The sequence below is a fragment of the Aestuariivita sp. genome (assembly GCF_021404545.1).
In the GTDB taxonomy this organism is placed as follows: Bacteria; Pseudomonadota; Alphaproteobacteria; order Rhodobacterales; family Rhodobacteraceae; genus Aestuariivita.
This window is the reverse complement of the sequence record NZ_JAAWWD010000015.1, coordinates 1-41,516: the sequence shown is the minus strand read 5'-3', so window position 1 is coordinate 41,516 and position 41,516 is coordinate 1. Positions and strand designations below refer to the sequence as shown.

The window sequence follows — 41,516 nt, the reverse complement described above, 5'->3', positions numbered from 1 at the left end:
AGGAGCCATCCACCCCATCAGCAAGGTGGGCTGCGGCGGCAGCATCTTGGCTTCTTGGCCAACGGCAGCTCTGGGCCGCCAGCGAAGACGGCCCATGTGCGCTAGATTTCAATGGCTTCGGCGATGGCGAGGGCATCTTCAAGTTCGACGCCGAGGTACCTAACCGTACTGTCCATCTTGGTGTGTCCAAGCAGAAGCTGAACCGCCCGCAAGTTGCCGGTCTTCTTGTAGATCTGGGTCACCTTTGTTCGCCTCATCGAATGCGTGCCATATGCGCTTGCTTCTAGACCGATCGATGTGACCCAATCGCGGACGATCCGTGCATACTGGCGTGTCGAGATATGAAGACGCTCATGGAAGCGGCCCGGCCAAAGGTACTCTGAGCCAACCATGAGTTCATCCTCCATCCACTTTTCGACCGAGGCACTCGTGCCTTCGGATATTTCGAAACGCACTGGTTTCTGCGTCTTGCTTTGCAACACAGAAGCCCGTTCTTTGATCTGGCCAGATGCCATAACGTCAACGACTTTCATCTTCACAAGGTCGCAGCCTCTCAGCTTGCTGTCGATCGCCATGTTGAACAGTGCATGGTCGCGATGGTTTTCTGCCAATTCAAGTCGAACACGGATTGCCCAGACGTCCTTTGGCTTCAGCGGCCGTTTCTGGCCGACGATACGTCCTTTGTTCCATGCGGGGCGAAGTGCGCGAATGGCTGGTAGGTTTGGTGTTTCCATGACTGATCCTCCGATCCGCCATGCCCTCCCACAACGACAACCCGACGTTGACGAGGGACCATATCACGGGATTGCTGCGCCGCCGCCGAGGTCGGCAGAGAGCCCATTTTATCGAATGCTGCAACTTGGACGAAGATCCGCAATCCATCGCAAAGCTGCCAGTCGAGCACGGATATACCACAGCTTACCGCGCGCAATGCGAGCGGAACGGGGAACACCTCAATGCTTTTCGCATTGTTGCTGGCATTCACCTAGCCCGAGTGCGACTTCGATCACGTTTCCACCCAGATCTTCTGCCCTGATCTGCAATGGCTACAACCGTGTCTACACAGCCTCGATAAGGAGCCCCGTTCGTCCTCAACCGTCCCTTTTTTTTTCATGGTCGCAGTCCGCGACGGTCCGGTCTGGAATCGAGGTCAACAAATCCTTCGAGCGGCCAACCAGTCTGGTGCCGCTGTACCGCTCCGATTAATTGTTCTTCGGCTGCTGCACCGCGCATCGACAAGCGCGAGATAGTTACCCCCCGGCGGACAAGGAGCGCCGGAACAGCAACAGGCTTGCCGCGAGGAAGATCGTCCCGAGGCCTGCGATCACCAGGAATTCAGGCCAGACGACGTCAAAGCCTGCGCCACGGAACGCGATGGCCTGACCGAACTCGATGTAATGGCGTGACGGCAGGAGCCAGCTGAACGGTTGTATGAAATCCGGCTGGCTTTGAACCGGCGACATCCCCCCCGACAGCATCTGCATCGGAAAGATCGTGATGATCATCAGAAGGGCGAATTGCGCCATGGACCGCGCCACCGTGCCGAGAAACACGCCGATGGCCGAGGCGGCGAACAGATAGATCACGGTGCCAAGGCCCAGAAGCCCCAGTGATCCGGCGACGGGCACTTCCATCCAGGCCTGCACGATCAGGACGAGCGACGCGCTGAAACAGACCAGAATCACCAGGCCGTTGGCCCAGATCTTTGCCATCGCGATCTGTAGCGAGGACAGCGGCATCACCATCAGATGCTCGATCGTGCCATGTTCACGTTCCCGCAAGAGCGCGGCGCCGGTCAGGATGATCACCAGCATGGTCAACTGATCCAGCAGCGACACAAGTGACCCGAACCAGGCGGCGATCCCAGCCTCGTTGAAGGAGCGGCGCAGAACCAGGTCAACCACGGCTGGTTGGTCCGGGGCGTCGAGATACCGCGCGACCTCCTCGTTGATGATGCTCTGGATGTACCCTACGCCCAGGCTCGCCTGGCTGACGGCCGTTGCGTCGGCATTGACCTGCACCGCAGCGCCGCGCCCCGCAATCAGGTCGGCCGCAAAGCGCGGCGGGATCACAATGACGAACATATACGCGCCCTCATCCATCAACGTATCCATGTCGCTGACCGCGATATGATCCGGCATTTGGAAATAGGGCGGGTAAAGCGCCGTGTCGATCCGCGCCGAAAGGGCCGAGCGGTCCTGATCGACGATGGCGACAGAGGCATTGTTGACTGTCTCGCCCGACGATTGCGCCTTCATGCTGACGCCGAGGGTGAAGGACCACAGGATGAAGATGGCCATCACCGTGTCGCGCAACACGCTGCGTAACTCTTTGGTGCCAAGCCAGAACACGGTAGAGAGCCAGCGCATCGCCTATTTCTCCTGCTTTTTCAAGACGGCAAGGCCGAGCCCGAAGAAGACCGGGAAAAACGCCGCAAGCAGGATCAAGTCATTGCGGAGATCACCTAGCGACAATCCCTTGGTGAAGGTCCCGACCGAGATCTGCATGAAGTAGCTGGTGGGCCAGAACAACCCCATCACCCGCGCGCCGCCTTCAAGGGTCGAGACCGGCTGGATCAGGCCCGAAAAGCTCATCGTGGGCAGCATGGACAGGATGGCCGCGGCAAAGACGGCTGTGACCTGCGATTTGGTCAGGGTCGAGATCAGCAACCCATAGCCCGTGGCGGCGAACGCATAGAGCAGCCCGCCGATGACCAGCGCCAGCAGGCTGCCTTGCAAAGGCACCTGCAGGACCAGAACGACAAGCGCGTAGAGCATCGCGAAATTGATCATCGCAATGGCCACATAGGGCAGTTGCTTGCCAAGCAGGAACTCCGCGCGGCGCGTCGGCGTGACGTAGAAATTGGTGATTGTCCCGATTTCTTTCTCGCGCGCGATGCTGACCGCCATCAAGATCGCGGGGAACATGATCAACAGCATCGCGGGGATCGACGGACCCATCGTCATGAGGCTCTCGGAGGTCGGGTTGTAGACCATCCGCGTTTCCTGCGTGACGCTTGCGGGCGCGGCCAAGGGGGCTGGGTTTTCCGTTCGCCAGTCGCGCAGGAACGTATTATGCACGCCGCTGACATAGCTTTCGATCGTGGCCGCGCGAGACGGGTTCGCTCCGTCGATCTGGGCCAGAACCTCCACCGGATTGCCCTGCCGCAGGCCGCGTCCGAACCCCGAGGGGATCTCCAGGCCAACGGACAAGCCGCCTTCCTGCATCCGCCGCGTCAGGGCTTGCGGCGTGGCCAGCGGTGGCGCCTCGGTGAAATAGAGTGATCCGTAATAGCTGGCCAGATAGGATCGGCTTTCGGGGGTCTGATCCAGATCGACCGCGGCGAAGGTCACCTCATCGACGTCCTGGTTCATGCCGAACGCCATGATCAGAAGCAGGATGACGCTGCCCGCGAAGGCAAAGACCAGGCGCACCGGATCGCGCCGGACCTCGGTCAATTCGCGGAAGGTATAGGCCAGCATCCGCGAGACGCTGAAGCGCAGCAGGGCGCCTTTGTCGGTGCCGGACTGGTCATCGGTCGCAATCCTGGCGCCGTCGGCCATGCGCGCGCCCTCGACAGCCGCGTCACCGGCGCCGGCCTCCTCCATGTAGAGGATGAACGCCTCTTCCAGAGTGTCGACGCCTTTGGCTTCGACCAAAGCGGCGGGCGTGTCGTAGACCATCACCTGGCCCGCGTGCATGAAAGAGATGCGGTCGCACCGCATCGCCTCGCTCATGAAATGGGTCGAGATGAAAATGGTGACACCCTGATTGCGCGACAGATCAATCAGCAATTCCCAGAATTGATCCCGCGCCACCGGGTCCACACCCGAGGTCGGCTCGTCGAGGATCAGGATCTCGGGCTCATGCACGATGGGCACGGCCAGCGACAGACGCTGCCTTATGCCAAGCGGCAGCGATGCCGCCCGCGCGTCGACATACTCGGCCAGACCGAACTGCGCGATCAATGCGTCCGTCCGCGCCGCGATCTGCGCGGCGCCCAGGTGAAACAGCCGTCCATGCAGAGACAGGTTTTCGCGCACGGTCAACTCGCCATATAGCGAGAAGGATTGCGACATGAACCCGACCCGGTGGCGCACGGCCATGTTGCGGGCATCGACGGGTTTGCCGAACACCTCCGCCGCGCCATCACTCGGCGACAGCAGGCCGGTCAGCATCTTCATCGTCGTTGTCTTGCCGCAGCCGTTGGAGCCCAGAAATCCGAAGATCTCGCCCGGTTCGATCTCGAAGCTCACATCGCTGACGGCGGTGAAATCGCCGAAACGTTTGGTCAGGCCCCGAGCGACGATCGCGGGCGTGCTTTGGCCCGGGACGAAGGGCGGTATCTCGACCTCCCGGTGCCCGGCGCTCTGCTCTCTCGGCAACAACGCGACAAAAGCCGCCTCCATGTCCGGCGCGCCGGTGCGGGCCAGAAGCGCCTCGGGTGTGCCACTGTCCAAGACCTGCCCTGCATTCATTGCGATCAGCCAGTCGAACTCCCCGGCCTCATCCATGTAGGCGGTCGACACCAGGACACTCATCGACGGGCGCACCGCGCGGATGCCGTCGATCAGCTCCCAGAATTGGCGCCGCGACAGGGGATCGACGCCGGTTGTGGGCTCATCGAGGATCAGGAAATCGGGATCGTGAATAAGCGCGCAGCACAGGCCCAGTTTCTGCTTCATGCCTCCCGATAACTTGCCTGCCGGACGCCCCAGAAACGGGTTGAGCCCGGTGGCTGCGGTCAGCCGGTCGATCCGGGCACGGCGCTCGGCCCGGGACTGGCCGAAAAGCTGGCCGAAAAACTCCAGGTTCTCGAACACGCTCAGTTCAGCGTAGAGGTTTTTGCCCAGACCTTGCGGCATGAAGGCGATTCGCGGGCCGGTCCGTTCGCGATGGCGCCGGTCAGCCATATCCCCGCCCATCACATGCACCTCACCCGATTGCAGGATCCGGGCGCCTGCGATCAGGCCCAACAGCGTCGATTTCCCAACCCCGTCGGGCCCAAGCAAACCGACCATCCGGCCCGCCGGGATCTCGACGCTCAGCCCGTCGAGCGCGACCGCCGCCCCATAGCTGTGACGAAGGTCGCGGATCAAGGCCACGGACGGCCCCCCGCTGCCCGCCATCTCAGCTGTCCCCCTGCATCAGCCTGTCGAGGATCTCCTGCATCTCCGCAGGCGGCTCCAGGCTTTCGGGCCACGGTTGGTCTTCGGCGCCGTTGAGCTTGACATAGGCGACGCCGCGAATGCCGGTCAGGACCTGTTCGATGCGAAACTCGACCAACTCCTGCGGCACACGCACGCGGATACGGAACATGAGATTCTCGCGCTCGTCCTGAATTTCGACCGAGCGCGGCGTGAATTGCGACTGTGGCGACACGTAGCTGACGGTGGCCGGCGCGCCGAAGCCAATAATATCAAGAACGATCCGCGCCTCGCTTCCGATGGCCACCTGATGGGCCTGTGTCGAGGGCAGGAAGAACTCCATATAGACCTCGCTCAGGTCCACAATGACCAGCGCCGTCGCCCCCGACCCGATGACCTCTCCCGGTTCTGCCAGGCGATAGAGCACTCGCCCGCGAACCGTGGATATCAGCTCCGAATCCTCGATCTGGGTGGTAACCTCCCGCAGGCTCGCCACGGCCGCGTCGACCCGCCGCCGCTGCGCGGTTTCCGAGGCCTCGGCGGAGGCCAGATTGGCCTGCGCGACCCGTGCCTCGCTCAGGCGGCTATCGAGTTGTTCCTGACTGACGACGCCGCGCTCAACCAGTTCGCGGGTGCGGGTAAGTTCCTGCTCGGCGAAGATCTGTCGCGCCTCAGATTGCGCGACCATCGCAACGGCGGCGGCGACGTCGCTTTCGGCGCGGGCGATATCGGCTTCGGCGCGGGCCATCTGCGCCTCGAGCTGGCGGGTATCCATTCGCACCAGCACATCGCCCGGAATGACCATGTCACCTTCGCGCACCAGCACTTCGGCCACCCGACCACCAGTGCGGGCCGCGATATCCACCTGAACCGCCTCGATCTGGCCATTCCCGAAGGCGATGTAGTCAGGCAACTGGCTCTGCTGCGCCTGCCATTGCGTATAGCCGAAATACCCGGCGCCACCCGCGATGATCAGGAAAAGAAGAAGTCGTGTCAGCATCTGGTCCTACCACTTTCGTTTTCGTCCTGTCGCATGCCGACGCGACGGCGCGCATGATCCAGATCAAGTTACAAACTGATCGGTTCAGTTTAGGCGGGCCAGAAGTGAGGATCTACATCCCTAGCTGACCGCGTGCGCCGTGCAGTTCCATGCGGCAGAGAAAACCGCGGATCGCGCCGCCGTGCAGCACGCGATTTGTCACGAAAGTTGTCTGCCGCCCTCCGCAGCTTGCGCCAATTCGGGGCGGACCTACGATCTTGCTCAACCGAGCAGGACCACCATGACCCCAATCGCAAAAACAATCACTGCCACGATGGCCGGACTGGTTTTGAACGGATGCGATGCCACTGGTGTCAGCGTGAACATCCCGTCAACGGGTCTCGAAACGGCCAGCAGTCTTGCAGGCGGGACCAGCGCGCCGCGCGCTGAGGCCATCAGATGGTGGGACACGCTTGGCGCGCCGGACCTTTCGGCCCGGATCGATCGACTGATTGCGCAGAACCCGGATTTGGCCGCAAACGCATTCCGCGTCTTGCAACGGGAGTCGGACGTTTCGAACGCCACTTCGCGGCGCCTGCCAACGGCCACCGCAGGTGCATCAGCGACAGGACAGTCCGCTGCGGGAATCGAGGGCGTACGCGATGGGACAACGCGTCTCGACGGTTCCGGCGCTGTAACATGGGAGGCCGATCTTTGGGGACGGATCGCCGCCGAGGGCGATGCGGCCAGAGCCGACCTCCTGGCCAGTGCGAACGACCGCCAGGCGCTGACGAATTCCCTGATCGCGCAGATGATGCGGGCCTATGTCTAGGCGGCATTTGATAGACGACAGATCCGCGCCACACGCAGCATCATTGCGTCGCGGCAATCGACCCTCGACATCGTCGAGCAGCGTTATTGGCCTGGGTGTGGCCGATACCACGGCCGGGAGCGTTGCAAGCGCCCGCGAAAGCCTTGCGGCCGCTCGCGCTGACCTGCCTGCGTTGGAATTGACGCTGATCGAACAGCAAAACCGCATGGATGTACTGGCGGGGGATCTGCCCCGGTCAACCGCCGGACCCGGTGTCGCGTTGCCGACGGCCCCACCGCAGTTGCGTGGCGGCGCCGGAGTGCCGGCCACCCTGTTGAGCGAACGGCCCGATATTCGCGCCGCCGCCGCACGCCTGATCGCGGCCAATGCAAATATCCGGGTCGCCGTCGGCGACCGCCTGCCGGGCCTCACGCTGACCGGGCGGTTGCAATCCTCTGGCGACGGGTTGGCTGATCTGCTGGATATCGACAACCTGATCGCGTCCCTGGTCACCGATCTAACCGCGACGCTGTTCGATGGCGGGCGCGGATCGCGTCTGGTCGCCATGCGCGAGGCCGAGGCCCGTGCCTTGGCCGAGGATTACGTGGCGACCGTGCTGCAGGCCGTCGAAGAGGTCGAAAACGCTTTGGCCGCAGAACGCCTGCTGGCCATGCAAGCAGCCCGACAGCGAGAGCGGTTGGAAGCCGCCCGCGAAGCCACGCAGATTGCCGGCAGCCGATATGCCGCCGGAACCGGACAGTTCTTGACCCTGCTGGACGCCAGCAGCGCCGAACTGACCGCCGAGACGGCCTACCTGCAGGTGCAGGAACGCCGTTGGCAGGCCCGGATTGACCTGCACCTTGCCCTTGGCGGTCAATGGGTTCCGGCACCCGCCCCCGACCAGGTCGCTTTGGCAGCTGAAGCGGAGGCGGCCCAATGACCACACGCCGTTGGCCCATCCTCCGCGCACTCACGATCGGAACCCTGCAACTTGGATTTGTCGGCGCGATTGTCGGCGGAACGGTCTTTGTCTCCAACTATATGCGCGAAAATCAACCGCCGCGTGTGCAGATCGACACGGATATCTTTGTGCCGGTTGTCCGGACCGAAACCGTTCGGCTGTCGTAACGTCAGATCACGCGCAGGGCCACAGGCTCGATCGAACCGGCCGTCGAAGTGGCCATCACGCCCGAGGTGTCCGGTGTGGTCCGTTCCGTACGGCCCGGGCTTGGCACCGGGACCACGTTCGGGCGCGGTGAGATCCTGTTCCAACTCGATCAGCGGGATCTGGAGATATCCGTCACCCAGGCCGAGGCGAACCTTGCCACTGCGATTGCGTCGCTCGATATCGAGCGAGCGCAGGCTGAAAATGCCATTCGAGAGTGGGATAGTTTTGGTCAGGGCGCGATCACGGATCTGGCGGCGCGCGGCCCGCAGGTCCGGTCGGCCGAGGCTCAGGTGGCGCAGGCCCGCGCGGCACTGGAGACGGCGCAGCTCAACCTAACCCGGGCGGGGTATTCGCTCCCCTTCGATGGACGCATCATCGACCTGTCACTGGCGCCGGGCCAAACCGTGACCGCGGGGCAAAGCTACGGCTCCGCCTACGGGTTCGAGCAACTGGAGATCAGCGTATCCTTCGGACAGGCGGACCTGACGGCGTTTCAGACCTTGCTTGGTACACCCGCCAGCCTGTCTGCCAACCTGTTGGGACAGGAGTTGCATTTTGACGGCGTGGTCAGCCGCATCGCACGGGAGGTGAGCCGGACGACACGCCTGGCGACCTTGATCGTGACCCCTGAGCCGAACGCGGATCTCCGCGACCTGTTGCTGCCAGGCGGGTTCGTGACGGTCACGCTGCAGGGCCCACTGGTCAGCGACACGGTCGACGTTCCGAATGCCGCCTTGCAGGGCGAGGACCGGGTCTGGCTGGTGGAGAATGACACGCTGACACTATCAGATCCGCTCTGCGTTATTCAGCGCGGGCGCGAGAGCTCGGTGGTAACCGGTCTGGATGACGGGGATCGGATCGCGATCGGGACCATCGCGGGCGCAACCGAAGGCATGTCGGTCCGCGCCGGAGGTGCACGCCCCGTTGCCCCGGAGCCCACCGAACGAGCCCTGTTGCTGGAGGATGAATGACGATGCAGCGGCATGAGCATCAGCACGGCATTTTGGCCTGGTTCGCGGGCAACTCCGTGGCCGCGAACATCCTGATGGTCGCCTTGGTCATCGCGGGCGTCTTGGCTGTGCAGAATATGCGCACCGAGGTATTTCCCCAGATCGACCCACGTTTGATCACGATCACTACCGCCTATGCGGGCGCCAACCCCGAAGAGGTCGAGGACGGCATCACCACCCGGGTGGAGGCCGCCGTGACCGGCATCGCTGGCGTGGCCCGTGTGACGTCCTCGGCTGCCGAAGGCTCGGGCACCGTCACCCTGGAACTGACGTCTTTCGCTGATGTGGATGACGTCTTGACCGACGCGCGGGATGCCGTCGATCGGATCGCGGATTTCCCCCCCGAAGGCGCCGACGATCCAACGGTATCCCGTGCGGACACAAACGCCACCGTCCTGACCATGGCGCTGTTCGGCGCGGTGTCGGAACGGACCCTGCGCCAGACTGCGGAACGCCTGCGCGACGAGTTGCTGGCGACCAACCGGCTGGCCGACGTGCAGCTTGGCAGCGTGCGCGATTACGAGATGTCCATTGAAATCGCCGAGGCGGAGCTTCAGCGCTACAACCTGACATTCGAACAGATCGCGCAGGCGATCCAGGCCGCGTCCCTTGATCTGGCGGGCGGCACGCTGCGCACCGACGCGGGCGAGATCCTGTTGCGCACCCCTGGCGAGCGGATCACGGCGGAAGAGTTCGGGCGCACCCCGCTTCTGACGCAGGGGGATTGCGCAACCGTGTTCCTGTATGACGTCGCCACCATTCGCGACGGCTTCGTGGATGACGCCCTGATCAACGTGTTCAACGGCACGCCCGCGGTTTTCCTGACGGTCTATCGCGGCGCCGACCAGGGCGCGTTGGAGATCGAAGAGGTGGTGCGCAATTGCCTCGGCGATCTGCGACTGCCCTCTGAGATGACATTGGTAATTCGCGACAACGACACAGATGCCTTGCGCGACCGGACCAACCTGATGCTCCGCAACGCGATCTTCGGGTTTGGTCTCGTGTTTTTGTCCATGGTCCTGTTTCTGGACCTCAAGCTCGCCTTCTGGGCGGCGCTGGCGATCCCGATTTCCTTTTTGGGCGGTCTTGCGGTCGCGGGGGTTTTGGGAACCTCGATCAACATGATCTCGCTTTTTGCGCTGATTGTGGTTCTGGGCATTGTGGTCGACGATGCTGTCGTCGTCGGCGAAAGCATCTTCTACGAGCAAAGCAAGCCACACCCGTCTCCGACCGCCGTGCTCAATGGTTTGCGAGAGGTCGTCGTGCCCGTGACCATGGGCGTGATGACCACCATCATGGCCTTTGCCCCCCTTGCCTTCACCACGGGGACGCTTGGTCAGGTCATCTCGATCATCCCGATCGTTGTGATTGCGATCCTGCTCATCTCGCTGGTCGAGGCGCTGTTGATCCTGCCCTCGCACCTGTCGGGAAAACCGACCTGGAGCGTTGGGCCGCTCAAAGGGACGTAGGCCCTTTTCGCAAGAGGCTTCGCCCAGTTCACGACACGGGTTGTAAAGCCCGTTGTGCGGTTTGCCGTCACCTTCCGCTACGCGACGATCGCCGGAATGCTCGCGCTCCTGTTCCTCGTCGCAACGGCCTTTTCGACCGGGTTTGTCCGGTTCGTCTTCTTTCCGCCAACCGAGGCCGACCGGGTGGAGCTGACCCTGACCATGGTCGACGGCGCATCCTTCGCCACGACCCGCGCCGCCGCGGAGGAGGCTCTGGTCGCCGCCGCAGCCGTGGATGCGGCGATTGCCGCCAGCACCGGTGTCAGCGTCGTACGCACGACCTCCGCTACGATTGGCACGACATCGCGGGGCGGCGGCCCACCGGGTGGCGGCGTTGGCGCGTCGGGCTCCAATGTCGCGCAGATCCGGGTGGAGTTGACGCCGTCGGATAGCCGCAGCATCGGCTCGGTCGAGTTCGAGACCCGCTGGCGGGCGGAACTCGGGGGCATCGTCGGCGCGGATAGCATGACGTTCATGTCGGGCCTGTTTGTCCCGGGTGACGATATCAGCGTCGAGCTGAGCGATCCGGACGACACGCAACTCATCGCGGCGGCGGAGGCCTTGCGATCCGGGTTGAACGCCATCACTGGCGTGTCGGATATCGAGTTTTCGCTGCAATTCGGCCAACGGCAACTGGAGTTCGCCCTGAACGACCAAGGCCGCGCCCTGGGGCTCAGCGAAAGCGATCTGGCCCGGCAGATCCGTCGCGCGTTCTTTGGCGAAACGATGCAGACCCTGCAACGCGGCACCGAAGAGGTCGATGTTGTTGTTCGGTATCCGGTAGAGGCGCGCAGCAGCCTGGCGGATGTCTACGACATGCGGGTGCGCCTGCCATCGGGCGAGGCTGTGCCGGTGACCACCGTGGCAACCATCACCGAAGGGCGGGCCTTCGCCACCATCGAGCGCGCCGACGGGCGACGCATCCTGCGGGTGACGGCGAAGGTCGACCCCGATCTTGCCTCTGCCGACAATATCAACGCCGATCTGCGGGAAAGCCTGCTGCCGGAGTTGACGGAACGCTTCGTCGGCCTTGATTGGCAGATGACGGGCCAGGCCGCAGATCAGGCGGAAGATCTGCGTAACATCTTCACGGCGATGGGCGTCGCGATGCTGGGGATCTACGTGATGATGGCCTCAGTCACGCGCAGTTATGTCCAGCCCATCGTGATCCTGTCGACAGTGATCTACGGCGTGATCGGGGCGGTCGCCGGCCATATCCTGTTGGGATATCCGATGACCTTCATCTCACTCTTCGGGATCGTCGCGCTGGCGGGCGTGGTCGTCAACGCGACGATCCTGTTGCTTGATGATTACCACAAGCGACGCGCACGCGCGCCCGATCTGGCCCGCGTCGACGCCATTGTCGACAGCGCCGCGCGGCGGTTTCGGCCTATCTTTCTCACGACGGTCTAAACGGCGCTTGGCCTGATGCCGATGATCTACGAGCCGTCGTTTCAGGCGCAATTCCTGGTGCCGATGGCGATCAGCCTTGGCTACGGGATCCTAATGGCCACGCCGCTGCTGCTGATGGCGATCCCGGCCACGGTGATGATCCTCGACGATATCGCGCGCCCGTTCCGGTGGCTCAACCGGCGTGCGGCAGCGGGGCCGCGCAGCCCGACGGCGCCCGCCGAATGATCCCCCCATCGTTAAGACGCGACACCAGCCAGAAAGGAAGATCCAATGACCTACCGCCTTGCCCTTGCATCCATCATTTTTGTGACAACCACTTTTCCGGCGCAGGCCCAGATGCAGCTGGAGGGGTTTTCCGTCGGCATCGCTGTCACCGGCGGACAAAACGCCATCATCGGCGACGACGACGCGATGGCGCTGCCGCTGCTGCGCTACGATTCCGACAGGTTTTCCGTAGGCCTGCCTGATGGCGTGCGGGTGACGGTTTTTGAAAATGACGGGCTACGGTTCAGCGGCATTGTCTCGCCGTGATTGTCTGCCATCGACAGCTCGGACGCAGCAGCGTTGGATGGGTTAGACCGCGAGGTCACACTCGATATCGGGGGGCAGGTGGATTACCGCTTCGGCCCCGGGACAACCGTGTTTCTGCGCGCTGTGACCGAAGTGACGGGGGAACATGACGGGTCGGAAGCCACCCTTGGTGTGCGCCAGCCGTTGCCCCTGGGCAATGTGCCGGTGTTCTTGGGGGCCGGCGTCACTTGGCAGAGTGGAGAGCTGTCGCAGTATGCATATGGTGTGCTGCCGACAGACACCGGCTTCGCCGCTTACGCCCCCGGTGATGTCACCATCCCCTATCTGAACATCGGCACGTCCATTCCACTCAGCGACAATTTGAGCCTTGTGGGCAACCTCCGCGCCGAGTTCCTGCCTGACGCCATCAGAGATAGCCCGATTGTGGATGAGGATATCGCCGTGGGCGCGATTGTCGGCTTGTCGTTCCGGTTCTGACGCGGACGACCAAAGCACGGTGCCTTCGAGATGCGGCGCCGAAGTCGAAGAACACTTGGGAGAAGTTGCCGACACGCACGGAACCCCAAGTAGGAGGCCGGACCCGATACCGGGCTCGGCCTCAACGGCCTCAGCGGCGCAGCAACATCTCGCGCCCGGACGCTCCTGATCCCGAAAAGCCCCCGTCACCGGTTGGCGAAAACGCGATGCATTGCTCTCCGTCGGGCAGCCCGCCAAGGCAGATCGCATCATCGCTTTCTCGCCAGGTCAGGGAACGCCGCAGAAGGCCGAAACGCATCTGTCCGGTTCCGTCAGGGTTGAGGGTCAGGGTCATCTCGCGCCCATTGGGACCGGAGGTCGTTCATCCGCTGCCATCGGCGATCTGTCCCGCATAGCTTTCGGCATAAAGGGGCGCCGCGGCCAAATCCGTCGTCGTCAAGGCGGCACAAATCCATAGTCTCGGTGTCATTCCGCTCTCCTCTATCTTGGTTGGTCTTCCTAGGCCCTCCCAGGGCGGATCATGTGACCCAAAGGAGGATGGCGTAGAGCCCGGCACCGATCGCAATCACTAGGAGCACTGAGATAATCGCGTAACTGACGATGTCGGGCGCCGAACTGGCAGGTTGCGGTTCGTCTCGTCTTGGCTTGCGATCCGTCATGTCTTTGACCCTGATGCTGGCAGGTGCAGCCGGACGATCAGGCCACCTGGCGTGTTGGCCTTAAGGGACAGCATTCCGCCTTGGCGATGCATCAACTGTTTTGCGATCGCGAGGCCGAGACCGAAGCCTCCGGGTGAACCCTGCAGCCCGGCCTTGACCGCTTCGGGGCGCGAAAATGGCTGCAGAACAACAGCGAACTGGTCAGGGTCTATGCCGGGTCCGTTGTCCGCAACGTCAATCTGGACGAAACTGGCATCGTCCTCTGACCGGCCTGTCAGAGTCACCTTGCCCGCCCCTGCATAGTGCACAGCGTTGCCAAGTATATTGAGCAGCACACGCCACATGAGTGCCGGATCGCATTCGGCAACAAGGTGATCGGGGCCGTTATAACTGACATCCGCGCCTTCGTCGGCGAACTCGTCGCAAACTGTTCGGCACAGCACCGCCAGATCGGTGTGACGCATGTCGGCCTGCTCTGCTTCGGCGCGCAGAAAGCGCAGGGCATCGTCGGTCATGCGTTCAAGTTCACCGAGATCGCGTTTGACCGCATCTACTCCGGGCGCCTCGATCGTCTCTAATCGAAGGCGCATGCGGGTCAGAGGGGTGCGCATATCGTGGCTGATCGCCACCAGGGTCAGCGAGCGATCGGTCAGCAGCTTGCGAATACGGTCGCGCATCGCATTGACCGAACGCGTGGCACGGCGCACCTCGGGCCCGCCATGGACCCGTATCGGGGCTGCGTTGATATCGAGCGTGAATGCGTCGGCCCCATCCGCCAGAAGACCAATCGGACGTATGATCGCAAGCCCCGCCCAGACCGACAGTATCATGATCGGCATTGCGATCAGCATCAGGCCAAGAGTCAGGACAACGCGCGGCACCGCAGCCGCAAGGGGGCTGATGGTTGGATTGAAGACCAGTTGTCTGCCGTCGGTGAGGTCCACCGCAACGGAAAACGGCTCCGCAATCGGGCCCTTTCGTCGGTCGCTCCAATCGGCCGGAAAAACAGAAAGCCGGTTTCCCCAATGTGCCGACATGGCCGCGACCAGTGTGTCGCGGGTCAGGTTGAGCGACGGGTTGAACTCTTCCGGCACCGTATCGCGCAATGTGAAGCGCGCATCGCTGCTCACAATTGTCTGAAGCATGTCATCAGAGGACCGGGCGTCGGGCGCCACCAATGGCAGGATCAACAGCAGCGGCTCGGCCAATTCCATGACAAAGGCCTGCTGCCTCTCATCGCTGCGGATCGTCGGGCTGACGATGAGTATTGTTGTGACGTGGGCGGCAAGCTGCGTCAGGATCAGCAGCAACGTGACCTGCCAGCGCATCCCGAGCCGCGCACAAGGCGTTTGAGCGATGGTTTTCCACCTGCCGATCATTTTTCGACCTTCGAAACGCGCGGCGTGAAGACGTAACCGCCGTTACGCACGGTTCGGATCATGGTTGGCTTGACGGCATCGCCTTCGATCTTCTGGCGTAGCCGACTGATCAGGGTATCGACACTTCGGTCATAGGGCTCCACCCGGCGCCCTTGCGATTGCATTACGATCTCATCGCGCGAAAGGACCTTGCCGGCGGAAACACAAAGCGTCGCCAACACATCGAACTCCGCACTGGTCAGGACAATCTCGACATCATCGGGGTCGTTCAGGGTCCGACGACGGAGATCCATTGCCCAGCCCTCGAACATGAGAAGCATATCCGGCGCAACGGGTGCCGAGGACGAGACGCGCCGCAAGACAGCGTGGATACGCGCTATAAGCTCTTCACTACTGAAGGGCTTGCTCAGGTAATCGTCGGCCCCGGCGGAGAACCCCGCCAGTCGATCACTCAATTCGCCCAAAGCGGTCAGCATGATGATCGGCGGTCTCAGCGGATCCCCGGTCAATGTCTGCGCGAAGTCCAGACCGCTTTCCCCGGGCAGCATCAGATCCAGAACGACCAGGTTCGGACGATCCCGGACCATCAGGGTACGCGCGCTGTCAACATCTCCAGCGATACGGACCGTGAAACCGGCACGTTCTAGAGAGGCGGCCACCAATTCGGCGATAGGCGCGTCATCCTCGACAAGGAGAATACGTTGCTTTCTCGTTGTCATGCCGAGTTCCAACAAGTCGATAACGTTCGATCTCGGACCCATGGTCCTCTCTTTCTGATCCGCAGCAGTGCACGCGCGAAGCGAGCATGACCCGATTATCCCCGGTCTCGATGGTTCAGGAAAGATCCGTTCGCGTTACGTTTTGTGTCTCACCCGGTGCAGCTCGCGATTTCCAACGGCGTGGCCGCGCTCTAAACGGCGTCACTTGGAGAGCACGGACCGTCAATCGTCAGGACTTGTTTTGAGAGCGTTAGGCGCAGATTCCAAACAGAGCGCCATTGCGTGATTAACCAGAGTATGAACCCGAAGGGCGGTGCGCAGGTACAACGGTATTCGTCAATTGTTTCGCATCGATTAGCTTGTAGACCAGAGCTTGATGCCAAAGCGACATGGCGTTTCGGTTTGCGATACAAGCAAATGTTTAGCTATGGAGGTCAGCGAAACTCCAAGAGCGGACTGTCCAACAGCGTTGCCGTAAGGCAGCAAAGTCCGCAGACTGTGATTTCGCTTTCGCCAAGATTTTCCAGTCGCAGCGAATGGCAGGATCGACAGGCGCCATCTCAGCGATGTGTACCCTTGGTCAATGGCAGGCTAGAGGCGATTGCGCACTTGCTGGCTTTTGCTAGGCATTTCCGCGAGCCAACACACTGAAACCGGCGAAAGACCAAACTTAGTGACCATAATGACCAAAAACATGACTAGAATGTTCAAACATCACGAGTCGTCACATTTGATTTCAGTGGTGAGCCGTGCAGGATTCGAACCTGCGACCCACTGATTAAAAGTCAGTTGCTCTACCAACTGAGCTAACGGCCCACTCTGTTCCGGCGACTCAAAGGGGCCTCCGGTTTGCGCTCTGTACGCTGAACCCGGATGCGGGTTCAACCACTTAGATCGCAGGGCAGGACGATCGACCCTGCTCGGCGGCCTAACTAAGAAAGCGGGGGAGAGCGGTCAAGCCCCAATTCGGGCCATTTCGCCCGCAGCAGGCTGGATTTGCGGCGCGGGCGCGTCTATATGCGCCCAATGGCTGATGCGCGCGACACCGGACTGCCCTTTATGAAGATGCATGGGCTGGGCAACGACTTTGTCGTGATCGACACCCGTACGCACGCGGCGATGATGTCGGCCGAGCTTGCAAGGGCCCTGGGGGATCGGCACCGTGGTGTTGGGTTCGATCAGCTTGCGATGATTGCACGCGGCTCAGGCGATGCGCATTTGACATTCTACAATGTGGATGGATCGACATCGGCTGCCTGTGGGAACGCGACCCGCTGTATCGCGCGTTATCTCATGGATGAAGGGGGCAAACGTGCCCTGCATCTGACAACCGATCGTGGCGATCTTTATGCGCGCGATGCCGGTGGCGGGCTCACATCCGTGAACATGGGTCAGCCGCAGCTCGGTTGGCATGAGGTCCCGTTGGCCGAGGAGGTCGACACGTTGCATCTGCCCATCGAAGGCGGGCCAACCGCGACGGGCATGGGCAACCCGCATTGCACCTTCTTTGTAGATGATGCCGAAGCAATCCCGCTGGAGCAGTTTGGTCCCCGCTATGAGCGTCACCCCTTGTATCCTGAGCGCACCAATGTGCAAATCGCACAAATCACGGGGCCGGATCGCATCCGCATGCGGGTGTGGGAGCGTGGGGTGGGCATCACACTGGCATCCGGTTCATCCTCCTGCGCCGTCGCTGTCGCCGCGTCACGTCGGGGTCTGACGGGTCGCCGTGTGCGGATTGATCTGGATGGCGGGGTGCTGAATGTTGATTGGGCCACGGACGGCGTCTGGATGACCGGGCCGACCACCCATGTCTTTAGCGGCACCCTGACGCCTGCGTTTCTGGGGGGCATGGTATGAGCGCGCCCCGCTTTACCACGCTGGGCTGTCGGTTGAACGCCTATGAGACCGAGGCGATGAAAGAACTGACGGCCGAGGCCGGTCTGCAAAATGCCGTCGTGGTCAATACCTGCGCCGTTACCGCTGAGGCCGTGCGCAAGGCGCGTCAGGAAATCCGCAAACTGCGCCGGGATAATCCGGGCGCCCGGTTGATCGTGACCGGATGTGCGGCCCAGACCGAGCCCCAGACCTTTGCGGCGATGGCTGAGGTGGATGCGGTCATCGGCAATTCTGAAAAGATGCGGCCTGAAACCTGGGCGCGCCTTTCGGCGGATTTCATCGGTGAGACCGAGGCCGTGCAAGTCGATGACATCATGTCCGTGACCGAGACCGCAGGTCATCTGATCGACGGGTTCGGCACCCGCAGCCGCGCCTATGTTCAAGTTCAGAATGGCTGCGATCACCGCTGCACCTTTTGCATCATCCCTTACGGGCGGGGCAATTCCCGCTCCGTTCCGGCGGGCGTCGTGGTTGACCAGATCAAGCGGCTGGTCGCGCGTGGCTATCACGAGGTGGTGCTTACGGGCGTTGATCTGACGTCCTGGGGTGGGGATCTTCCGGCTGAGCCGCGCCTGGGCGATCTGGTGATGCGGATCCTCAGGCTGGTGCCCGAGCTGGCCCGTCTGCGCATCAGCTCGATCGATTCGATCGAGGTCGACCACGCCCTTATGGAGGCTATCGCGACCGAGCCGCGCCTGATGCCGCATTTGCACCTGTCGCTGCAACATGGTGACGATCTGATCCTGAAACGGATGAAACGCCGCCATTTGCGTGACGATGCGATCCGCTTCTGTGAGGAGGCGCGCCGACTGCGCCCAGAGATGACCTTTGGCGCCGATATCATTGCGGGCTTCCCGACAGAGACCGACGCGCATTTCGAAAACTCCCTGAAGCTGGTGGAAGCGTGCGGGCTGACCTGGCTGCATGTCTTTCCCTACTCACCCCGGCAGGGCACTCCAGCCGCCCGGATGCCGCAGGTGGACGGGCGCAAGATCAAAGAGCGTGCCGCACGCCTGCGCCTGACAGGAGAGCGGGCCGTGGCCCGGCATCTTGCCGCACAGGTGGGGCACTCCCACCGGGTGTTGATGGAAAACCCGCATATGGGCCGCACCGAACAATTTGCCGAAGTCACATTGGCCGACGCGCAACCGGAAGGACAGATTGTGACCGCCCGTATCGACGGTGTCGACGGCCACCGGCTGATCGCATCTGTCATAAGGTCCAACCAGAGAGATGCGACGCGGATTGCGGTGAGAACATCCGTCTGACCGGCACGTGTGCTCTGCGCGCATCTGGTCCGATTACCGCGTGCCTTGCCAAGGCCTTGGATCCAAGCTCCGGTTCGTCCCGAACATCAATGCAAGATTGACTGCACCTGGATGGTGGGCCCCAGCAATACCGGGCGAGATGCGTCAAAGGTACTCTTTAGTCAAGGGGCCGACTTCGCGGGTTGCACAACCTGGAATTGTGGCGATAATATGACATGGGGCGGGACTGCCCTTGGTGTTGGGTGCAGGGCGTCTCACCCCGGATCGGATCCGGCGCCAGAGTGTATCTCTGCGCCCAGCAGATCCGTGTTTTGTCGCCAAGGCGACACTCAGAGCGTGTAATGCCGACCGCCTGAACTTCTGTCTAAGCATCCTGAAAATCGAAGTATTCACGTCCGAACCGCATCCGGGCGGGCGAGCGGATTTACCCTTGTGGTAAGCCGCTTTGCCGCATGACTCTCGTGTCGACGCGCCCCCAAAATTCAGTGGAATTTATTAACGAATTGTTAACCCTCGACCTGCGGCTGCTGGGCTGGTCTTCTGTCGCATAGGTGATCTTTGCCCTCAAACCCACGTTGCGGGGTGGTCGGTTGATCCGTACTGTTCTCCTTAAGGTAGAACCGCCTAAAAGCCAATTCAGCCCATGGAGGGACATTTGCATGTTCCAGTTCGATCAGCTCGTGTCGGTAAATTTTCAAGGGGTCGTGGTTGTCTTTGGCCGCGTCGCATCGGGTCAGTCAAACGACATCTACTTCAACGTCCTGGGCCTGGATGTCGAGGTCGATGATGACACTCTCGACTGGACCGGCTTCACCAAAGTCGCCTTCCCCAAGCAGGTACGTCAGGTCGGCATGGGCCTGATTACCGTGGCGTCGGATGCCAGCACGATGGTGGCCAGTACCGCGCCCTTTCGGGTGGTCACGGATCAGAAATACATCAGCATCGTCCAACAATCCGAACGGGGGACGCTCTATGTCAACCGGTTTCGGCTGCTCAGCCAGCGGTCGGGAACAGACCAGAAAACAAAAAGCTACAGCCTGAACCCGGCTTGGGAGGTGCGCTATTCCCGCAGCCACAAGGAGGACGTTCCCGCCGACGCCTCTGACACCCAGGATTACCTCGATCCGGATGGTGTGCCGTTTCTCGAACCGGCGCTGGAGCTGTCGATGGTGGATGCTGTCAAGGACGGTCAGTTCGATGTGGTCCTGCTGCCGATCTCGGGGCGGGACAGTTTTGCATGGCAATTCCTGACGCTGGATACGGCGCGAACTGGCATCAATCTCTTTAACTTTCCAGCCAGCGAAAACGGTCTGTTCGATGTCACGGGAAAGCCGATCGACGAGGCCTATCGCATCAAGCCCGACAGCACGTTTTCGGTGCTGCCGAAGGCAGGGGAGGCCCCTCTCAAGGTGGCCTATGCGCCGCGCGCGGCGGTCTATGTCAAACATGAAAAAGTGGTTCAGCCCGACGGCTCAAGCATCGGGGTCAAGCGCGCGGCACGTGTGATGATTACATTGCCGGTTGACGTCGGCGCCGCAGTGCAGACCGCCACCATCGACACGGCAGTTGGCACGACCGGTGTGATGGCCAATCTGTCGGGCGATATCGTCACGACCGATCTGGTGCCCGCAGAGTTCGACCTGATGTTCAACGGTGTGTCTTACCTGGCGCTGAACCCAGCCAAGGCCGCCGACAACCCGCTGGCCATCGCTGGACCCTACAGCATGGCGTTGATGATGGCGCCCGCGGCTCTTGGTGATCAGGTCCATGTGATTGGCGGCGATCCCGAGGAAAAGGCCACCGCCGCCGCGCCGTATCTGCGGATCGTAGACGGGGACAAGATCGAGGTCGGCTTTGGCGATGGCACCAAAGCGGTCAGCGCGCGCACCCTGCACCCGGTGCTGATCACCGGCACCTGGGCCGAGGTCAGGGTGACCTACACGGGCAAAGGCAAGAACCCGTTCGTCATGACGGTGAACGGCTCGACGGTGCCCCTGACCGACGCCGAGGCCGAGGCCGAACCCGCAGGCACGCCGGTCAGTCAGATCGGCGCGGCGGCATCGGGGTTTGTGGGGGCCCTCAACGCGATCCAGATCCAGTCGGGTCAGACAGAGGTCATCGATCTGCCCAGCAACAGTGTCGATTACAGCGTGACACCTCCGACCACGCCGAACACCGCTGAAAGCGGAGTCGTCGCAACGGTCTTTGGTCCCAAGCCCCAGCCGTCCTCCTCCCCCGTCGACAGCAACATGAGCGGAGCGTTCCATATCGACGAGATGGGGTTGACCTATTACGCGGGTCTGGCCGATTTCATCGTACCGCAGGCCGATAGCTGCCTGATCGAGGGTTCTGACGCGCTGCTGCATCTTTATTACAAGGGCGCGGATGACCTCCTGTCGGTGGCGCAGTTTTCCACCGCGTCGGCGCGCGCGACATTCTATGCCGACTGGACAACCGACTGGTCCGCCAGCGCACGCCGCGTTGCTTTTGCGGCCGAAGAGTTCGAGCGCGCCAGTTATCGTGGCTGGCCTTCAGCCGACTGGACGCCGGTCTCGCGCCGCGTCATGTCCGCACCCGACAAGACTCAGGCGGGGTTCTTGAACTTCGTTGCGCATCGGATCGGCACTTACATGAACAAAAGTGCGATTGCCGTGCGTACGTCCAAAGTGTCCGATCTGCTTTGCGATATCGTGGTGGCGGCACCAGATGGGGTCGGGACCGAGACATGGTCCGGTCTGCCGCGCGATATCAACCAACTCTCGCAAATCTGGAATGGCGCGGCCGGGGACAATCCAGACGATTCCGACATCCTCAATGGCAAGCACCCCTATTTTGACTACACCGCAAGCCGTCCCGCCGTGCTTGTCCCCTCGGCGACCAGCAATAGCGGGGGCTATTTTCTGTTCACGTCGGTCCCGTCCATGCCGTTGCACCTCGGAGAGGTCACCGTGGCGAGTGGGACGGGCGATGGGTTTGTCTCGCTCACACTGGCGTCCTCGACCCCGACCAACTGGGATGCCGGACAGGTGATCACGCAGACCTGGCCAGACGTGCGGAGCAAGGCGCGCGGCGTACTTGAAACGCTTACGGGCAAATCGACAGAATATGACTACGACACCGTCGAGACACCCGGGACACGGGCCTACGGCGTGCCGGTCCTGACCACGAGATCTGACGATCAGGTCAGCCATGTGGTGATTTTCGTTCAGGATGCGCTCACGGATTTCGCGATCACCGTGAGCAATGGCGCGTCGCCCGATCGGTGCAACGTTGAGGTTGCGGGCGCTTCCCTGCCCAATGTCCCAAGGGCACAGGACACCTTTGCAGAGGTGCTCAACGGGCTGAGCGGCGGCTACACCTATCCCGAAGGGTACAAAGACAACATCGCCAAGCACATCTATGCCCAGACCGACGGGCTGAGCGCAGATGTCGTCAACATCCAACAGGCGGCCCCCGGCGGCGCGTTCGCCTATGCCGGACTGGTCCGTGCCCTGTATCTGGGGGAAAACAGCGACGGTGCGACGCTGGGCCCTCAGGCCAAGACCCAAGCCGCAGCGATCCAGGGCGCCAGCTATGAGTTTGGCGGCAAGACCCACGACATTGTCGCATCGACCCTGTTCGGTGCAGTCATCGTCGATCCGCCCAGCGATGGCGGTGTGGGTCGGCTGATCGATACCGACAGCTATTCTGGCGCCAAAGCGCCGGTTCTTGCGCCGGGTGTGAATGGCGGCTGGATGCGGGTAGCCCCGAGATTCAGCCTCGCGCTGAATGCCGGGGCCTCAAACTATGTGTCGATCAATGTCGACAAGGCATTCTCTCCGTCCGAAGAAATGGCGATCAGCTCGGATATGACGGTTGAGGGCTGGCTGGATCATGAGTCGGCTCGCGGTGATCTGATGTCGCGCGCGCTCAGCTATAATGTCAGCGGCAATCGCGACAATCCCGACCTGCCGCTGCAATACATGATCGGGGCAAAGCGCGGCCCGGGCCTGAACATGGGCAAATCGACCTTTGTCACCTCGTCCTATAACTTCGACGGGCCGGATCTGACGCTGCAACTTTATGTGCGACGCAATGACAGTTCGGCCTCCGGAACGCTTGCCACCATCTCAGCGGTGCGCGGTGGAGGCGAATTCCTGTCCCTTGCCGTCACAACCTCCGGCAAGGTCGAGTTTTCGTTCCTCAATGGCGCCGCCAAACTAAACAGTCAGAACGCGCTGCCGTCCAAGGTATGGTCCTGCATCACGCTGACCGTGACGAAGACAGGCGACAAGAAGGTCGATCTTGCCCTGTTTGTCGATGACGCAGAGCCGGTGACGCTTGAGGCCGACAACACCTTTAGCGATCCGCTTGGCACGGTGCTGCTGGGCAGCAAGACTGGGGCCGGGATAACCAACGCCACGTTGAACGGCCTGGCGTTCTGGCAGCGCGCGCTGAGCACAACCCAGGTGCAGCGCACGGTCGCCGCAGGGTTCCCGGACAATGACACATTGCTTGGTATCCGCTGGAACCTTGCGGAGGGACAAGGGACCACGATCATGAATTCCGCGGCCACGGGTCCGGAATTCGACGCCACGCTGACCAATCCGGTCACGTCCAGCTGGGACAAAGACGGGGCTTTCGACGTGCCCTATGCTGGGCGCAACGATCTGGTATTGGCCTCGAACCGCATTCTCAAGGGCTGGAGCCATGTAGCACTTGCCTCCCGCCAGGGGGCCGCACTCCGCCTCGATGGAGGCAATAGCGGGATTGTTCGGGACGGCTCGGCGTTCAACCCGGCTTCCAGTTTTGCGCTGGAAGCCTGGATCGCGCCTGAGGCGCTCAACAGCAAGCAGGTCATCGTCGAAAAACCCGGCAGCTATACGCTGGCGGTCAACACCATCGGCCAGGTCGTGCTGACCGTGCATGTCAGCCAAGAGAGCGAGTATTACCAAGAGCCTCCTACCGAGTTCACTTATGACATCAAGAGCAGCCTGGCTGCGGGTGAGACCGCCTATGTCGCAGTGAATTTTACAACCGGGACGGTCAAGCAATCTCCATCCGAAAGCCAGCTCACCACCAAATACTTTGTCAAAAGCGCGCTCTTTATCAATGGCAAGCTCGTGCAGGAGGAGAACAAGGAAAGTTACACCTCCCAGGTACAGATCCAGACCAAAGAGACCCCGTTTTTCGTGGGCATCTCGGGAGATGAAACCTTTCAATACAAAGGGGTGCTCTCGCATCTGAGGATCTGGGGCCGCACTCTCAATACCGACGAGATCGCGCATGTCTATGCGTTGCGCGGCCTGCCCGCCGATCAGGGCAGCCTCGTTGCCGGGTGGAACTTCGACGAGATGTCGGGAAAGACCGCCAACGATCTTGCCGAAAATCAGGCGATGGAGCTGACCAGCAACCAGCTTTGGGCCATCTGGCAGGACGTGGCCGAGGCCAGCATTTTTGTCAATGGCGGGGACAGCCTGCCGGTCCGGATGTGGCCGTCCGATGTGGGCGGGTATGGCGATGCGCAGATGACCTTTGGCGCCAGCCGCAAGGACAACAAAGTCGATCTGCCATTCAAGGGTCAGATTGACGACGTTCGGCTCTTTTCAACCCTGCTGACCGGTCAGCAAATTCGCGAAAGTATGAACAAACCACTCACCGGAACCGAAGACCACCTCGCGGCCTATTGGATGATCGACGCGGGCTCCGGCGAGGTGGTCTTTGACATGACCGGCCGGGGCAACAACGGCACCTTGATGCCCAGCACCTCACCCCCGACCTGGGCGCCGTCTACGGCTCCGATCCAGAATGAAGGTCAGTATGTGATCAATGCACTGGGGGGGCAGTCAGACTATTACACCGAGGCGATCCAGGGCCAGCCATCGGTCATCGAATATGCCGCCGCCGAGAAAGACGCCTACGGCAATATCTTCAGCGTGATGAAGCGCGGTTACTTTTTCCTGACCGATGTCGGCAACACCGTGCTGGGCGTGGGTTTCAAGGTCGGCGATCTCGATACGATCTTTGTTGGCCAGGTCCAAAGCAAACCGTCGATCGTTGGCTATATCGAGGGCGGACCGCCGATCCCGAGCGAGAACCAGACACTAGCCTATTGGTCCGGGGATCAGGGTGGTCCCGCGCTGTCCTATTCGACGGTCAGCAAGATCACTTACGTCGAGAGCGAGACCAAGACCTGGTCGTTCAGCGCCAGCGAATCCTCGACCTTTAACGGGGCATTCAACATCAAGGGTGGCATCTATCAGGTCTTTGAGGGCGGATTCTCCTTTGGGATCGGCGGCGAGACCAATGGTAAGGTGGTCAAGAACGAGGTGCAGGGCGGCCTCAAATTCAGCATCTCAGGCGATCTGGGCGGCACCGATTCCGTTGCGCAAAGCCATTCCAACACCACCAACCTGACGTCATCGCTGACCCCTGCGGGTACGTGGGAGCCCGAGGACAAAATTCTCAACCCGGTGGTGGGGCGGCGCTATATCCAGAACAATATCGGGATTGCGATGGTCAAGTCCGCCACTGCAGATCTCTTTATGATGGCGCTCAAAGGGACCCAGACGCCGGTTGGGTACACTATCGTGCCGAACGACCAGATACCGGTCGACACAAATATCATCGATTTCCCGATCAACCCCAAATACATCAAGAACGGCACCCTGGATGGCAAGGTTGGGCTGGTCAACGATCCCGATTATCCCCACGCCAATCAGGAACGGGGAAGTTACTTCAAACCTGTCGAGGCTTACGCGCTAAAGCGGAGCATCGAAAAGGAGGAGCAGCAGATCAAGGCGTATTATGACCAGTTCAGTGTGAACAAGTATCGCCTGGTCGGCTCGCTTGGACGGGTCAAGGACAAGCTCAAGGAAAATGACGCCTACGATTTCGGCAACACCCGCAACCAGCGCAGCTTGTACAACACCTATGTTTGGACCGCCGCAGGCGGGCAAAGCAAAGAAGAGCTGAGCGTCGCCAACAGCTATTCCGAGACCTATACCGGGGCGAGCTCGCTCAAGATCGGCGCCGGGGCCGAGATCCAGGCCAAGATCGGGACACCGGTCGGCGGGGTCTATATCGAGAGCGATTTCATGCTCGGCAATACCTGGACGATGACCGCGACCAAGACCGAGGCCACCGCGAACGGGTTCCGGCTCCTGGCCAATGTCACGCCCACCGATTTCCTGCCCGCACCCAAACTGGGCAAGGGCGCCAGTGGCGAGCTGGTGTTCAAGGGGTATGAAGCGACCGCAGCTCCTGGCAAGGTGGACGCATACCGCTATATGTCATTCCTCCTGGCGCCAAAGGCAGCAAACTTTACCGCTCTGACACAGGTGGTCGACCCCAACTGGCTCAACAACAGCACAACCGCGTCGGCCAATGCCATGCGCGAGGCGTTGAGCGACCCGACCGAGCCGTGGCGGATCCTCTATCGGACCACCTATGTCAGCCGAGTGCCCGCGCCGTTCCAGCCGGTCAAGGACGACACCAACGCGCCCAACATCACACCACCTGCGAACCTGCCGTCGAATGCCTGGTTGATCGCGATCATCGATGATCAGATTTCTGACGACCAGCCCACGCCGCTGGAAATCGGCGCCGCCATCAATGTCGTTCTGGGCGATCCGCAGGGCGGTCCCGGCCTGTTGAAGGATCTGATCCCCTGGTGGGCCGATTTCTACCAAAGCGCCCAGGCCTACGGCACCGAAGATTTTGTCGAGCTGGCCGAACTTCGCATCGATCTGCTCGACTATATGGTCAGCAAATACGAGGCCGAGGCGTATCTCGAAAGCTGACCTAACCCCCCTGAAAGGAGGACAAGAATGGACGACCAAGACACAACGAGCATGGTGCTCACCGGGCTTTATTCCGGCCTCACCCTCGACTTTGCTGCCCGCAGCGGGGTCTTGGCCTCTGGCGCAACAGTAAAGGCGACGACCGGCTATGGCATCTCCCGCAAGACCGACAGTACGGGCAAGGGTTACGATCTGGTTTCAGTCGCCAACAGCGAAAATGAAGCCGACCCTCCCAGCATCGTCCTGTCGGTCTATTACACCCAGGACGAGGGATATGACGAGGTCGATCTCGGCGTCCGGTTTGAGAATATCCCCGCCGGCACCGAAATCGAGATCGAGACGGATCTGAGCAAGCTCTCGCTGCCCCGTCAGGGCATCTCCGGCTCGAGCCTTGTGGCGTCGACGGGTCGCGATCTTGGACCGATCAAGACGCCGATGCGGATGCGACTTTGGTTGGAACGACCCGACGACATCAAGGATGGCTCGATGCTTCGGCTGACGATGGCGCGTGTGAAGGGCGGCGGCGGCGGTCCGGTCCAGAAGATCGTCATGGAACAGATCGCGCTCGATCTTTCGCAAACCTGATAGAAAGGAGACCTTCTCATGGGTGATACTTGGCCCGGCGTCGTGGTACGCAACAAAGGCGGTGAAGATGGCACCGTTCCCCGCAAAACCTCCTCTAACTCGCCCGATATTCTGATTTCGGGCAAGGACCCGTTCAAGGATCCCAGTTTCCTGACCGATCCCGCCAACTACGGCAACGACTATGACAACCAGCTCTATATCGGTTGGCCGAACTACCTTTATGTGCGAGGCAAGAACTTCACAGATGCCGACCTATCGGGAAGCTGGAACCTCTTTTTTGCCGAGCCGAACATCCTGCTATACCCGTATCTTTGGGAGGAAAACCAACTCGCCACTTCCAGCGGGAACATGAACCCGCCCTTCGATATCAAAGCCGGTGAGATCGGCGCGTCGAACGATCCGTTTACATGGGTGCCGCCGGATGTCTCGGATCACTACTGTCTGATCGGTATCGCCAACACGCCCGATCACGGCAATCCGTTGGCAGGTGTCACCAATATCACCAGCCTGGCCGAAGTTATGGCCAACAACGCCAACATCGCGCAGCGCAACGTTCAGATGATCCGCGGCGCGCGCCCGCAGGTCGTGGCCAAGGCGGGCTATAATCAGGGATCGGAAGGGGCCCGGGTCGATCTGGCTGTGGTGTTCCGCAACATTCCCAAAGGCAGCAGCTATACCGTGTCCTCGGGCACTCCGCTCAATGGCGAGACGCTCAGCTATAGCGAAAAGGACACCAAGGCCAACGATTTCAAATATGCTTGGGTCGATCAGGATATCCCCGCACAATGGGATACGATGTTCACTTATACGCTGACCTTCGGCCAGGACTGGAGCGGCATTCCCGCCGGCGCCCGCCCCGAAGTCGAAATCCGCGGTGAACTGGTGCAGGGTGAGGATGATCCGCTCTACCGCCTGGGCGTCGACCCGGGGCTCGACCCGGTTACCGGTGCGGCCCGGGTCAGCGTCCGGGGCGGTCCGGTGCGTATCGTCACCGCAGGAAGCGTCCGCACCGTATGCGTGGATATCGGCCCGTAAGAAAACGAACCCGATCAGGCGCGCCACCCTCGTTCGGGCGCGCCAATCTCTGACCTTTGTTGCGACACGCCCACCTCGGTCGTGACAGGTGACGCCTGCCTGCAAGAAAGGACAATCGTATGACCAATGATCGAATTTGGCCCGGGATCCTGATCAGAGCGGATATCGATGATACTGGCACAATACCTCGCACACCCTTGGCCAATTCGCCCGACATCCCGATCTCCGGGGCGCAACCATTGGAAGACCCCGGCATCCTGACCGATCCCGAGAGTTACGATCAGGTCTATGATTATGATGTTGAGGCTGGTTTTCCGACCTACGCCTATATGCGCGGCAAAAACATGGCGGACCGCCGGATTGACGGTGAATGGAGCCTTTTCTACGCCGCACCCAATATCCTGCTCTACCCGTCTCTCTGGCAGCAAAACCAACTGGCCAATGGCACCGGTGACCTGAACCCGCCGTTTTGGATCGAACCGGGAGGGGTGGCAGCCACACTCGATGCTTTCAACTGGGTCATGCCGGTCGAACTGGATCAATGTTCGATGATTGGCATGGCCGTGACGCCAGAACATGGCAATTCGTTCAACGGTGTGACCGCGCTGAACGATCTTGTTCGGGTTTTGGCGGAAAATGGGAATGTCGCACAGTTCAATGTGGGGATTGTTCGGGGCGATGTGCCGGATATCACGTCAAGCGTGCATTACGAGCAGGGCAGCGAGGCCCCCCGCGTCGATATCGTTACGATCTTCAAGAATACTCCGAAAGGCAGCAGCTATTCGATCGCCGCCTCTACACCGTTGAATGGGCGGACATTGTCGGCTTCCGGTGCCGACACGCAGGAGAACACCTTCAAGATCGCCTCGGTGGATCTGGATATCCCGGCGCTCTGGGCCGCAACGTTCAATTATGAGCTGACTTTTGGATCCGATTGGTCCGGTATCCCGGACGGTGCCGGGCCCCAGGTCGAGATACGCGCCGAACTGGTTATGCAAAGCGATCACCCGCTCTATGCGCTGGGTGCCGATCTGGATCTTGATGTGGCGTCGGGCACGCTCAGAACCGCCGCGGATGGGTGGGCTCTCCATATCGTCGTCGCGGGTGGGTTCAGGACCGTATGCGCGGATATGGGTCCCTGAGCCCCGGCGGTTCACACTGCGGGTCGAATCGGGCGGATGGACAAAAAATCGACACATGCCCCGCTAGTGTTTCACGGGCGATCCTCGGGGAGGAAGTGACATGCATTGCGCGGATCAGGTGAGCGGCTTCGATATCGGCCATGCCGATATCGTACCCTGCGGCCTGGTTTGGATTTGGTGCCTGTTATGCGTTGATCCGTCGAGGGCGATGCGGGCTTATCCGCTCAGCCGCAGGCTGGATCGGCGCTGTGAGGTGACGCGGCGCGTCGGTCCGACCGCAGCGGGTTATGCCGATGCATCCGCTAGCCGGTTCAGCAAATGCTGCGGCGACCTGCACTCTGCCTCCGACCGAGGCGACGGTCGGCCTTGCATGGTCCCAAGTGTTTGGCCTTCGGGAAAACACGTTCAGCATGATTCTGATATATCGTATCCTCTTAAAGTTGATTCTCGATCGAGATCTTGCGCCATGACGGCAGGTCGGCTGCCCCCGGTGTCAGGCCATTCCGCCGGTCGCACCATGTGGAAGTCCGACTGGCGATGCGGCTTTTGGATCGGGACGCGAGGATCCCTGTCCAGGCCCCCTATCCATGGGCAGACATCGCCGACCCCAGTCCCCGTTACATCGGCGGGGCGCCAGCAAAGCAGCAAGGACCGAGGACCATGACCTCCGATCTCTCCCAGCGCCAACCTTTATGCGGCCCGCAGATCAGCCGACGGCATGTCTTGACCGGGCTAATGGGCACTGTCGCGGTGTCGATCCTGGGCGTGCCGTCGATGGCGCGCGCGACTGGGCAGGCACAGGTGGGGCGGACGGCCTCGACCGTGCCGGGAATCGCCAGCCAGCGGATCGACGGGGTGGCCAAGGTCACCGGGCAAAAGGTCTATGCCCGCGATTTCAATGCCCGCGACATGGACGGGTGGCCGGATCTGCAATGGTACGGCATGTATCTGCGTGCGCTGACGACGCAAGGCGCCTTCTTGGGGCTGGATCTGTCCACCCTGCCCGAGGCCGCGAAACCGCGCCGCGTCATCCTGGGCGATCAGCTCAGCGACGCGATGCGCGCGCCTCGCACCCTGTTTCGGCGAGACCTCGCAATCGACCTTCAACTTCAGGAGCGCTATCAGGCGCAGCGCGCGGATCCGAGCTTTGATCGCCCTGATGCGGTGGTCTTTGACCTTATCGTGCAGCCCGGCAACCGCCCTGATTTTCTCGGTCAGGCCGTTGCGCTTTTGGTTTTTGACGATATCGGCAGCTTTCGCGCAGCACAGCGCGCGATGCAGTTTCAGGATGCTAGGTTCCAGCGGTATGAGGCGGCCCTCGAAAGGGCCCCGGCCCCCGCGCCGGGGCAGCCGTTTTTCCCCCAGACCACCTATGTAAAGTATCAGGACGCGTTCAGCTATGCCACCGCCGATCCCGACACCTATATGGCGCAGGTCCCCAATTACCGGGCCAGGATCGACGCTTATCTCGATGCCCATCCCGAGTTTCCGCGCCAGAGCTTTATGTCGCGGATGCGTGCCATGGATCCGATGTTCATGGAGCCTGAGACTGGTCTCGTCTGGCAGGATCGAGCGACCGGCACTATGAACCTGGTCCTTGGAACCCAGTCACCGGACCACGATGTCGAAAACATCCTGTCGATGTACGATACGCCCGATGCACCCTTTGCGCTATCGGGTATCACCCTGACCAGCTGCTATCCGGGGGGCGGCTTTGGCGGGCGCGACAGTTCGCCGTTCTCGCTGATGCTTGCGCTGGCCGGGGCCTATGCCGATGGCAATCCACTGCGCCTGGCCTACGACCGGTTCGAGCAATTCCGTGTCGGGCTGAAACGTCACGCCGCCGATATCAGCGGAGAACTGGTGGTTGCGCCGGATATGACCCTCCAATCGGTCCAGATGGACCTGACTTTCGATGGGGGCGGGCGCAAGAATCTCAGCCCCTATGTCGCGTCGCTGGCGGCGCTGTGTGCGGGCGGCTCTTATACCGTGCCGTTCGCCAATATCCATGCCAAGGCGCTCCATACCGAAAACATCTCGGGCGGATCGCAGCGCGGGTTCGGGGGTCCGCAGGCGTTCTTTGCCATTGAAACCGCCCTGGACGATCTGGCCGTCGGGCAGGGGTGGGACCCTTTCGCGCTGCGCCGCAAGAATCTGCTCACCCCAGGAGATGCCACGGTCGTCGGTGGCCCCATCCGACAAGAACTGCGCCTGGCCGAGATGCTCGATATCGCCGAGGCACACCCCGCTTGGGCCGACCGCGACGCGATCAAGGCCGATTATGCCCGGCGCGGGCTGACCTACGGGACGGGCATGGCCATGTCGCTTCAAGCCTATGGCACGTCCGGCGATGGTATGATCGCGGCCATCCTGATCGAACCGGACGGAGCGCTGACCGTGCAATCGGGGGCGGTCGATATGGGCAATGGGTCGGCCACGACCCTGGGCGTGGTGATCGGTGACATCCTTGGCGCCAATGCGGCGCAGGTCGATATGGGGGGCTATACGCTTTGGGGGCAGACCGGGCTGACCACTGACGATCCTGAGGGTCTACGCTGGGACAATCCGAAATGGACGGCGAAATCCGTGGGCTCCTCCTCGGCCTGTCTCACGGGATTGCACCAGGTTCACACCGTCCAGCAAACCGCCCATGGGCTGATGGCGGCCGCGGTCCTGCCCGCGGCGCGTCAGATCTGGGGCCTGGGCACCCTCGACCGGTCGCAGGTGACCTGGACCGACGGGCAGCTCGTTTTTCTGCCAGGCGGCAAGGATGCGCTGCCCTGGCCGCAGATCGCGGGGTTCATTCACGCCAACGGCCTGCCGCGCGGTGCGCTGGGTCATGCCTATTTTCAGGACATTTGGTCCGAGGCCGATTTTCCCACCGACAGCGGTCTGGTGCGGCTGCAACTCGACGGCCTCTCGCTTTATCAGACGGGTTCTGCAGGTCCGGTCCGGATTACCCGGCAAAACACGACAGGACCCGACAGGGGATCCAAACGCTATGCCCGCTATGTCTGGGCGCCCTGCGTCAATGTCGTGGGGCTGGCCGTCGACCGGAGAACCGGTATCGTGCAGACCGAAACGGTGCTGAGCGTGCTGAATGCCGGCCGCGTGCATGTTCCGCAGCTTGTCTCGGGGCAGAGCCAGGGCGGCGTGGCGATGGCCATCAGCTATACCCTGCTCGAAGACATGCCGCCGGGGATGGCCGGTCCCGCCGACGGGCGCTGGAACCTTCATCGCTATCACGTGGCACGGGCTCAGGACGTACCGCTTGCCACACGTCTCGCCCCTCACCGTCGGTCACAGGAACTGATTGTGCTGCCCGAAAGCCCAGGGGACGGCAAGGCAGGGCGCGGCATTGCCGAAGCGGTGATGTGTTCGGTGCCACCCGCCATATCCAACGCTCTGCGCGACGCGGTTGGCGTGCGCTATGCCGATCTGCCGATCACGCCCGAGGTCATTCTGAAAGGACTGAACCCATGAGCATCTCATTTTTCGTCAACGGGGTACTGCAAGAGGTCGAAGACAGCCGCGCCGAGGGTCGTCTGATCGACTATCTTCATGATGACCTATACCTGACCGGCACCAAGTTCTGCTGCGGCATCGGTGTCTGCCGTGCCTGTACCGTCACCGTGTCGAAGCCACCCAACCCGGTGCCGTCGCCGGTCATCAGCTGCTCGACCGTATTGGCCACCCTCGACGGGAGCCATGTCTCGACCATCGAAAGTGTCGCCCGCGATGGCGTCCTTGATCCCGTGCAGGAGGCGTTCCTACATAATTTCTCGTTCCAATGCGGGTATTGCACGCCGGGCTTTGTGATGGCGGCACGCCTGCTGCTTGACCGTTTGGCGGTCGCTCCGGTGCCGCACGACCAGCTTGACGAGGCGATACACGACGCCATCGGCGCCCATATCTGCCGGTGTACCGGCTATGTCCGCTATTACGAGGCGCTGCGTCCCCTCGCCGAAGCGGCGATTGTCGGTGAGGGGGCGGCACAATGATCCGTCCCATCCTTGCGGTTCTGTTGTTGCTGGCACCCGCCGCTCAGGCGCAGACCTCCAATGCCGAATACGCGGCCGCCTGTCGAGCCGCGGTCGGGCCGCTGCCTGAGTTTTCCTGCGCCGATGGCATGCCAGTGCCGATTACAGTGGATGGTGTGCCCGTGACCGACCGGGCGCCCGCCACATGCGACCGGCCTTCTTTGCTGGATAACGGTCCTGGTTCTGACGGGCAATGCGTGCCTTTCTCCCGCATCCTCGATCTCTCGACCGACCGGATGCAGGTCTCGGTCATGTGTCGCCAAAAGGTCTTTCGCTCGCTCGCGTCTATGGAATTCGATGAGATCGACGTGATCGCCCACAATCCCGATACAGGCGCGACATGCTGGTTCCAGGCCTCCGCCGAGGAGGGTGTACCAGTCAGCGGTGTCCGGGTGCCCGCGCCCACGGCGGCACTCGATGACAGGTTCTGGAAAACGCCGCAGGAGGTCGTTGCAGACGGTTGCGGCGATTGCCACGACAACGATCCGTTCATGTTCTCGCCTTTCGTTGGCCAGGTCTGGTCGGAGGTGCCGGTCAACCCGTTTGGTCCCTATGCGCATGTGGGTGCGGAATTCGGGTTTGATGCCTGGCCGACTACCGCGATGACTCCGCGCGACAACACCTGTGTCGGCTGTCACCGGATCGGCATCGGCGCGGCGAACTATGCGGACCGAAAGGTCGGCAGCTGCGCTCAGCTCACCGACTGGATGACCGGGGTCGAGATCCCGCCGGGCGCCGACGGCCCGGCCGGAACCTACCCGCTGTCGCATGCCATGCCCCCAGGATTTGGCGAAAGCGAAGAGGCCTGGAATGTCATCTTTGCCCAATCCGTCGCACAGATCCGCTCGTGCTGCGAAGATCCCTCTCAGACGATGTGCGTCCTGTCCCAGATACCGGCATTGATCCGATGAAGAACGCCGTCCGCTTTCCGCATGTGTTAAAAAGCCAGTTGCTGGTTGATCTGCCCGAAGACCAGAAGACCGACTTTGTAAACCAATGCGCGGTCCGCTTTTATGATAAGCCCCAGCAGATCCTGGTGCAGGATCAACGCCCCTCGGGCATGTTCATTGTGGCCCACGGCATGGTCGAGATCGGCTATTTTACGCCCGGGGGTCAGTGCTCGATCCTCCATCATGCCGGGCCGGGTGAGGTGTTGGGCATCATTGAGGCCGTGGCCGATGCGCCTTGCGCCGCCACCTGCCTGACCCAACCCAGCACGACGTTGCTTTTCTGCCCGACACCGCTCCTTTTCGATTACATCAAGTCGCCGGTTTTCATCCGGAACTTCGCCCGGAACTTCTGTGATCTTCTGGACCGGGACAACAAGTTCCGGTCGGTCGATCAGTTCCAGTCGGTCGATCAGAAGATCTGTAGCTATCTGGCACGGCTGGCCAACCAGACGCAGGTCATCCGCAGAAGCCAGTCCTATCTGGCCAATATGGTCGGCTGCTCACGCCAGACCATGAACCGAATGCTGGGGGCATTGCGCAACGACGGGATTATCGAGCTGCGCAAAGGTGCGATCGTGGTCCTGAAACAGTCCGAGCTTCAGGCCCGTGCCGACACTCATCCAGACGTCGACAAGACCCGCCTCAACTGATCGGTGCCTGTCTGCACTGCAGGTTCGTCTGTGGCGTCCACGGGGTGGTACGAATGCGCCAGACCCGGTGCGATTGCGACCGACATATGATACCGATATTGGGATACAGGATCCACGCCACAAAACGCCCAGTTGAGGATGACCGCCCAAAGTATTGCCAAAGCATGTGCCTTGATCGAGCGGGATCTCAGTGCGCCCCACCCGATTGCCCGCCTTGCCAGAGATGTCGGAATGGCCGAGCATCATTTCCAGCGGCAGTTTGCGGCCGCGACCGGCGAGACGGTCGCGGGTTATGTCCGGGCGCGCCGATTGGAGCGGGCGGCGATTGCGCTTCGGCAATCTCAGGCGCGCGTCCTGGATATCGCGCTGGATTGTGGATTTAGCACGCACGCGGCGATGACACGGGCGTTCAAGGCGCATTTTGGCGTTGCCCCGGCTGTTTTTCGCCGGACTCAGCCGGAAATCCAGAGCCAAGACGTCATTACCAGGCCATATCTCAGGCCGGTCGAAGCGGGTGGGTTTGCGATGACTTGCGATTGCGTTGAGATGCCCGCGCAATGGCTGGCGTGGCGCAAGGCGACCGGGATGACCGAAGGTCGCTCTTTCCCCGATCTGTCCGCGACACGCGCGGCCTTTGCCGCGCTCAGCCGCGACCTTAACGGGCGCGAGGCGGTGTTTGGAGCCGGGTACCGGACCGGTCCGTCCTCGTTCGAAGATCCACAGGCGACAGCGCATTATGGCGCGTTCATGGAGGCAAGGATCCCGCTGGACTGGCCCGAAGGCTGGACGAGGCTGCCCGCCGGACCCTTTGCCATCTTCCCGCATTTTGGCCCGCTGACCACCGTTCATCTGACCTGGCATCGGGCAGCGCGGGTGGGTCTGGGAAGGCTTGGCCTGAGGTTCAGGGCGGGGTGGATGTTCGAAACCTATCTGTCGGCCGATATCGATGCGCCGCGCAAGGCATTGACCGCGCTCATCCACCTTCCGGTCGAAAAAAGCACATTCGGGACAGCATAGGATCGCGCGCCAGGTCTATGCCTGCGGGATAACTCACAGCCGGAGACTGCCATGACTGTTCCTGCCTCTCTTGCGCGCCCCTTGCGCGAGATCACAACCGAGATAGCACATGATGACAGACGCGTGGCCCTTTATGCCGATCTGGCCGCACACAGAGACAGGCAGGAGCCGACACTGCGCGCCTTTGAGGCCAGAAGAGAGGTTTGCCCTGATCTTGCGGCCGCGCCGCTGAACGGGCTACCTATCACGGTCAAGGATCAGATCGCTGTCGCGGGCTGGCCGCGCGGTTTCGGGTTGGAACGACCGCCGCGCCACCGGGATGCCGCGAGCGCCGCCGTCGTTGCCCGTCTCCAGGCGTTGGGTGCGGTGGTCACCGGCAAGACCGCGCTCCCTCCCAATGCGCTCGACTTTCAGACCTACAACCGCCGCCGGGGATTTACCGGCAACCCCCATGATCCGCAGGTCACCGCGGGCGGCAGCTCCGGCGGCGGTGCGGCTGCTGTGGCAAGTGGCATGAGCCTTCTCGATGTCGGGGCCGATTTGGCCGGGTCGCTGCGATTGCCTGCGGGGTGGTGTGGGGTGAGTTCTCTCACACCGACCGAGGGCGCCTTGTCAGGTGACGGGATGCTGCAGGGATCGCAGTCGCTGGACCATTTCGCGCGCATCGGGTTTATCGCGCAGCGCGCTCGGGATCTGTCGTTTGTCTGGTCCCTGTTGCAACCCCGCTCGACCCCGATCCACGCTATGCAGGATGCGCCCAGGATTGCGGTTTGGGCGCCGGAAGGCCACCCGTTTTGTGACGCCGACACCCATGCCGCCTGGACTTCGGTGCCGACCCAGCTCTCCCAGGCCGGTTTGGGAGTGGACCCCGATCCGATGACATGGCTTTTGGCGCCAGACATGTATCGCCTTGCGGGAGAGATCATCGGTTACGAGACCGGAGCGCTCATCCCCGCGCCGATCCGCTGGCTGATGCGGCGGGACCACGGTGCCGCCCGGCGGTCGCCCGGATTTGTCGCGCACATTCATGATGGGTATCGCCGGGACCGGGCACGCTATGCGCAAAACCTGGACCTGTTGCAAATGGTGCGGTCCCAGGCCCTGGCGCGCTGTGGCCATATGGATGCTTTGATCTTACCGGTGACGGGCATCTGCGCGTTTCGGCACATCAAACCGATGCGCGACAGGTCCGGTGTGCGCGATTACGACCAGCAGTTTGCAACGCTTGCCGGTCCGTTGCCCTATTTCGATGCGTTGACCCGGTTCACGCTGCCCTTGACCCTGCTCGGCTGGCCGGTGGTCACAATCCCTCTTGGGCGGGATCGCAACGGTATCCCGATCGGAGCGCAGATTGTCGGCAAACCCCACACCGAGCCCGCTTTGCTTGGCCTCGCCGAGACGCTGGCTTGCGTATTCGATGCGGATTGAGACCGGGCGATCGGTCCCTTGCGGCGGACCTATGGCGCAAGAGGTTCGGCGCTGTGAAGCGCGGGGATATCCCAAACCTCCGCAATCTTGCCATCGACGATGCGCCACAGAACGGCCACATCGAAGGCGATCCGCTGTGCGCCCAGTTTCAGCCGGTTGCGTGTCTGGACGACCACCAACTCCTCACCAATGGCCCGCGCCTCGCGGGGCTCTACTGCAAATGTGCCGCCCGTCTGCCTCTGCAGCGTGTCGAAAAAGCGCAGGATCTCGCCAAAGCCACTGTAGTCGCCGTGTAACTCTGGCATGTCGGTGTTGAAAAAATGCCAGACCGCATCAGGATGAAACAAGTCAGCGCATGCTGAGAGGTTCGCGATATCGACACGTTCCAGGAGAGTGATGTTCGGGTGAGAGTGGATCATGGCCCAGGGCCCTTTCATTGATGAGTTGCTTGGATTGAGACAGGGGGCGTCAGCCCAAGGGACTGGGGTCCGACGTCATGACAAAGACGCAGAACTTGTTGCCGTCTGGATCGCGGAAATAGCCGCCAAAGAACCCACCCGATACGGGGCTGGGTACGCCTGCATCCGTGGCACCCAGGTCCAGCGCTCTGCGATGGAGCCGGGCGACATGAGCCTTGTCGGTTGCCATCAGCGCGACCATCGTGCCATTGCCCGCCCGCGCGGGCTGCCCATCGCTCGGGAAAGTCGCAACAAGCAGCGGCCTGGATGGCCCGAATCCCCAGGCGATCATCCGATCGAGGCTATATGCGCGCGCGCCGCCAAGATCGGGCAGCAGCGCGTCAAAAAACGCCGCCGTGCGCTCCAGATCTGACGTGCCAATCGTGACGTAGCCAATCATTTCTCAGTCCTCCGTGCGGTCTTCCTGCTGACCCAAACCGGGCCGATTACGGTTTGCAACGTCATGGCGCGTCCAACCATTCTAGCAACGGAGCAAGCCAAAGCGCGTCGGGTGTGTAGAAAAGGCCATGCGCCAGACCGGTCCGAAAGACGAGGTCGGTCGTATCCTCAACGTGAGGGGTCCGCTCAAACAGCGGCGCGCAGGAGAACCCCAGATCGTCGGCGGCATCAACCATCGAAAAGAGACGCCCCTGCACCCCATCGGCTGACCGGTCCTGCCCCGAAACGATCCCTGCGGTGCACCCGGCAAGGATGGCATAGTTCAGATCGGGGTTTTGCAACCGGCTGGCGGCGCGAAGGGTCACATATCCGCCTTTGCTGAAGCCTATGACGCTGATCCGGCGCGCAGGCACACCAGCGTCGAGAAGGCGGGAAATGTGGCCCGTCAACGTCTCGACATAGTCCAACCCGCCGGGGCCTCTGACTTCGGCGATGACGATGCGTCCAGGCGCGGCCAGCCGCTGGGTGATCTCGAAGAACTGGTATGCGCCGAACCGTGGAGACACAGCCTTGGGACCCTGTTGCTCGATGATCCGTCCATGGACATAAAACACATAGCTTGCCTCTGTATCGATCTCGGACGGCGGGGCATTCAGGACGGTTTGCGCCCTTGCGCCGCCGACCAGACAGGTGAGGGCGACAAGCGCTGCACCAAGGATAGGGCCCAGAATGCGGGCTGACAGATGTCTTTCTTCGGCAGTCATGGCGATGCCTTTCTTTGTTCAGTCTCGGGGGGTTTTCTGGCGTGCTGGGGAGAGGATGCGGGCATGGGCACTTGGTGGCTGGGATGCAGCCAGACAGGCAGCGTTCGATCCGATATCCAGGCCCGCACGAGCGCGGCCGCGAGGTCTGGCCATCCCAGACACCATCCGTGGCCCCCTTGGGCGATAACACCCGCCTGGGCCCCCGGCACGACCGATTGAAAGATCGGCAAGGCCTCCCGAATGGGACGAAGCTCGTTTTGTCCGGCAACGAACAATGTCGGGTGATGGATCGGACCGGAGAGCGCTTGAAGCCTGAACTTCACGGCTGCCAGTCCAACGTCGCGCACGGTTTTGGGGCTGGCATGGGGCTGACCGTCCGTATCGCTCATCAGATCGGTCTGATGAACGCCATTGGCCCGGGCCGAAGCGTCACGCAGGGCTTTGATCCGCATCGCGGGATAGCTCAGGCGAATGGCGAGGTTGACCAAACCGATATGCCGCATGTTGCCCGCATGCACGCCTGAAATCAGGGCGGATGCCACAAGGGTCCGACGCCGTGCCATCAGATGCAGCGCGACGAATCCTCCCAAAGACAGACCCACAAGATGAACCGGGGTCGGCATCTGATCGGCGATGACCTCCGACACCGCATCGGCCGCGGCGCGCAGCCCCTGGAAGGGGAGCTGCCTGCTGAGGCCATGCCCCGGCAAGTCCGGCAGAAAGCAATGGAACTCAGGCAACCGGTCGGCAACGGGTTGAAAACTGCGCCCGGTCAGACCGCCGCCGTGCAGAAAGACGACGGATGGAGCATCCTTGGGTCCGGTGTGCAGCCCGCTCAGCATCGCGACGGCTCTGCAACAGCCGCGTGTTTCGTGGGCTCCAGACCCAAGCATGCGCAGGTTCCTAAAGCCGTTAAGACATCGCTCATTGTGTTTCCTCATTTCTGGTGATTTCGGTCAGGTATATGTCCCGCGCAGCCTTACGACCGCTGCGGATGGCGCCTTCGACATAGCCCCAGAACGTCCCGTCCAGCTCTGCCCCGGCAAAGCGTACAGGCCCGTCCCAGGATGCAAGCCGGTCGACTGCGTCCCGGTATCTGCCGACCCGCACCGACGCATTATAGCCACCGCCGGACCATGGATCGTCGACCCAGATCGCTTCAGCGGTCCTCAGGGGATCTTGAGCCTTTGGCCCTAATGCGCGTGTGAGATGATGCAACAGGCGTGCGATTCGTGCCTCGGCTGTCAAAGCCGACCAGATCCGCGCCTCTGGTCCGCCCAGAAACGCCGTCAGCCGGGGTGGGCTGGCGTCGCACATACTGGTGTCGACCACCACCAGCCCTGCCGGGTCCGAGAACGAAACCGTCCCGCTAAGTCCCTGGAGGCGCCAAAAGGCCGTCTCGTAAATGAGGACGGTTTTGATCATATCGCCCGGTTCAAACGCGTCGAGAAGCGGTGCAAGCGCGTCGGCCTCATCCAGATCGAAGGCAATCCGCCGCGCGGCGGAGGGGGGTACGGCAACGATGGCGTGATCGGCCTGCCAACGCCCCTTTGCAGATGTGACTGTGACCCCGCGTCCGGTGGCAGAAATCCGAGTGACCGGCGCCTCAAGCCGGGGTGTGTGGTCAAGCCTGTGGGACAGGACGTCAATCACCTGACCCAGGCCTTGGGGAAACTGGAACTCAAGATCGTCACGCTTGGAGGCATAGCGTTTAAGCACTGCGCGAAAGGCGGGGGCGTCCAGGGCTTCGGGCGCGGCACCGCAGATCTCGCAAAACATCGCATAGGCGATCGCATGATCCTCTTCACATAGCAGCAATGCGTCGAGGGCGGCGGCAAGACTGTCTTTGGGCGCCTGTCTGGCTGTCAAGGCGTGCGAAACGCCGCGCCGTGCCTCGCCCAGATCGTCCCACGGGGTTGTCCACCACAGATAGGTCTGGCGCAGGGCGCGCACCAGCTCCCTTGGGCTGTCCCACTGCAGAACCTGTGCGTCGAGAAGGTCATAGATCTCATCCGCCGAGATCAGATCCTCGCGGGGGATTACCTCGCCCTGCACCACGCAGAGACTGGCGCCGGTTCGAGGCACCGGAGAACAATCGAGCCCCGCCTGACGGGCAAGCTCCAGGACCGCAGTCATGTCGCCATTCACCATCTGCGCGCCACGGTCGAATATGCCGACGCCATCCAGCGCCGTGGTATGAACCCGACCCCCGAGGCGTGAGCGCGCCCCCAGGATCTGACAGCCCAGACCCTGAGCTTCACCCGCGCCCCCACCCCCCGGCCCCCCCGCCCCCCCCCAC

Annotated in this window: 31 protein-coding genes, 1 tRNA gene and 1 pseudogene; 20 read left to right on the top strand and 13 right to left on the bottom strand. The window is 61.8% G+C overall.

Going from position 1 to position 41,516, the window contains the following annotated elements:
- Positions 1-101 precede the first annotated feature (101 nt).
- The 4 genes from HEP69_RS07695 to HEP69_RS07680 all read right to left on the bottom strand — a co-directional run bounded on the left by HEP69_RS07695 (position 102) and on the right by HEP69_RS07680 (position 6,147).
- Positions 102-734 carry a tyrosine-type recombinase/integrase gene (locus tag HEP69_RS07695; protein ID WP_290557973.1) on the bottom strand — a complete coding sequence of 211 codons (633 nt, stop codon included), beginning with the start codon at positions 732-734 and terminating at the stop codon, positions 102-104.
- A 516-nt stretch (positions 735-1,250) separates the two neighbouring features.
- Positions 1,251-2,369: an ABC transporter permease gene (locus HEP69_RS07690; RefSeq protein ID WP_290557972.1), complete on the bottom strand. Its 1,119-nt coding sequence runs from the start codon at positions 2,367-2,369 to the stop codon at positions 1,251-1,253.
- Positions 2,370-2,372: 3 nt separating this feature from the next.
- Complete coding sequence (rbbA, locus tag HEP69_RS07685; protein ID WP_290557971.1) at positions 2,373-5,129, bottom strand: ribosome-associated ATPase/putative transporter RbbA; 2,757 nt, start codon at positions 5,127-5,129, stop codon at positions 2,373-2,375.
- Position 5,130: 1 nt separating this feature from the next.
- Positions 5,131-6,147, bottom strand: coding sequence for an HlyD family efflux transporter periplasmic adaptor subunit (locus HEP69_RS07680; protein ID WP_290557970.1), 1,017 nt, complete (start codon positions 6,145-6,147; stop codon positions 5,131-5,133).
- Positions 6,148-6,427: 280 nt separating this feature from the next.
- Here HEP69_RS07680 and HEP69_RS07675 point away from each other — a divergent pair, with 280 nt between their 5' ends.
- The 8 genes and pseudogenes from HEP69_RS07675 to HEP69_RS07640 all read left to right on the top strand — a co-directional run bounded on the left by HEP69_RS07675 (position 6,428) and on the right by HEP69_RS07640 (position 13,044).
- Entirely contained in the window at positions 6,428-6,958 is a 531-nt protein-coding gene (locus HEP69_RS07675; RefSeq protein ID WP_290557969.1) for a TolC family protein, read from the top strand.
- 97 nt (positions 6,959-7,055) lie between these two features.
- Positions 7,056-7,877: a TolC family protein gene (locus tag HEP69_RS07670; protein WP_290557968.1), complete on the top strand. Its 822-nt coding sequence runs from the start codon at positions 7,056-7,058 to the stop codon at positions 7,875-7,877.
- Complete coding sequence (locus HEP69_RS07665; protein WP_290557967.1) at positions 7,874-8,065, top strand: hypothetical protein; 192 nt, start codon at positions 7,874-7,876, stop codon at positions 8,063-8,065. Before HEP69_RS07670 ends, HEP69_RS07665 begins: the two co-directional genes overlap by 4 nt.
- A gap of 6 nt (positions 8,066-8,071) precedes the next feature.
- Complete coding sequence (locus tag HEP69_RS07660) at positions 8,072-9,076, top strand: efflux RND transporter periplasmic adaptor subunit (RefSeq protein ID WP_290557974.1); 1,005 nt, start codon at positions 8,072-8,074, stop codon at positions 9,074-9,076.
- A pseudogene (locus HEP69_RS07655) lies at positions 9,073-12,036 on the top strand (efflux RND transporter permease subunit). The gene HEP69_RS07660 and the pseudogene HEP69_RS07655 overlap by 4 nt, the downstream one beginning before the upstream one ends.
- Before the next feature lie 15 nt (positions 12,037-12,051).
- Complete coding sequence (locus HEP69_RS07650; RefSeq protein WP_290557966.1) at positions 12,052-12,261, top strand: hypothetical protein; 210 nt, start codon at positions 12,052-12,054, stop codon at positions 12,259-12,261.
- Positions 12,262-12,306: 45 nt separating this feature from the next.
- The gene (locus HEP69_RS07645; RefSeq protein ID WP_290557965.1) at positions 12,307-12,567 is read left to right on the top strand and encodes a hypothetical protein; all 261 of its coding nucleotides are present in this window, start codon (positions 12,307-12,309) and stop codon (positions 12,565-12,567) included.
- Positions 12,568-13,044 carry a MipA/OmpV family protein gene (locus HEP69_RS07640; protein WP_366111309.1) on the top strand — a complete coding sequence of 159 codons (477 nt, stop codon included), beginning with the start codon at positions 12,568-12,570 and terminating at the stop codon, positions 13,042-13,044. It abuts the gene before it with no gap.
- Between the two features lie 130 nt (positions 13,045-13,174).
- On the opposite strand, the gene HEP69_RS07635 is transcribed toward HEP69_RS07640, so the two are convergent.
- The 4 genes from HEP69_RS07635 to HEP69_RS07620 form a co-directional block, all read right to left on the bottom strand.
- On the bottom strand, positions 13,175-13,378 hold the full coding sequence (locus HEP69_RS07635) for a hypothetical protein (protein WP_290557963.1): 204 nt from the start codon (positions 13,376-13,378) through the stop codon (positions 13,175-13,177).
- Positions 13,379-13,699: 321 nt separating this feature from the next.
- On the bottom strand, positions 13,700-15,082 hold the full coding sequence (locus tag HEP69_RS07630) for a HAMP domain-containing sensor histidine kinase (protein WP_290557962.1): 1,383 nt from the start codon (positions 15,080-15,082) through the stop codon (positions 13,700-13,702).
- A complete protein-coding gene (locus HEP69_RS07625) occupies positions 15,079-15,801 on the bottom strand; it encodes a response regulator transcription factor (protein WP_290557961.1) in 723 nt (240 codons plus the stop codon). Before HEP69_RS07625 ends, HEP69_RS07630 begins: the two co-directional genes overlap by 4 nt.
- Positions 15,802-16,541: 740 nt before the next feature.
- Positions 16,542-16,617, bottom strand: a tRNA-Lys gene (locus tag HEP69_RS07620).
- A 201-nt stretch (positions 16,618-16,818) separates the two neighbouring features.
- On the opposite strand from HEP69_RS07620, the gene dapF reads away from it, so the two are divergent.
- The 12 genes from dapF (at position 16,819) to HEP69_RS07560 (ending at position 37,596) form a co-directional block, all read left to right on the top strand.
- Complete coding sequence (gene dapF / locus HEP69_RS07615) at positions 16,819-17,661, top strand: diaminopimelate epimerase (protein ID WP_290557960.1); 843 nt, start codon at positions 16,819-16,821, stop codon at positions 17,659-17,661.
- Positions 17,658-18,968, top strand: a complete 1,311-nt coding sequence (mtaB, locus tag HEP69_RS07610) for a tRNA (N(6)-L-threonylcarbamoyladenosine(37)-C(2))-methylthiotransferase MtaB (RefSeq protein WP_290557959.1) — start codon at positions 17,658-17,660, stop codon at positions 18,966-18,968. Before dapF ends, mtaB begins: the two co-directional genes overlap by 4 nt.
- A 659-nt stretch (positions 18,969-19,627) precedes the next feature.
- A complete protein-coding gene (locus HEP69_RS07605) occupies positions 19,628-26,749 on the top strand; it encodes a LamG-like jellyroll fold domain-containing protein (RefSeq protein ID WP_290557958.1) in 7,122 nt (2,373 codons plus the stop codon).
- A 27-nt stretch (positions 26,750-26,776) separates the two neighbouring features.
- Positions 26,777-27,334: a hypothetical protein gene (locus tag HEP69_RS07600; protein ID WP_290557957.1), complete on the top strand. Its 558-nt coding sequence runs from the start codon at positions 26,777-26,779 to the stop codon at positions 27,332-27,334.
- Between the two features lie 18 nt (positions 27,335-27,352).
- Positions 27,353-28,369, top strand: coding sequence for a hypothetical protein (locus HEP69_RS07595; RefSeq protein WP_290557956.1), 1,017 nt, complete (start codon positions 27,353-27,355; stop codon positions 28,367-28,369).
- Between the two features lie 119 nt (positions 28,370-28,488).
- Positions 28,489-29,511: a hypothetical protein gene (locus HEP69_RS07590; protein WP_290557955.1), complete on the top strand. Its 1,023-nt coding sequence runs from the start codon at positions 28,489-28,491 to the stop codon at positions 29,509-29,511.
- Between the two features lie 660 nt (positions 29,512-30,171).
- On the top strand, positions 30,172-32,994 hold the full coding sequence (locus HEP69_RS07585; RefSeq protein ID WP_290557954.1) for a molybdopterin cofactor-binding domain-containing protein: 2,823 nt from the start codon (positions 30,172-30,174) through the stop codon (positions 32,992-32,994).
- Positions 32,991-33,512, top strand: a complete 522-nt coding sequence (locus tag HEP69_RS07580; RefSeq protein ID WP_290557953.1) for a 2Fe-2S iron-sulfur cluster-binding protein — start codon at positions 32,991-32,993, stop codon at positions 33,510-33,512. Before HEP69_RS07585 ends, HEP69_RS07580 begins: the two co-directional genes overlap by 4 nt.
- Complete coding sequence (locus tag HEP69_RS07575; RefSeq protein ID WP_290557952.1) at positions 33,509-34,462, top strand: hypothetical protein; 954 nt, start codon at positions 33,509-33,511, stop codon at positions 34,460-34,462. The genes HEP69_RS07580 and HEP69_RS07575 overlap by 4 nt, the downstream gene beginning before the upstream one ends.
- Complete coding sequence (locus HEP69_RS07570; protein WP_290557951.1) at positions 34,459-35,151, top strand: Crp/Fnr family transcriptional regulator; 693 nt, start codon at positions 34,459-34,461, stop codon at positions 35,149-35,151. The genes HEP69_RS07575 and HEP69_RS07570 overlap by 4 nt, the downstream gene beginning before the upstream one ends.
- 138 nt (positions 35,152-35,289) lie before the next feature.
- The gene (locus HEP69_RS07565; protein ID WP_290557950.1) at positions 35,290-36,168 is read left to right on the top strand and encodes an AraC family transcriptional regulator; all 879 of its coding nucleotides are present in this window, start codon (positions 35,290-35,292) and stop codon (positions 36,166-36,168) included.
- A 51-nt stretch (positions 36,169-36,219) separates the two neighbouring features.
- Positions 36,220-37,596 (top strand): amidase, encoded by a 1,377-nt coding sequence (locus HEP69_RS07560; RefSeq protein ID WP_290557949.1) that lies wholly within the window; start codon positions 36,220-36,222, stop codon positions 37,594-37,596.
- 29 nt (positions 37,597-37,625) lie between these two features.
- On the opposite strand, the gene HEP69_RS07555 is transcribed toward HEP69_RS07560, so the two are convergent.
- The 5 genes from HEP69_RS07555 to HEP69_RS07535 all read right to left on the bottom strand — a co-directional run.
- On the bottom strand, positions 37,626-38,015 hold the full coding sequence (locus HEP69_RS07555) for a nuclear transport factor 2 family protein (protein ID WP_290557948.1): 390 nt from the start codon (positions 38,013-38,015) through the stop codon (positions 37,626-37,628).
- A gap of 49 nt (positions 38,016-38,064) precedes the next feature.
- A complete protein-coding gene (locus tag HEP69_RS07550; protein WP_290557947.1) occupies positions 38,065-38,454 on the bottom strand; it encodes a VOC family protein in 390 nt (129 codons plus the stop codon).
- A 61-nt stretch (positions 38,455-38,515) separates the two neighbouring features.
- Positions 38,516-39,217: a hypothetical protein gene (locus tag HEP69_RS07545; protein ID WP_290557946.1), complete on the bottom strand. Its 702-nt coding sequence runs from the start codon at positions 39,215-39,217 to the stop codon at positions 38,516-38,518.
- Positions 39,214-40,110, bottom strand: coding sequence for an alpha/beta hydrolase (locus tag HEP69_RS07540; RefSeq protein ID WP_290557945.1), 897 nt, complete (start codon positions 40,108-40,110; stop codon positions 39,214-39,216). Before HEP69_RS07540 ends, HEP69_RS07545 begins: the two co-directional genes overlap by 4 nt.
- A 31-nt stretch (positions 40,111-40,141) precedes the next feature.
- Positions 40,142-41,516, bottom strand: a 1,375-nt coding sequence (locus tag HEP69_RS07535; protein ID WP_290557944.1) for an NAD(P)/FAD-dependent oxidoreductase, incomplete at its 5' end; no start/stop codon positions are given.

Excerpts from the sequence above, each read along its gene's own strand:
- HEP69_RS07690 (WP_290557972.1), bottom strand. The coding sequence starts at position 2,369 with ATGCGCTGGCTCTCTACCGTGTTCTGGCTTGGCACCAAAGAGTTACGC.
- dapF (WP_290557960.1), top strand. The coding sequence starts at position 16,819 with ATGCGCCCAATGGCTGATGCGCGCGACACCGGACTGCCCTTTATGAAG.
- HEP69_RS07605 (WP_290557958.1), top strand. The coding sequence starts at position 19,628 with ATGTTCCAGTTCGATCAGCTCGTGTCGGTAAATTTTCAAGGGGTCGTG.
- HEP69_RS07540 (WP_290557945.1), bottom strand. The coding sequence starts at position 40,110 with ATGCTTGGGTCTGGAGCCCACGAAACACGCGGCTGTTGCAGAGCCGTC.
- HEP69_RS07645 (WP_290557965.1), top strand. The coding sequence starts at position 12,307 with ATGACCTACCGCCTTGCCCTTGCATCCATCATTTTTGTGACAACCACT.
- rbbA (WP_290557971.1), bottom strand. The coding sequence starts at position 5,129 with ATGGCGGGCAGCGGGGGGCCGTCCGTGGCCTTGATCCGCGACCTTCGT.
- HEP69_RS07590 (WP_290557955.1), top strand. The coding sequence starts at position 28,489 with ATGACCAATGATCGAATTTGGCCCGGGATCCTGATCAGAGCGGATATC.
- HEP69_RS07550 (WP_290557947.1), bottom strand. The coding sequence starts at position 38,454 with ATGATTGGCTACGTCACGATTGGCACGTCAGATCTGGAGCGCACGGCG.
- HEP69_RS07675 (WP_290557969.1), top strand. The coding sequence starts at position 6,428 with ATGACCCCAATCGCAAAAACAATCACTGCCACGATGGCCGGACTGGTT.
- HEP69_RS07695 (WP_290557973.1), bottom strand. The coding sequence starts at position 734 with ATGGAAACACCAAACCTACCAGCCATTCGCGCACTTCGCCCCGCATGG.
- mtaB (WP_290557959.1), top strand. The coding sequence starts at position 17,658 with ATGAGCGCGCCCCGCTTTACCACGCTGGGCTGTCGGTTGAACGCCTAT.
- HEP69_RS07680 (WP_290557970.1), bottom strand. The coding sequence starts at position 6,147 with ATGCTGACACGACTTCTTCTTTTCCTGATCATCGCGGGTGGCGCCGGG.
- HEP69_RS07595 (WP_290557956.1), top strand. The coding sequence starts at position 27,353 with ATGGGTGATACTTGGCCCGGCGTCGTGGTACGCAACAAAGGCGGTGAA.
- HEP69_RS07665 (WP_290557967.1), top strand. The coding sequence starts at position 7,874 with ATGACCACACGCCGTTGGCCCATCCTCCGCGCACTCACGATCGGAACC.
- HEP69_RS07635 (WP_290557963.1), bottom strand. The coding sequence starts at position 13,378 with ATGACCCTGACCCTCAACCCTGACGGAACCGGACAGATGCGTTTCGGC.
- HEP69_RS07650 (WP_290557966.1), top strand. The coding sequence starts at position 12,052 with ATGCCGATGATCTACGAGCCGTCGTTTCAGGCGCAATTCCTGGTGCCG.
- HEP69_RS07600 (WP_290557957.1), top strand. The coding sequence starts at position 26,777 with ATGGACGACCAAGACACAACGAGCATGGTGCTCACCGGGCTTTATTCC.
- HEP69_RS07555 (WP_290557948.1), bottom strand. The coding sequence starts at position 38,015 with ATGATCCACTCTCACCCGAACATCACTCTCCTGGAACGTGTCGATATC.
- HEP69_RS07580 (WP_290557953.1), top strand. The coding sequence starts at position 32,991 with ATGAGCATCTCATTTTTCGTCAACGGGGTACTGCAAGAGGTCGAAGAC.
- HEP69_RS07585 (WP_290557954.1), top strand. The coding sequence starts at position 30,172 with ATGACCTCCGATCTCTCCCAGCGCCAACCTTTATGCGGCCCGCAGATC.
- HEP69_RS07625 (WP_290557961.1), bottom strand. The coding sequence starts at position 15,801 with ATGACAACGAGAAAGCAACGTATTCTCCTTGTCGAGGATGACGCGCCT.
- HEP69_RS07565 (WP_290557950.1), top strand. The coding sequence starts at position 35,290 with ATGACCGCCCAAAGTATTGCCAAAGCATGTGCCTTGATCGAGCGGGAT.
- HEP69_RS07570 (WP_290557951.1), top strand. The coding sequence starts at position 34,459 with ATGAAGAACGCCGTCCGCTTTCCGCATGTGTTAAAAAGCCAGTTGCTG.
- HEP69_RS07545 (WP_290557946.1), bottom strand. The coding sequence starts at position 39,217 with ATGACTGCCGAAGAAAGACATCTGTCAGCCCGCATTCTGGGCCCTATC.
- HEP69_RS07575 (WP_290557952.1), top strand. The coding sequence starts at position 33,509 with ATGATCCGTCCCATCCTTGCGGTTCTGTTGTTGCTGGCACCCGCCGCT.
- HEP69_RS07560 (WP_290557949.1), top strand. The coding sequence starts at position 36,220 with ATGACTGTTCCTGCCTCTCTTGCGCGCCCCTTGCGCGAGATCACAACC.
- HEP69_RS07630 (WP_290557962.1), bottom strand. The coding sequence starts at position 15,082 with ATGATCGGCAGGTGGAAAACCATCGCTCAAACGCCTTGTGCGCGGCTC.